The following is a 57671-nucleotide window of genomic DNA, read 5'->3' as shown; positions in this document are numbered from 1 at the left end:
GGCGACTTGCGGATCGGACGCTTCCAGGTCGATTATCCCATCAAAGAGACCGGCGCATGATCGGCTCGTTCACCTACGAAAACCTGCCCTGCCGGGTCGTGTTCGGCAGCGGAACGCTGGCTTCCGCCAAGGCTGAGGTCGAGCGGTTCGGCGGCAAACGCGCGCTGGTGCTGACGACGCCGCAGCAGGAGGCGCAAGGCAAGAGCTTGGGCGCCGCGCTCGGCCCGCTCTACGCCGGCCTGTTTTCCGGCGCCACCATGCACACGCCGGTCGAAGTCACGGAACGCGCGCTCGCGGCGCTGAAAGCGTGCGAGGCCGACTGCGTCGTTTCGCTCGGCGGCGGCTCGACCACCGGTCTCGGCAAGGCGCTGGCCTTGCGCACCGGCGTCAACCAGCTCTGCATCCCCACTACCTATGCCGGCTCCGAGATGACACCGATCGTCGGGCAGACCGAAAATGGCCTGAAAACCACGGTCCGCGATGCGGCCGTGCTGCCGGAGACGGTGATCTACGATGTCGATCTGACCCTGACGCTGCCGGCGAGCCTCGCCGCAACCTCCGGCATCAATGCGATCGCCCATGCGGTCGAGGCGCTCTATGCCCGCGACGCCAACCCCGTGACATCGCTGATGGCGGAAGAAGGCATCCGCGCGCTGGCACGCGCCCTGCCCGCGATCGCCACCAAGGCCAACGACCGCGAGGCACGCACCGAAGCTCTTTACGGCGCGTGGCTGTGCGGCGTCTGCCTTGGCACGGTCGGCATGGCGCTGCATCACAAGCTCTGCCACACGCTCGGCGGCACCTTCGACCTGCCGCACGCCGAGACCCACACTATCGTGCTGCCGCATGCGCTGGCTTACAACGCACCGGCGGTGCCCGACGCGATGGCGCGCATCTCGCGCGCGATCGGCGCTGCCGACGCGTCGCAGGGGCTTTTCGAGCTTGCGAAGCGGCTGGGTGCGAAGGTCGGGCTGCGTGATATCGGCATGCCTGAAAGCGGCATCGACAAGGCGGCCGACCTCGCCGTCACCAATGCCTACTGGAATCCGCGTCCGCTCGAGCGAAACGCCATCCGCGACCTGATTGCACGCGCCTGGGCCGGCGAGCGGCCGGGCACCGTCAGAGCGGCGGCGTGAACGCGATGCGGCGTACGTTGATCAAATCAGCCACCGTCATCAGCATGGATGACGCGATCGGCGACCTTTCGAGCGGCGATGTGCTGGTCGAAGGCAGCCGGATCGTCGACGTGCGCCCATCGATCGACCTCGGCAGTGGTGCCGGCGAGACCGAAATTGTCGACGGTGCCGGGCGCATCGTCATCCCCGGCCTGATCAACGCGCACATGCACACCTGGCAGACGGGCTTGCGCGGCTATGCCGCGAACTGGACGCTGCTCGAATATTTCCGCCGCATGCATGCCGGGCTCGCGACCGTGTTCCGGCCCGAGGACATCCATATCGCGACGCTGGTCGGTGCGCTGAACCAGATCAACCACGGCGTCACCACGCTGGTCGACTGGTGCCACAACAATCCGACGCCTGATCACACCGATGCCGCCGTGCGCGGCCTGATCGAGAGCGGCATCCGCGCCGCCTTCTTCCACGGCTCCCCAAAGCCCGAGCCGAAGCCAGGCGAGCCGCATTTCTCGGAGATACCGCATCCGCGCAGCGAGGTCGAGCGGCTGCTCGCAGGTCCCCTCGCCGACCGCGACGGCCTCGTCACGCTCGGTCTTGCGATCCTGGGTCCGCATTATTCGACGCTCGACGTCGCTATGCACGATTTCCGCCTGGCACGAGAGCTCGAGCTGATCGCATCGATGCATCAAGGCGGCGGTCCGGCCAAGACGCCCGGCGGCTGGGAGCAGCTGATCGAGGCCGGCCTCGTCGGCGCGGGCGTCAACATCGTCCATGGCAACGATCTGCCCGATGAACTCCTGGACCGGATGATTGATCTCGGCGTGTCCTTCTCGGTGACGCCTGAGAACGAGATGATCCAGGGCCACGGCTTCCCGATAACCGGACGCCTCCTGAAGCGCGGCGTTCGGCCGACGATCGGCATCGATCTCGAATCCGTGCTGGCAGGCGATCTCTTCTCCGCCGCCCGCGTTGCACTCTCGATGCAGCGGGCGCTCGACAATGCGGAGTCTCGCAAAGCGATCGGCACCATTCCGCCAACCACGACGATCCCCGTGCGCGAGGCGCTCCGCTGGATCACGACGGAGGGCGCGCGCATGCTCGGCCGCGAGAGGCAGATCGGCTCGCTGACGCCGGGCAAGCTCGCGGACCTCGTCATCATCAACGCCTCCGATCTCAATCTAGTCCCGATGCACGATCCCGTCGCCACCGTCGTGATGCAGACGAGCCTCGGCAACATCGAGGCCGTGATGATCGCCGGCGCCTGGAAGAAACGTAACGGCCGGTTGCTGGCCGAGGGACTGGAGACGAAGAAGGACCTGCTGGCGCAATCCGGCCGGCGGCTGGTGCAGGACATCGAACGACAGGGACGCGCTGCCTAGCAGCGCCAATGGACAAGAACAATGACTGACGCTTCCAGGAATGTTGCTTTCATCGGGATCGGCAAGATGGGTCTGCCGATGTCGGCGCTCGTCATCAAGGCCGGGTATGCCGTGACCGCTTTCGATCAGAATGCCGCACGCCTCGACGAGGCACGCGCACTCGGCGTTTCGGTTGCCGCTTCGCCGGCCGCCGCCGTGAGCGGCAAGCCGGCCGTTGTCACGTCCCTGCCCGATGACGCAGCGTTACGCGGCGCGTTGCTGGGCCCCTCCGGCTTCATCGCCGCGATGGCGCCCGAAGCCAGCTTGATCGAGACCAGCACCGTCAGCGTCGAGGCCTCGACCGAAGTTGCGGCCGCAGCGCAGGCGCGCGGCATTTCCTATCTCCGTTCGCCGGTCTCCGGCAATGCCAGCATCGTCCACACCGGCGCGCTGACCTGCTTCGTCTCGGGGCCGAAGCAAGCCTTCGAGAACGCAAAGCCGCTGTTCGCAGCCTTTACCCGCGCGCAGACCTATCTGGGGCCGGCCGAGGAAGCCCGCTACGCAAAACTGTCCGTCAACCTGATGATCGCGGTGTCGGCCGCGATGATGGCGGAGAGCCTCGCGCTGGCGCGCAAGGGCGGCATCGCCTGGCAGGACATCCTGAAGGTGCTCGACGACAGCGCGATTGCCTCGCCGATGGTGAAGTACAAGACAGCGCCGCTGCGGACTCGCGACTTCGAGTCCACCTTCTCCTGCAGGCAGATGGCCAAGGATCTCGATCTCATCCTCGGCGCCGGGCACGCCGTCGGCGTGCCGCTTCAGCTCGCGGCGCAAGTGCGCGAGACCTATGGCTCGCTGGTGGCGCAGGGCGACGGCGACACCGACTTCATCGCAACCGTCAAGCATCTCGAACGGCTGTCCGGCCTCGGCGAACCGAAGCTGTGATCAACGGAGGCACGCATGCGTAACTTCAACGAGAACACGATCACCGACGCGGTGCTGGAGCGGATCGCGGGGGCGACCGATCCGCGCATCAAGCAAATCAGCGAGGCCCTGGTGCGTCACCTTCATGCCTTTGTCCGCGAGGTACGGCCGACCCAGAAGGAATGGGAATACGGCATCGATTTCCTGACCCGCACCGGACACATGTGCAATGACAAGCGCCAGGAGTTCATCCTGCTGTCGGACACGCTCGGCGTTTCCATGCTGGTCGACGCCATCAACCATCCGGTGCCGGAAGGCGCGACCGAGACCACGGTGCTCGGCCCGTTTTTCGTCCAGGCCGCGCCGGAGAAGGACAGCGGCGCTGACATCTCCGGTCCGATGGAAGGCGATCCGATGCTGGTGACCGGCTCGGTCTCGACCGTCGACGGAAAGCCGCTTGCGAGTGCCATTGTGGACGTCTGGCATTCCGACGATGACGGCTATTATGACGTGCAGCAACTCGACGAGATCGGCGATCTCGCGATGCGTGCCCGCTTCCACACTGACGCAAGCGGCCGCTTCCACTTCTGGTCGATCAAGCCTGCAGCCTACCCGATCCCGCATGACGGTCCGGTCGGCGAGATGCTGGAGGCTCAGGGCCGCCATCCCTGGCGCCCGGCGCATGTGCACTTCATGATCTCGGCACCGGGGTTCGAAAAGCTCGTGACTCATGTGTTCGTCGCGGGCGACCAGTATCTCGACAGCGACGTGGTATTCGGCGTCAAGGACAGCCTGATCCGGGAATTCGTCCGCCGCCCCGCCGGCCGTGCGCCGGATGGTCGCATGGTGGACACCGAGTATTTTCATCTCAACTACGATTTCGGCCTAAAGCAGGTCGCGAGCAACGCGAGAGCCGCTTAAGCTGGGCTACGGACCAACAAGAGTCCGGCAGCAGGGAGCAGACGGGAGCTTAAGGATGGGACCGCGGGTCAGCACGGACATATTGGCCGAGCGCCTCACCGGCATGATCGGCCCGCGCGCGAGCGTTGCGCGCGGCGTGCTCGATCAGCATGGGCAGAGCGAATCGCATTATCGGAGCCTGCCGCCCGATATCGTGGTCTTCCCTGAAACCACGCAGGAGGTCGCGGACATCGTCAAGCTCTGCGCCGGCGCGGGCATGCCGATCGTTCCGTTCGGCGCCGGCACCTCGCTCGAAGGCAACGCGGCCGCGGTCGCCGGCGGCGTCTGCTTCGACTTCGCACGCATGAACAGGGTTCTCGCAGTGCACGACAGCGACATGGATGTCGTGGTGCAGCCCGGCATCACGCGCAAGCAGCTCAATGCCGAGCTGCGCAATACCGGCCTGTTCTTCCCGATCGACCCCGGCGCCGACGCCTCGATCGGCGGCATGACCTCGACGCGCGCCTCCGGGACCATGGCTGTGCGCTACGGCACCATGAAGGACAATGTCATGGCGCTGGAGGTGGTGCTGGCCGATGGCCGCGTGATCCGCACCGCCCGGCGCGCGCGCAAGTCGGCCGCCGGCTACGACCTGACGCGCATGTTCGTCGGCGCCGAAGGCACGCTCGGGATCATCACCGAGATCACGCTGAAGGTGCATCCGGTGCCGCAGGCGATCTCGGCCGCTGTGTGCAGCTTCGACACCCTGCACGATGCCGTCGACACCGCGATCTCGGTGATCCAGTCCGCGATCCCCGTGGCGCGCATCGAGCTGCTCGACGACGTCATGATGCGGGGCATCAATGCCTACGCCAAGCTTGGCTATCGCGAGGCCCCCACCCTGTTCTTCGAATTCCACGGCTCGGAGACCTCCGTCGCCGAGCAGGCCGAAGCCGCCCAGGCCATCGCCGCCGACCATGGCGGCCACGGCTTTGCCTGGGCGAAGGCGCCGGAAGACCGCAGCCGGCTCTGGCACGCCCGCGACAACACCCTCTATGCCGGCCTCGGCCTGCGCCCCGGCGCACGCGCGGTGATCACGGATGTCTGCGTGCCGATCTCGCGGCTGGCGGAATGCCTGACCGAGACGCGGCGCGACGCGGACGTGCACGGCTTTGTCGCACCGATCGTCGGTCACGTCGGCGACGGCAATTTCCACATGCTGATCCTGATCGATCCGGCAAAGCCGGAGGAGGCCGAAGGCGCCAAGGCGCTGCAGGCCCGCATGGTTGCCCGCGCCATTGCCATGGACGGCACCTGCACCGGCGAGCATGGCATCGGGCTCGGCAAGATCGACTACCTCACTGACGAGCTCGGCGAAGCCGTCGACGTGATGCGGTCGATCAAGACCGCGCTCGATCCAAATGGTCTCATGAACCCCGGAAAGATCTTTGCGAGCGGAGCCAAGGCATGAGCGACGCGCTCCCGATCGAGGTCACCTCGCCCACGCCGCTGCTGGAGCTGCGCGGCATCAGCAAGGAATTTCCCGGCGTCAAGGCGCTGGATGACGTGTCCTTTGCCGTCTACCCCGGCGAAGTCCACATGCTGCTGGGCGAGAACGGCGCCGGCAAATCGAGCCTGATGAAGGTGCTGTGCGGCGCCTACCGCGCCGACGCCGGCGAGTTCTACTACAAGGGCGAGACGGTCGCGATCAATTCCACCGCGGACGCGCAGAAGCTCGGCATTGCCGTGATCTTCCAGGAATTCTCGCTGGTCCCCCATCTCGATATCGCCCAGAACATCTTCCTGGGTCGCGAGCCGAAGGGCCGCATCCCCGGGACCATCGACCGCCGGAAGATTTTGGCTGATGCGAGGCGCGTGCTCGACACGATCGGCTTCGACATCGATCCCTCCACCACCGTCGACAAGCTCGGCGTGGCGCAGCAGCAGATGGTCGAGATCGCGAAAGCGATCAGCCAGAACGCCCGCATCCTGGTCATGGACGAGCCGACCGCGGCGCTGTCGGACCGAGAGACCGAGCTGCTGTTCGCGCTGATCGCGCGGCTGAAGGCCGACGGCGTGTCCATCGTCTACATCTCGCACCGCATGGCCGAGGTGTTCGCGCTCGGCGATCGCATCACCGTGCTGCGCGACGGCCGCCGTATCGACGGCGTCCGTCCCGCTGACGTCACGCCGGACCAGCTCGTCCGCATGATGGTCGGCCGCAACGTCGACATGACCTATCCGCGCCATTTTGCCGACAAGCCCGGCGAGCTGCTGCTCGAGGTCAAGGGCCTGACCGCGCCGACCGGCATCTCGGACATCAATATCGAGGTGCGCCGAGGCGAGATCGTCGGCCTGTGCGGCCTCGTCGGCTCCGGTCGCAGCGAGGTCGCGCGCGCTATTTTCGGCGCCGACCCCGTCACATCAGGGGAGATCGTCTTCGATGGCAAGACCATCTCCGGCGAGCCGGATCTCGCCGCCCGCCGCGGCATCGCGCTGATCCCGGAGAGCCGCAAAAGTGAAGGCCTCGCGCTGCTGCGTTCGGTGAGCGACAATCTGGTGGTGTCGGCGCTGCGAAAACTGTTTCCGAGCGGCCTGTTCGACCAGCGCAGTGCGCAGCGCACAGCCGACGGCCTGATCCGCCAATTGAGGATCGCGACACCGAGTGCGCGGCAAACCGTCGGCCTGCTCTCGGGCGGCAACCAGCAGAAGGTCGTGATCGGCAAGTGGCTGGCTGCCGGCTCAAAGCTGTTCATTTTCGACGAGCCGACGCGGGGCATCGACATCGGCGCCAAGTCCGAGATCTTTGCGTTGATCGACCGCCTCGTCGCGGAAGGCGCGGCGGCCCTAATGATCTCGTCCGAGCAGGTCGAGATCTGCCATGTCTGCGACCGCGCCTATGTGATGCGCGAGGGGCGCATTGCCGGGCACCTGATGCGCAGCGAACTGACGGAGGAGAACATCGTGCGACTGGGGATGCATCATGCGTGAAGCCGCGATCGTCTCGGAGCCCAATCCGCTGCAACGCATTCCCGGCGTTGCCATGGTGCTGGTGCTGCTGATCGCGCTGTTCAGCGTGATCGCGCCCGGCTTCCTGTCGGTCGCCAATCTCTCCAACGTGCTGGTGCAGTCAACCATCCTGACCATGCTCGCGCTGCCGATGACTTTGATCATCATGACCGAGGGGCTGGATCTGTCGATGGGTGCGGTGCTGACGCTGACCTCGCTCTGCGTCGCCATCGTGTCGCTCGCGACCAAGTCGATGCTGCTCGGCTTGGGTGCCGGCCTGCTGGTCGGCACGGCCTTCGGCCTCGCCAATGGCTGGCTGGTCGCGATCCTGGGCATTCCGCCCTTCGTCGCGACGCTGGGCACGCTCGGCATGGCGCAGGGACTGTCGCTGATCGTCAGCGACGGCCAGAGCGTGGTCGGCATTCCCCACAGCGTGCGCGACATCTACTCGGCGACGCTTCTCGGAGTCCCCGTTCCGATCGTGATGGCGCTCGTGACCTACGCGGTCTTCCACGTGCTGCTCTATCATACAAGGTTCGGCACCTACATCTTCGCCCTCGGCGGCAACCGCGAGGCGCTGCGCTATGCCGGTCTCTCGCCGAACCGGCTCCTGATCGCGGTGTACGCGATCGGCGGCGCCATGGCCGGCATCGCCGGCCTGCTGATGACCGCGCGGATGAATTCCGGTCACCCCACCGCCGGCCTCGGTCTCGAATTCGATGCCATCGCCGCGGTCGCCGTCGGCGGCACCTCGTTCGAGCGCGGCAATGGCTGGCTGCTCGGCACGCTGCTCGGCGTCCTCTCGGTCGGCGTGTTGCGCAACGGGCTGAACCTGATCTCCCTGCCGTCCTCTGTGCAGGTCGCAAGCGTCGGCATCCTCGTCATCGTTGCCCTGTTCCTCGACGGCCTCAGGAGCCGCGCATGACCGACATCACCAAGGACGCCATCGCGCCGCCCCGCTCGTTTCTCTCGCAGGACGCGATCCAGGTGTTTTACCGCCTGCTCGCGGCGCTCTTGATCTGCGCGGTGCTCGCCGTGCTCAGCGATTCCTTCCTGAGCCTCGGCAACATCCTCAACGTGCTCAGGCAGGCGAGCCTGACCTTCTTCATCGCCTCCGGCCTGACGCTGGTGGTGCTGACCGCCGGCCTCGATCTGTCCGTCGGCGCCAATGTCGCGCTGTCCGCCTGTATCGCCGGGACCGTGATCCACACGACCGGCTCGCCGGCGCTCGGCATCCTCACCGGGCTTGCCTGCGGCGGCATCGTCGGCCTGCTCAACGGCATCATGGTCACTGCGCTCCGCATCCCCTCCTTCATCGCCACCTACGGCATGCTCTGGGTGCTGAACGGCCTCACCTACTGGTACATGGCGGGCGAGACCCTGCACGGCTTCCCGGCCGGCTTCCGCCAGATCGGCAGCGGCTACCTGTTCGGCCTGCCCATCCCGGTCTATCTGCTGCTGGTTTTCCTCGGGATCGGGACGTTCTTCGCGCAGCGCACGATCTGGGGCCAGGAGATCTATGCGATCGGCGCCAATCCGGTCGCGGCGCGGCTCTCAGGCATCCCGGTCGCGCGGCGCCTGCTGCTGGTCTATGCCGTCTCCGGCACCATGGCCGGGCTCGCCTCGATCATCTTCCTGTCGCGGCTCAATTCGGCCGAGGCCGACATCGGCGAGAGCCTGACGCTGCCCGCGATCGCGGCCGTGCTGATCGGCGGCACCTCGCTGTTCGGCGGCGTCGGCACCGTGTTCGGCACCTTCATCGGCGCGCTGATCCTCACCCTGGTGCTGAATGGCATGAACCTGCTCTCGGTCAGCGCCAACTGGCAGCCGCTCGTCACCGGCGTCATCGTCATTCTCGCGGTCTGGCTCGACATGAAGACCCGCCGCCGCGCGCAATGAGTTCTTGAAGTTCCAACAAGCAAAACGAGGGATGGAGGCAACATGAAACAGAAACTTGGCTATCTGACGCTGCCGCTGCTGATGGCGGCCGCGTTCACCACGCACGCACGCGCCGACGGCGAGACCATCGCTGTCTTCACCAAGAACCAGACCAATCCGTTCTTCCAGACGGTGCGGGTCGGCGCCGACAACATGGCGAAGACGCTGAACGCGAAGACGCTTCAGTACATCCCGACCAAGCCGGACTCGATCCCCGAGCAGCTCAGCCAGATCGAGGACGTCGTGGTCAAAAAGCCGAGCGCGATCGTCTTCACGCCGGTCGACTACAAGGCGATGGTGCCCGGCGTCGAGAAGATCAACGAGGCCAAGATCCCGGTCGTCAACATCACCGACCGCTCAGCCGGCGGCAAGTTCCTGTCCTTCGTCGGCGCCGACGATTACAGTCTCGGGCTGGAGACCGCGCGCTTCCTCCTGAAGACGCTGGGAGGCAAGGGCAATATCGTCATCATCGAGGGCGTCAAGGGCTCGCTGACCAATGTCGACCGCGTCCGCGGCTTCAACGACGCGCTGAAGGAGAATCCGGGCGCCAAGCTCCTGGCCTCCCAGCCCGGCAACTACCAGCGGCTCCAGGCGCTCCAGGTGATGGAGAACCTGATGCAGTCGAACTCGCAGATCGACGGCGTGCTCGCCGCCAACGACGCGATGGCGGTCGGCGCGATCGAGGCGCTCGACGGCGCCAACCGCAAGGCCCAGGTGATCGGCATCAACGGCACCAAGGAGGCGATCGACGCGATCAAGTCCGGCAAGCTGCTGGCGAGCGGCGACTACAACGGCTTTGCGCAAGGTTGCCTCGGCACCATGATGGCGATCCGCTCCTTGCGCAATCAGCCTGTCATCAGCGAGATCGTGCTGAAGCCGACCGTCATCACCAAGGACAATTACCAGCCGTTCGACGTCCCGCTGGAGCAGCGGACCTGTCCGACCTTCGAGGACGCCGGCAAGCTCGGCGCGAAGTAGACCACCCGATCACGTCGCGTCCGGACGGCCGCCCCCGCGGCCGTCCCAAGAACTGAAGCAAGAAACGGAGACCACCATGCTGTTCGCCATTCACGCTCTCGACCGCACCGGTGCGCTGCCCACGCGGCTTGCCAATTACGACGCGCACAAGGCTTTCCTGAGCGATACCTCACGCTTCGGCGTCAAGATCGTGATGTCGGGACCGCTGGTCTCCGACGACGGCCAGGCGATGATCGGCAGCCTGTTCCTAATCGAGGCGCCGGGCCGGGCCGAGGTCGAAGCCTTCAACCGCGCAGATCCCTTTGCCGCGGCCGGCATCTGGGAAAAGGTCACGATCACGGGCTTCCTGCGCCGGCAGGGTTAAACCCTACGGCAGCTCATCGAGGTGGCACGCCACCCACTGCTCGCCTCCCGCCGCGCGCAGCACCGGCTCCTCTGTCCGGCAGCGGTCGAAGACGTACGGGCAACGGGTGTGAAAGCGGCATCCGTTCGGCGGGTTGATCGGGCTCGGCACGTCGCCCTTGAGAATGATCGGATTGCGCTGTGCTCCGGGCTCCGGCAACGGCACCGCCGAGAGCAGCGCCTTGGTGTAGGGATGCCTTGGCGCGGCAAAGATCTCCCGGCGCGGCGCTACTTCCACGATCTTGCCGAGATACATGACCGCAACGCGATGGGTCATGTGCTCGACGATCGCGAGATCGTGGCTGATGAACAGCAGCGCGAGGCCGAACTCGCTCTGGAGATCCTGCAGCAGATTGACGATCTGCGCCTTGACCGAGACGTCGAGCGCGGAGACTGCCTCGTCGCACACGATCAGCTCGGGTTCTGCCGCGAGCGCGCGCGCAATGCCGATGCGCTGACGCTGGCCGCCGGAGAATTCGTGGGGCCTGCGGTTGAGCGCCTCGCGCGGCAGGCGCACGGTATCCATCAGCGATGTGACGCGAACCTCGAGATCCTCCGCAGACTTGGCCAGACCGAAATTGCGGATCGGCTCGGCGAGAATGTCGCGCACGCGCATGCGCGGATTGAGGCTCGAGAACGGATCCTGGAACACGACCTGCACGCGCCGGCGCATCTGGCGCATCGTGCTCGGCGCGGCGTCGTCGATCCTCTGGCCGTCGAGGATGACCTGCCCCGAGGTGATCTCGAACAGCCGCAGGATGGCGCGGCCGACCGTCGATTTGCCGCAGCCGGACTCCCCGACCAGCGATAGGGTCTCGCCCCGCGCGATCTCGAACGACACACCGTCGACCGCATAGACGAATTCGGACTTGCGCCCGAACAGGCCGGTCTTGACCGGAAAGTGCTTCTTGAGGTCGTTGACCTGGAGCAGCGGAGGACTCATGCCGCGATGGCTCCCTTGGCGGCGTAATGACAGGCGGCGACGTGGCGGGGGCCCTTCTCCTCCAGCCCCGGCGCATATTGGCGGCAGAGATCGGTCGCGAGCGCACAGCGTCCGGCAAAGACGCATCCGGTGATCGGCTTGCGGAGATCCGGCACCTGCCCGGGAATCTCGGCGAGCCGCCTCGCAGTGCCGGACAGCGACGAGCCGAGCCGCGGCACAGCGCCAAGCAAACCCTGCGTATAGGGATGACGCGGCGAACGGAACAGCTCGGCCACCGGCGCCTCCTCGACCTTGCGGCCCGCATACATCACCATGACGCGCTCGGCGATCTCGGCGACGACGCCGAGATCGTGGGTGATGAGGATGATCGCAGCGCCGACCCGGCTCTTCAGGTCCAGCATCAGCTTCAGGATCTGCGCCTGGATCGTGACGTCGAGCGCGGTTGTCGGCTCGTCCGCAATGAGAAGCTTCGGATTACAGGCGAGCGCGATGGCGATCATGACGCGCTGACGCATGCCGCCGGACAGCTGATGCGGATATTCGCGCACGCGGCGTTTCGGCTCGGGAATGCCGACCAGCGTCAGCATCTCGATCGCGTGCGCCTCTGCCGCCTGCTTGTCGAGGCCCTGATGGATCATCAAGGTCTCGCGGATCTGGCGGCCGACGGTCAGGACCGGATTAAGGCTGGTCATCGGCTCCTGGAAGATCATCGAGATGTCGTTGCCGCGGATCGCGCGCATCTCGCGATCGGACAGCTTCAGCAGGTCCCTGCCCGCAAAGCGGATGCTCCCTGCGATCCTGCCCGGCGGCTCCGGGATCAGTCGCATCAGCGACATCGACGTCACCGACTTGCCGCAGCCGGACTCGCCGACGATGGCGAGCGTCTCGCCCTCGTTGACATGGAAGGACACCCCGTCGACCGCACGATTGATGCCGCTGGGGGTACGGAAATGGGTCTGGAGGTTCTCGACTTCGAGCAAAGCCATCGCGATCAGCCTCGATCCATCAGAGGCTCTTGGCCATGCGCGGGTCGAGCGCATCGCGAAGGCCGTCGCCGAGCAAATTCACGGCGAGAACGGTGACCGACAGGAACGCCGCCGGGAAGAACACGATGTAGGGCTTCACCTGCCACAGTGCGCGGCCCTCGGCCATGATGTTGCCCCAGGACGGGATGGTCGGCGGCGTTCCGGCACCGATGAAGGACAGGATCGCTTCGGTGATCATGGCGCTGGCGCAGATATAGGTCGCCTGCACCAGCATCGGCGCGACCGTGTTGGGCAGGATATGGCGGAGGATGATCATTGGCGAGCGCGTGCCGCAGGCCACGGCCGCATCCACATAGGGTTGCTCGCGAAGCGACAGCACCACACTGCGGACGAGGCGCGAGACACGCGGGATTTCGGCAACGGTGATCGCCAGGATGACGTTGCCGACGCTGCCGCGCGTCAGCGCCATCAGCGCGATCGCGAGCAGGATCGGCGGGATCGACATCAAGCCGTCCATGAACCGCATCAGGATGCCGTCGGCCCAGCGGATGAATCCGGAGATCATGCCGATGGCGAGACCCGCCGCAGATGCGAAGATCGCGACCGACAAGCCGACCGTGAGCGAGACGCGCGCGCCAAACAACACGCGGGAATAGATGTCGCGGCCGAGCACGTCGGTGCCGAACCAGAAATCGGCCGACGGCGCCCGGGTCCGCTTGGCGGGTGCGAGCGCGGTCGGGTCGACCGTGCCGAGATAAGGCGCGAAGACCGCGATCAGCACGAGCGCCAGCAACAGCGCGCCGCCGATCGCGACCGTCGGATGGCCGCGCAGGAGGCCGACGAAGCCGCGCCGGATCGTGACCGGCCGCAGGATTTCAGGCAGCTGCGGCGCGAGGACGAGGCCGGCCGGAAGCGATTGCGAATTGACGGTGGTGTCGGTCAATAGCGGATCCTCGGGTCAACGAGCGTATAGACGACGTCGATCATCAGATTGACGAGGACGTAGACGAAGCTGAACAGCAGCACGATGCCCTGGATCACCGGATAGTCACGGCGCAGGATCGCATCGATCGTGAGGCGACCGAGGCCGGGGATCGCGAACACGCTCTCGGTCACGACCGCGCCGCCGATCAGGAGCGCGATGCCGATCCCGATCACGGTCACGATCGGTACCGCCGCGTTCTTCAGCGCGTGAATGAACAGGATGCCGCCCTGCCCGAGGCCCTTGGCCTTGGCGGTGCGGATGTAGTCTTGCTGCAGCACTTCGAGCATGGCGGCACGGGTGATACGCGCGACCAGCGCGATGTAGACGCAGCCGAGCGCGACCGCCGGCAGGATGAGGTTCTCGAGCCACGGCCAGAAGCCCTGCGTGAGCGGCGTATAGCCCTGCACCGGCAGCCATTCCAGCTCGAGCGCGAAGATGTAGGCGAGTATGTAACCAACCACGAACACGGGCAGCGAGAATCCGAACACGGCAAAGCCCATGATGACGCGGTCGATCAGGCTGCCGGCCTTCCACGCCGCCACCACGCCGAGCGGCACCGCCACCACGATCGTGAGCAGCAGCGTGACCATCATCAGCGACAGCGTCGGACCGAGACGTTGCCCAATCATCGCCGAGACCGGGAGATTGGTGAAGATCGAGGTGCCGAGATCGCCGTGCAGGATGCGCCAGACCCAGCTTCCGAACTGGACCAGGAACGGACGGTTGAGGCCTAGGCTTTGCCGGATGCGCTCCACATCCTCCGGACTCGCCTGGTCGCCCGCGATCACCACGGCCGGATCGCCCGGCGCGATGTAGAGCAGGCTGAACACGAACAGCGCGACGATCGCCATGACTGGCAGGGTCGCGACGATGCGACGGAGGATGTAGGAGAGCATCTGGCCTCAGCGCACGATCATGCAGACTTGGACACGCCCCAGAAGAACGGCAGCGGCCCCTTGGTGATGCCGGAGACGTTCTTGCGCCACGCGGTGTAGCTCAGGAAGAAGCCCGTCGGCGCGTAGACGACGTCATCGAGCGCCGCCTTGTTGAGGCGACCGATGGCGGCCTTCTCCTCGTCGAGGTTCTTGGCCTCGAACCAGGACGCGACCTCCTTCTCCGTGCCGGGGCTGTTCGGCCAGCCGAACCAGGCCTTGTCGCCGTTGGCGCGAATGGCGGTGTAGGGAGCGGGATTGATGCAGTCCGCGCCCGCGTGCCAGGTGTGGAACATGTTCCAGCCGCCCTGTCCGGGCGGCGTCTTCTGCGCGCGGCGCGAGCCGACCGTGCCCCAATCGGTGGCGACGAAGTCGACATTCATGCCGAGCTTCTTCAGCAGATCCGCGGTGACGTCGCCCTGTGCCTTGGTGATCGGCTGGTCCTGTGCCACCAGGCACGTCACCGGCTGGCCGGAATAGCCGCTCTCGGCCAGCAACTTCTTGGCGGCATCGAGATCGCGCTTGCCCTTCAGGATCTCGCCGCCGGCTTCGCTGTAAAGCGGCGTATCCGGGGTGAAGAAGCCGGGCAGCGGCTTCCAGAGTGCCGTGTCGTCGCCGACGATCGCGCGCATGTAGTCTTCCTGGCTGAGCGCCATCAGCACCGCTCGCCGCGCCCGCACGTCATTGAACGGCGCAAAGAGATGGTTCATGCGGAACGAGCCGATATTGCCGAGGGGATCGCCGATATCGACGCTGATGTTCTTGTTCTTCTTCAGGACTGGAACGAGGTCTGCAATCGGGCTCTCCCACCAGTCGACCTCGCCGTTCTGCAAGGCGGCGGCTGCCGTGGCGGGATCCGGCATCACGATCCATTCGACGCGATCGATCAGGATCTGCTTGCCGCCCGCGAGCCAGGATGCCTTCTCCTGCCGCGGCACGTAGTCGGTGAACTTCTCGAACACCGCCTTCGCGCCGGGCACCCACTCGCCCTTGGCGAACTTCATCGGCCCGGAGCCGACATAGTCGGTGATCTGCTTGAACGGATCGGTCTGCGCGATGCGCTCCGGCATGATGAAGCCGCACGGCGAGTTGTTCTTGGCCAGCGCGTAGAGCATCTTCGGGAAGGGCTGCTTGAGCACCCATTTGAAGGTGCGGTCGTCGACGGCCGTCAGTTCCTGCTGCAGCGCCTTGATCATCAGTCCCATCGGATCGCGCGCCGACCAGCGCGTCAGGCTTGCAACGACGTCCTTGCTCAGCACCGGCTCGCCGTCATGGAACTTGAGGCCCGGCCGCAATTTGAACGTCCAGGTCGTGCCGTCGTCGGTCACTTCCTCGGACTCGACCATCTGACGCTGCGGCTGCAACGAGGAATCGATGCCGTAAAGCGTGTCCCAGACCATCGCGGCCGCATTGCGCACGACATATTGCGTACCCCAGATCGGGTCGAAATTGGCGAGATTGGCCTGGGGCACGAAGCGCAGGGTTCGGGCGGATGCGCCTTGCGCGATCGCCGGCGCCGAGAGGCCGGTCAATGCCAGACCGCCCGCGCCGGCCAGTCCCTTCAATACGGTCCTGCGATCCATGAAGTCCTCCAGTAATGCCGTGATTCCGGCCATCGTTGGCCAAGGGCAAGTGAAACCGAACCCATTTGCAAGCAAATGGTATGCCACTAAATGCCCCTTCGCCAGCGGGATCTCATCTCTCTTTTTTGGCCGCGCCAGGCCTCAAAGAGCGGCCGCCAGCGTCGGTCCGGTCTCGATGTGCGGGATCGCCTCGACCAGTTTGCGCGTGTAGTCGGTCTTCGGATTGTCGAACAGCGCCCGGCTTTCGCCCTGCTCGACGATGCCGCCATTGCGCAGCACGATCGTGCGGTCGCAGAGCATGCGCACCACGTTGAGATCGTGGCTGACGAACAGCAGCGCGATGTCGTTCTCGCGCCGCAGCCGGTCGAGCAGTTGCAACACCACCGCCTGAACGGAGACGTCGAGCGCGGCGGTCGGCTCGTCCAGCACCAGGAGCCGCGGCCGGCAGGCGATGGCGCGGGCGATGCCGACACGGGCCTTCTGCCCGCCGGAGAGCTGATGCGGAAACCGCGGCAACAGATCCAGCGGCAGCCCCACCCGTTCCGCGCATTCTTCCACCCGCTTGCGCAGCGCCTCACCCGCACGCATGCCGTCGAGCCGCATCAACGGATGGGCAATACAATCGAACGCGGTAAAGCGCGGGTTGAGGCTCTCGTTCGGATCCTGAAAGACCATCTGGATGTCTTTGCGCAATGGCGAGCGGTGGAAGTCCCGCGCCGCCACGTGCCCGATCGACTGCCCGTCGAACACGATGTCGCCCTCGCTGGGGTCGATGAGACGGCAGATCATGCGCGACGTCGTGCTCTTGCCGGAGCCGGACTCGCCGACCAGACCGACGCTCTCGCCGCCGGCCATGGTCATCGAAAAGTCGGCAACCGCCGCGGAGCCCTGGTCGAAACGCTTTGCGAGCTTCCGCACTTCCAGGAGCGGCGGCGTGCCATGTGGCAGCACCGACCGTGGCTTGTCGAGAACGGCGTTGTAACGCTCTCTCTCCTCGTCAGTCACGAGGTCTTCGATCCGCGACGTCGCCGTCGGCGATGCCGCGACCAGACGCCTCGTATAGGCGTGCTGCGGCGCGCTGAAGAGCTTGCCGGGGCTCGCCTCCTCGACGATGCGGCCACGCTCCATCACGGCGATGCGGCGGCAATAGCGCGCCGCGAGACCGAGGTCATGCGTGATCAAGATCGTCGCCATGCCTCGCGCGGCGGCAATGTCTGCCAGGAGATCCATCACCACCTTTTGCGTGGTGACGTCGAGCCCGGTCGTCGGCTCGTCGGCGATCAGCAGCGCGGGATTGCAGGAGATCGCAATCGCGATCATGACGCGCTGGCACATGCCGCCGGAGAGCTCATGCGGATAAGCGTTCATCCGCTGCTCGGGATCCCGGATCTGAACGGCACGCAGCAGCTCCAGCGCCTCGGCGCGCGCGGCCTCCTTCGAGATGCGCTTGTGCGTGAGGATCGCGTCCGCGATCTGCAATCCGATGGCCCGGATCGGATTGAGCGCCGCCCGCGGGTTCTGGAAGATCATCGACATCGCGGCGCCCTGGAGCTGACGGAGGTCATCGCCCCTGAGCTTCGTCACGTCCTGCCCGCGAAACAGGATCTTGCCACCGGTGACGCGCCCTGCGGCATCGAGCAGCCGCGTCGTGGCAAAGCCCGTGACCGACTTGCCCGAGCCGCTCTCGCCGACGAGGCCGAGCATCTCGCCGGCCTTGACGGTCAGCGTCACGCCGCGCACGGCCTCGACCATCCCGCGCCGCGTCGAGAACGCGACGTGGAGGTCGTCGATCCTGAGCAGGTCCTCGCTCATGTGCGCATCCGGGGATCGAGAATGTCCCGCATCCCGTCGCCGAGGAGATTGAAGCACAGCACCGCCATCATCAGCGCAAGGCCTGGAAAGGCCACCAGCCACCACCGCCCCGTCGAGATGAAGCGCGCGCCCTCGGCGACCATGATGCCCCATTCCGGCGTCGGCGGCTTGACGCCGAGGCCGATGAAGGAAAGGCCGGCGGCATTCAGGATGGCCCAGCCGAGATTGAGCGAGATCTGCACCGCCATCGCCGGCAGGATGTTCGGCAGCAGGAAGCGCAGCACCACGGAAAAATGGCTCTCGCCGCAGGCGCGTGCGGCCTCGACCCAGCCGACATTGCGCCTGACGTTGACCTCGGCCCGCGCGAAGCGGATGTAGAAGGGAAGATTGATGATTGCGGTCGCGATCACGATGTTCTCGATCCGGTTGCCGAGCGCAGCCACCATCGCCATCGCCAGCACGAACAGCGGGAACGCCATCATCACGTCGACGAAACGGCCGACGGCGCGATCGAGCCGGCCGCCGGCATAGCCGCAGAACGCGCCGACGACGGCCCCGATCACGAAGGAGATCCCGACCGCGGAGACCGCGATGGCGAGGTCGAGCCGCGCGGCGATGATGAGACGGCTGAACACGTCGCGCCCGAGCTGGTCCGTACCGGCAATATGCGTCGCACTCGGCGGCTGCAACGCCTCCGAGACGTTCGAGGCCACGGGATCATAAGGCACGATCCACGGTCCGAAGATCGCGACCAGGACGAAGACGAGCACACCGGTCGCCGCAACCGCGGTGAGCGGATTGCCGCGCAGGATCCAGACCGAATGGCGGAGGGTTGCACTGGTCATTCGATCGACACCCTGGGATCGGCGACGCCGTAGCAGATATCGACCACGAGATTGACCAGCACGAACAGGCTGGCCATCAGCAGCACGAAGCCCTGCACCGGCGCATAGTCGGAGGACAGCAGTGCATCGAGCGCATAGGAGGCCACGCCCGGCCAGGAGAACACCTTCTCCACCAGCACATTGGCGCCCAGCATGGTCGAGAACACGATGCCGGCAATGGTGATGACGGGAAGGATCGCATTGCGCAGCGCGTAGGTCACGACAACCTTGCGCCAGGACAATCCGACCGAGCGCGCCGTACGCACGAAATCGCTGCCGAGCGAGACCAGCATCGAGGCGCGCGTGATCCGCGCCAGCGGCGCGATGACGAACAGGGCCATGCTCACCGCCGGCAGAACCAGCTGCTTGCAGGCCGCCCACCAGCCCTCGAGATCGCCGGCGAACAGGAAATCGATGGAGAGAAAGCCGGTACGTTGCGGCGGCAGCGAGGTGAAGACGTCGATCCGCCCGGTCGGATCAGGCGAGAGCCCGAGCAGATAGTAGAAGACGTAGATCAGCAGCAGGCCCGAGACGAAGGTCGGCACGCAGACACCGAGCGCGCAGAACAGCCGCACGCCGTGGTCGACGATCGAGCCCGGCCGCAAGGCAGCGACCACGCCGAGCGGCACCGCCGCGATCAGCGCGATCAGGAGCGCGGCGCAGGTGAGTTCCAGCGACGCCGGCAGCCGCTCGCGCAGATCCTTGAGTACCGGCTGTCCGGTCATCATGGAGCGGCCGAGATTGCCGTGGCCGATGTCGGAGAGATAGAACACCAGCTGCTCCGGCACCGACTTGTTGAGCCCCATCTGCTTGCGGATCTGCTCGATCTCCTCCTTGCCGGCGTTCGGCCCCGAGGCGAAGAACACCGCGGGGTCGCCCGGCAGGACGCGCATCAGGAGAAAGGTGAAGACCAGCACACCGAACAATGCCGGCAGCGACGACAGAAGCCGCCTCCCCGCTCTCACTATCGTTGCACCAAGACCGGTCTTCACCCTTAGGAGCCTCTCTTGCCTTCAGACGTTACTTGCGGCTGAGGTTGCGGTAGTCGACCTGACGATGGAACTCGTAGATGTAGCCCTCGACCGAGGGCGCCATCACCGCATCCTGGTTCGGCTGCCACAGCATGATCTGGGGCATCAGGTCGACATGCATCGCGTTGAGCTTGCGGCCGTCTTCTTCGTATTTGGCCTTATCCGGCTCGAACCGGGCTTCCTGGGCGATCGCCGACAGCTCGGCATTGTTGATCGAGCTGTAATTCCAGCGCTGATTGCCGGTATAGAAGTTGCGGTAGAAGTAGTCCGTCGACGGCAGCCAGGCGATGATGCCTTCGGTGAAGAATGGCACCTTCTTCTCGTTGATCAGCGTCGACATCTGCGCGTCCGGCAGCTTCTGGATGTCGACCTTGATGCCGATCTTGCCGAGCGACTCCTTGACCAGCGCCGCCATCGGCTCCGCCTGGGAGGCCCATCCGACATTGAAGCTGAAGGTGGTCGAGAAGCCGTCCGGAAGGCCGGCGGCCTTGAGATATTCCTTTGCCTTGTCGAGGTCGAGCTTGACCGGCTGCTGGAACGGATAAGTCCCGTTCAGCGGCTTGCCGTCCGGCCAGCTGGCGCCGTACAGCGGCGCGCCGCGGCCGAACAAGGCTGCCTTGAACATGTCCTCGTAAGGCAGCGCGAACGCGATGGCGCGGCGGACGTTGACGTTGTCGAAGGGCGGGATCTGGTTGTTCATCGAGACGAACGTGATCGCGTTGTATTGCGGCGTCGAGACCACCTTCAACTTGCCCTTGGCTTCGAGCGACTGCACGTCGCTTGCCTGAAGATCGAGCACGATATCTGCGTCGCCGCGCTCGACCAGATTGGCGCGGGTTGCCGGCTCCGGTACCGATTGCACGATGACGCGCTTGAAGGAGGCGGGCCTGCCGGGAGAACCGCGGTTCCAGGCCTCGTTGCGCTTGAGGGTCACCTGCTCGCCGGGCTTGAAGGTCTCGACGATGTAGGCGCCGCTGCCTGCGGTGTGCTCCTTCAGCCAGGCCATCGCCCACGGATCGTCCGCGGTCGCATGCTCCTTCGCCAGCTTCGAATTGATGATCATCGGATAGACGGTGGCCAGATTCGGCAGCGCCAGCTTGTCGGGCTTCGGCAGCGTCACCTCGATCGTCAAGGGATCGATCACCTTGAACTGATCGGCGGATGTCAGCGACCCCGTCAGAAGCTGCGCCTTGCCGAGGATCGGCGCGGTTACGCAGCGGTCGAGCGACCACTTCACGTCATCCGCCGTCACCGGCGAGCCGTCCTGGAACTTGGCGTCCTTTCGCAGACGGAAGGTGATCTTCAGGCCATCGGGGCTGACGTCGTAGGATTCGGCGAGCTCGCCGTTGATGGTGTCGAGATCGAACACCCATTTGCCGTTGAGCTGCTTGCGACCGAACGATACCAGCCGATCGTAGGTGCTCATGCTGAGCCCGAAGGATTCGCGGGTCGCGCCGGGGATGTTTGGATCGAGCGTGTTGACCGATGCGCCGGTCACATAGCGCAGCGTTTCCGCCCTGGATTGCGCATGCGACGGCGCGGTTGCGATCAGCAACAGCGCGGTGGTGGCGAGGATCGTGGTCGCGGATCTGAAAGACACAAAACGCATTCGTTTTCCCTTGAATTGTCGAACAGGAAGGTCGCCAAGGCTGGTCAAGAAAGAAGCAAGTTGCGCGCCAATCTTCGCTGCGGCGGGGCATGGATGATCATCGCTGCTCCTCCGTCTTTCGCGCCGGCCGCGCAACCACCGCCTGCGGCACGTCGTAGGCGCTGAGCGAAGCCCAGTGCCGTTCGACATCGGCGCGGAACAGGCCGCGTGTTAGGCCATTCACGAGCTTGGGCACTGCAGTGGTCATCGCATTGATCGACGATCCCGAGGCACCAAAACTCATGGTGGAGGCAATGGCGAAGAGATGGATGTCGGAGATCCACGGCGTCTTGCCGGGCATGCGCTCGGTGAAGGCATAGTCGTCGGCGAGATAGGGAAAGCGGCCGAGCCGTTCGTTGCGCTCGCCCTCCGGCGGCTGATAGCGGTCCGCCCAGGTGGCGATGTTGCCGGCAAACCTGGAGAGCTCGCCGCGCTCGGCAAAGTTCATGTCGATGCCGGCGCCGCAGATGACGAAATCGGCAGTGATGGCGCCGCGCGGCGTTTGGAGTTCAACGCCTTTGCCGGTCACGCACGCGGCCTTCACCGGCGCCCCCTCGTGCAGTGTGAAATTGGCGTGCCGCGCACAGCGGTCATAGGTTGGTTGCGGAAATCCCTCCCGCATCTCGAGGACCTTGCGCATAAAGCGCCAGCGCCAGGCATCATCGAGATCGCTGAGATGGCGCAGGAAGCCGCGAAAGGTCAGCCAGCGATAGGGCTGGATCACCTGGATCTGCGCGCGGCGGCACAGCAGGTGCACTTCGGAGGCACCCGCCTCCAACGCGGTGGCCGCATTGTCGAAGGCGGAGGCGCCGGCGCCGATCACGACGACGCGCTTGCCGCGAAGGCCTCCGAAATCGATGTCGTCGGCGACGGTCGCGACCGAAGTCGCCGGCAGATCGCGCAGCGGCTCCGGGATCATCCAGCCGCCCATGCCCTCCTGTCCGGTGGCCAGCACGATCTTGCGCGCATAAAGCGTCTCGACCTCTCCTGCCCGTTTGACGCGCGCGGCGAGCAGACCATCGGCCGCCGGCGCAATCTCCAGAAGCTCGCAGCCATTGCGCACCGGCAATCCGATCGTGCGCCTTAGCCAGAGCAGGTACTCGGCCCAATGCGCGCGCGGAATCAGATCGAGCGTCTGCCAGCTCTCCTTGCCGAACCGGGCTTCGTGCCAGGACTGGTAGGTGAGGCTCGGGATGTCGAGGTCCGGGCCGGTGTAGTCCTTCGGGCTGCGCAGCGTCGGCATCCGGGCATAGGTGAGCCAAGGCCCTTCCATCCCCTCCTCGGCCTTGTCCACGAGCAGGATGTTGCTGACGCGGGAGCGCATCAGGCCGAAGCCGATGGCGATTCCGGACTGGCCGGCGCCGACGATGAGCACGTCCAGCGCCGGCTTGCCATCGGGCCCTGTCTTCGGTTCGAGCCACGCAGCACCGGGATGCGCGATCATCGCGAGATCGGCGCGAATATCGGCCTCGAGCTCTGTCAGCGCGTCACTCATGCGGCGAGCCAACCTCCGTCGACCACCATCACGGTGCCGGTCGTGAAAGAGGACGCATCGCTGGCAAGATGCAGCGCGGTCTGGGCGATCTCCTCCGCCCGACCGAACCGCTTCATGGCGTGGCGGTTGCGCGAGGCCTCGCGCACCTCGTCCGAATTGGCGTGACGGGCGAAGCTGCGGCGAAGCATCGGCGTATCGATCGCGCCCGGCGCGATGGCGTTGACCCGAATGCCGTCCGTTGCGAAATCCACCGCCATCGTCCGGGTCAGGCTGACGATCGCCCCCTTGGCGGCAATATAGGCGCTGTTGTCCTTGCCGCCGGCCATCGCGAGCTGCGATGCCAGCGTGATGATCGAGCCACTCTTTTGCCGCTGCATGTGAGGCACCGCCGCCCGCGCCCACAGCCAGGTGCCGCCGACATTGGCGCGGAACACCGCGTCCCAGTCTTCCGGGCTCGTGGTCAACACGGTGCCACCGCAGGAAAAGCCTGCTGCCGTCATCAGGATGTCGAGCCGGCCGTGCCGCGCGATGACCTCGCCGACAACAGTTTCGGCGAATGCGGCATCGCCGACGTCTCCGACATGCGTCGTTGCTTCGCCCAGCAGGCGAAGCGTTTCCTGGAGCCCCGCACCATCGCGATCGACCAGAGCGAGACGCGCTCCTTCTTCTGCAAACAGTTTTGCGCTGGCGCGGCCAATGCCCGAGCCGGCCCCGGTGATGATGGCGGTGCGCCCCTGCAGCCGCATGTCAGATCCCCTCCTTGTGCTGCACCCACCAGGCGTTCATCGCGGCGGCGGACTCGGCGCAGCCGAACCGGGCGCGCCAGCCGAATTCGTCGGCCATCCGTGCAACCGAGAGCGGCGCACGATCGCCGCCATGTAGCTTGATGACGGTTTTCTCGCCCGGGTTCGCAAGCCGGCAGTGCAGGCCGGGATGAAATGCCGCAAAGGCCTCGCCCCATTGCAGCGCCGACCAGGCCGCGCCGCTGGAGATGTTGTAGAGACGACGGCGCGGCCGCTCGGCCTCGATCAGCACAGCCACGGCCTCGGCGGCGTCGACGGCGTAGATCCAATCTTTGAAGCCTGGTCCCGGCATGATCGCCGGCTCGCCGCGGGCGAACGCGGCCAGGATCTGGAATTGGAGGCTGGGCGTATCGCGCACCGCGCCGGCCCGCTCCCATGGGCCAAACACGGCGCTCAGCCGCACGCTCAGGAAATCGCCGCCGAAGAGCTCGGCATGGCGCGCTACGGAGCGTTCCGAGGTGAACTTGCTGATGGCGTAGAACGAGACGGGATCGCAGGCCGTTTCCTCGTCCAGGACTTCATGACGCTGGCCGGCGGTGCCATAGGCCGACGCCGAGGACAGATTGACGAAGCGGCGAACGCCGTGACGGATCGCCGCTTGCAGGATCGGGATCTGCGCCATCACGTTGATCTCGAGAACACGCGCGGGCGATGCGCGTTCGAGGTCATCGCCTGCGGTGACCGCGGCGCCCAGCACGATTGCGTCCCAGCCTTCAGCGATGAGGGCATCGATACCGGCCCCGTCGGTGATATCGCCTTGAACGATTCGGAGCCGCTCCCGAAAATCCAGCAGGGATCGCTGCGCAGCCGGCGGCAGCGGCGAACGATCATACAGCGTCACGTCGTGGCCGCGCGCGAGCAGCACCTCGGCAAGATTGAGGCCGACAAAGCCGGTGCCGCCGAAGATGACGATCTTCATCGCGCGCGATCCGCCGTCACAGCAGCTTCGCTCCGAAATTCCGTTCCGGATCCATGTCGGCGACGAGCCGGCCGGTCGGCTTCGCCGCCTCGCCGCCGCTGCGCGCCAGGAACTTTCCGCTGCCGGCGCTCGCGAGGCACTTGTTGCCCTCGACGACCACGCGGCCGCGCGAGAGCACGGATACCGGCCAGCCCTTCAGCTTGCGGCCCGCAAACGGCGTGTAGCCGGTGAGATCGTGCATCATCTCATCCGTGATCGTCACCTCACGGTTCGGATCCCAGATCGCGATATCGGCATCCGCGCCGACGGCGATCGAGCCCTTGCGCGGATGCAGATTGTAGATCTTTGCCGGCGCCGTCGCGGTCAGCTCGACGAATTTCTCCAGGCCTAGCCGTCCCTTCGACACCATCGCGTCGAACAGCAGCGGCAGCCGCAGCTCAAGTCCCGGCAGGCCGTTCGCGACCTGCTTGAAGTTCGGATTGGGGCCGGCGCGCAGCTTGCCGGTCTCGTCATAACGATACGGCGCGTGGTCGGACGAGATGGTCTGGAGATCGCCGAGCGAGAGTGCCTGCCATAGCGCCTCCTGGTCCGAATGCGTGCGCGGCGGCGGGCTGCACATCCATTTGGCGCCTTCCGCGCCGGGCTTGTCGAGATCGCCCGCCGTGAGGAAGAGATATTGCGGACAGGTCTCGGCGAAGACCTTGAGCCCCTGCCCGCGCGCATCGCGGATCACCTTGGCGCCTTCGGCGGTCGAGACGTGGAAGATCATGACCGGCTGGTCGATCAGCGCCGCCATGCCGATCAGCCGCGTGAACGCTTCCGCCTCCGACACGCGCGCGTGGCTGACGGCGTGGTATTTCGGCATGGTGTAGCCGCGTGAAAGCAGGCGCTTCACCATCCAGGCGATGATGCCGTGATTCTCGGCATGCGCGCACAGCATCGCGCCGGACTGGCGCGCAGCGAGCAGAATGTCGAGCAGCGGCTCGTCGTCCACCTTGAGCCGGTCATAGGTCATGAAGATCTTGATCGAGGCATGGCCCTGCTTCACCAGCGCCGGGATGTGCTCCTCGACCGTCTCCCTGGTCGCGTCCGCAATGATCATGTGAAAGGCGTAGTCGATCACTGCGCCCTTCCTGGCGAGCGCGTGATAGTCGTCCACCACCTGCGGCAGCTTCATCCCGACATGCTGGGCGGCGAACGGGATCACCGTGGTGGTGCCACCGAAGGCGGCAGAGACCGTCGCGCTTTCGAACGTATCTGCATTCATGATGCCGGCAGCGGAGAGCTGCTCGATATGAGCATGGCTGTCGACGCCGCCGGGCAGCACCAGCTTGCCGCGCGCGTCGATCTCGCGATTGGCCGCCGGAAGGCCGTTCCCGATGGCCGCGATCGTCTCGCCGGAAATCGCGACATCGGCCTCGAAGACGTCGGTGGTGGTGGCGACGCGGCCACCGCGGATGATCAGGTCGTAAACTGGTTCAGTCATGAGGCACTCCATGATATGCCTGAAACAAGTGATCTCCATTTTGCAGAAAGACCATCATGTCCCGGCCGCGCATTCTCGTCATCAATCCGAACTCCAACCACAAGGTCACGCAAGGGCTGGAGGATGCGTTGAAGCCGCTCGACTTCGAGAGCGGGCCGGAAGTGGTCTGCCAGACGCTGGCCGAGGGTCCCTTTGGCATCGAGAGCCAGGCGGACGTCGATAGCGTTGCCATGCCGCTGCGCCGGCTGGTCGAGAGCGACAACAGCTCGGCCGCCTTCGTCATCGCCTGCTACAGCGATCCCGGACTGCAAGTCTGCCGTGAAGGCACCGACCGCCCCGTGTTCGGCATTGCCGAGTGCGGCGTGCTCACGGCGCTTGCTCGCGCGGAGACCTTCGGCGTCATCGCGATTGCCCAGCGATCGATCCCGCGTCATATGCGCTATCTCAGGCAGATGGGATTGACCGACCGCCTCGCCGGCGAGCGGCCGCTGAACATGAGCGTTGCGGAAACCGCTTCGGGCGAGGGCACGCTGGCGAAAATGATCGAGGTCGGCCGCGCGCTGCGCGACGAGGACGGCGCCCGCGCCATCGTGATGGGCTGCGCCGGCATGGCGCGCCATCGCCGTCCGCTCGAAGACGCGCTGCAAATCCCCGTGATCGACCCGACACAGGCGGCCGTCACCATGGCGCTGGGTACGGTGCAGTTCTCGGCTCACTAGGCGTCCTTCAGCTCTCTGGCGTCCTGCCGCGCGAGCCATTGCGCATGGCTCTCGCGGACAAGCGCAAACGTATCCCGCTGCGTCGTGTAGAGATTTCCGAACATGCGGCCGATCGGCCGGTAGGCATCGAGATCGACATACATGTTGGCGGTATCGACGAGGCCCTCGCGGGCGTGCACCCTGAGCACCTCGCCAACCAGCAACTCGCGATCCGCCGAGAAGGTCAGCACCACATGGCGCCGGCATTCCAGCGCGAACGGCGCTGCGGCTAGGCGCGGCACCTTCACGTCCACCGACGGAAGCGTCGCCAGGCCCGTCGCGGCGACCTCGCTGTCGCCGGAGGGGAAATCGACCGCGCAGTCGTTCATCGCCACCGACAGCGCTTCATCCACCATGTGCACGACGAACTCGCCGTCGCGATGGATGTTGCGGGTCGTGTCCTTCGGGCTGTGATCCGGCTTGTGCTGGAGCCCAAGCACGATCAGCGCAGGACTTTCCGAGAAGACGTTGAAGAAGCTGAACGGTGCGGCATTGACAGCTCCGTTCTCGTCCAGCGTCGTCACCAGCGCGATCGGCCGCGGCACCACAACGCCGCAGAGCAGCTTGTAGCGGTCACGCGCGTCAAGCTCGCGCAGGGAGATGCCCTTGTCAGCCATCGGCGTCACGTCTCCGGCGGCGGCACCGCGCCGGTCTGGCTGGTGATCAGGCCATAATGCTCGATGCGGCGATGCCGGGCGAAATCGAAGATCGTGGTCTTGCCGAAGACCGTCGCATCGAGGTCGCAAGCATGGACCAGGACCTCGTCGTCATCCGTCTTGGCTTCTGCAACGATCTCGCCATTGGGATCGACGATCAGGCTACCGCCGAACAGCGGGTGGCCGTCCTCGACGCCAGCCTTGGCCACCGCGACCACCCAGGTTGCGTTCTGGTAGGCGCCGGCCTGCACCGAGAGCCGATTGTGGAACAGGCGCTTCTCGACGCCCTCCTCGCTCTTCTCGGCATTCACGGATGGCGTGTTGTAGCCGATCAGCACCATCTCGACGCCCTGCAAGCCCATGACGCGATAGGTCTCGGGCCAGCGGCGGTCGTTGCAGATCGCCATGCCGATGATGCCGCCCAGCGCACGCCAGACCTTGAAGCCGAGATCGCCCGGCTCGAAATAGCGCTTCTCCAGATGCTGGTGCGAGCGCTTGGTGTCGTATTCCACATGGCCCGGCAGATGGACCTTGCGGTATTTGCCGACGATCTTGCCGGACTTGTCGGTGAGAATAGCTGTGTTGAAATGATGGCCGTCGGGCGTCAACTCCGCGTAACCGAAGTTCATCGCCATTCCGTGCTGAGCCGCACGTTCGAACAGCGGCTTCGTCGCCGCGTTCGGCATCTCCCGCTCGAACCAGACGTCGAACTCGGCCCGGTCCTCGACATACCAGCGCGGGAAGAACGTCGTCAGCGCCAACTCGGGATAGACGATCAAGTCGGCGCCCTTGCTCTTGGCCTCGTCCATCAGCGCGATCATGCGCTTGACCACGGCCTCGCGGCTGTCGGCTTTCTGGATCGGGCCCATCTGGGCGGCGGCGACATTGACGATTCGCATCAGCGACTTCCTGATCTCTTCACGAATTTCCTGGCGAGGCTGGGGATCGCAGCTTCAAGGGCGTAGCGACAGCATAACGCCGCCTTGCGTCCGTTTTCCAGCCAAGCAGATTTCATGCCGTTCGCCCCCATTCGGCGTCCTGCAACAGCCGCCAGTTGATCTTGTTGCTCGCGGTGCGCGGCAGCTGGTCGACGAAGACGACCGCGCGAGGCGCCTTGTAGCTCGCCATCACGCCGCGCGCCCAGCCAACGATGTCATCGGGCGATGTTGTTGCCCGCGCCGCCTCGTCCAGCACGACAAGCGCCTTGACGGTCTCGCCGCGGTAATCGTCCGGCGCTGAAATGATGCAGCACTCCCGGATAGCGCGGTTCTGGTACATCGCGGCCTCGACCTCGGCCGGCCACACCTTGAAGCCGCTGACATTGATCATCCGCTTCAGGCGATCGACGGCGAAGAAGTAGCCCTCGGCATCGCGATAGCCGAGATCGCCCGTACGCAGGAACCGCTTGCCGTCGAGTTCGATGAAGGCCTCGGCATTCGCCTGCGGCCTATTCCAGTACCCCTGCAGCACCTGCGGTCCGTGCACGACGATTTCGCCGACCACGTTGTCGCCGAGCTCGATCAAGCTCTCGGGATCGACCACCCTTGCGTCGGTCTCCTGCACGGCGATGCCAAGGCATTGCCGTTTCGGCGCCGCCATCGGGTTGAGATGGGTCGGCGACATCGTCTCGGTCATGCCGTAGCCCTCGACGAAGTCAAGCCCGAAGCGTCCTTTGAGCCGTTCAGCGACCGCGGTCGGCATCGCCGCGCCGCCGCCGGTCAGAACCTTGAGCTTCGCAAAGCATTTGTCGCGAAACCGGGCGCTGGCGAGCACGTCGACGATCATGGTCGGCGCGGCGTTCCAGAACGTCACGCCATAGGTTTCGAACAGATCCGGCAACAGATCCTTGTCCCAGCGCGCCATCAGGAGCAGCGTGGCCCCAGTGACGATGGCGGCATTCATCGAGCCCTGCATGCCCGCGACATGGAACAACGGCATGAAGCCGGTCATCACGTCGTCGCCGCCGAGCCGATACCAACGCGCCTGCAACACAGCGGTGAACAGCGCGCTGCGATGGGTATGCATGCACGCCTTGGGCTTGCCTGTGGTGCCCGACGTGTAGGGCAGGATCATGAGATCGTCCGGCCCCGCAGTCACCACACCCGGCTTCAAGCCTTGTGCGATCGCGGACGACCAGGAATGCCAGCCCGGCGATGACGGCACCTCGGCCGGCGCTTCCGTGACGCATGATGGCAGCGTATAGGGCGTCGCGGCCGGAACCTCGTCGCGATACTGCGCGACAATCGCATGCCTGATGGCCTCGCCCAGCAGCGGGGCAAACACATCGCTCAGTTCGCTACCGATGATCGCGACCTTGGCCCCGCTGTCCACGGCGAGATACGCGATCTCGGCGGTCTTGTTCATGGGATTGACGGGGACGATCACGGCGTCCGCCCGCATCACCGCGTAATAGGCGATGACATATTGCGGCGAGTTCTGAAGCGCGATCATGACGCGGTCGCCGCGCTTGACGCCGCAGGCACCCTGCAGGAAGCCGGCCATGGCATCGACACGGTCGCACAGCTCGGCGTAGCTCAGGCTTGCGCCGTAGAACACCGTCGCCGGATGCGACGGTCGTTCACGTGCTGCACGCGCCAGTGCGTCGTATAGCGTTCCCTCCGGCATCGCGAGATGCCAGGGCTCATTCGCCGGCCAGGCCGGCGACCGGCGTGGCGTTGCGTGATCCGCGCTCACCCGTGCTCCTCGTCGGCAATATCGAGACCATGATCGAGCGCGTCCAGAAGCTGGTCAGCCTCGCGCTCGGAAATGACGAGCGGCGGCGCCAGGAACAGCGACGTCTGCTCGCCGCTGGTACCGATCACCGCACCGGCTTCCAGCGCTCGCTCCGCGACGCGCGAGGCGATCGGCACCTCGGTCGTGTCGGCATGCCAGGTCCGCCAGTCCGGCCCGTGCAGTTCCACCGTCCAGTGCAGCCCCTGCCCCGCGACGCGCTGCACGCTCGGATGCTTCTGCGCGATCGCGAGCAGGCGGCGGATGAATAGCTTCTCGAGCTGCTGCACACGCTCCAGAATCTTGTCGCCCGTGACAACCTTCAGGTAGGCGCTGACGGCCGCCATGCTGATGGGATGGCCGCGCAGCGTGCCATAGTTTTGCCAGCTCGTCCCCTTGAGCCGCTCGACGATGTCCCTGGACACCACGACCGCCGCCACCGCCGCCGCGCCACCGCCGAGCGACTTGCCAAGCGTGACGATGTCCGGGCGGCTTTGCGCGCCCTGGAACGCGAACCAGCGGCCGGCGCGCCCGGCGCCGGTGACGACCTCGTCGGCGATCCAGTAGGAGCCCGCCTGCCGCGCGCAGCGCGCCACTTCGTCCTGATAGGCGCCGTCGTAATAGATGCCGCCCTGGGTGTAGTCGATGATGGTTGCCGCCGTGTCCGAGAGCAGCCGCGTGGCATCCGCGAGATATTCGCTCGGCGGGGTGTTGTTTGCCGGCGCGCCGTAGATCGCGCCATCCGGCGCCGGCAGGATCCGCACCGGCGCCATCGGCGCCGGCAGCTTCGAACCACCGGCATGCACGGCGAGCCCACCATGCCATTGCGGCTGCACCGTCATGCTGCGCGACAGGCCGGTGATGCCGTGATAGGCGCGTTCGCGCGTCGCCAATGCGGACCGCTGCGTCAGCGCCTGGCAGAGCGACAGCGCCATATCGTTGGCCTCGCTGCCGCTGATGCAGAAGCGCACCGCGCCGACCCAATCCTCTTCACCCTTGAAGGCGGTGGCCATCAGGTCGTCGGCGGCCTGCTCGCGGCCGACCCAGGTCCAGCCCTCGTTGACGACAGGCGTATCCGCCGCGCGGCGGATCGCCTCCACCATTGCAGGATGACGATGGCCGAGACCGCCGCCGGTGTTGCTGCCGTCGATGAGCTTGCGGCCATCGGACAGGTGGAAGTAGACGCCCTCGCCGCCGACCACGGCCATCGGCGCGCTGTCGCCCGCATTCAGCCCGGTTCGCAACAATCTGCTCATCGCAATCCCCTCACTCTGCGGCCGCGGCGCCATAGCCGCCGCCACCGCACATCTCGATCGTGACGAGATCGTCTTGCTGCAACACCAGGTTGGATTTGCCGTCGATCGCGACGTTCGCGCCATGCCTGACCAGCGAGATGCGGCAGGCCTTGCCGGATTCGCCGCCCTGCATGCCCCAGGGCGCAATCACCATCCGCTCGATGCAAGTCGTCAGGTGCATCGAGGGCGCCAGGATGCGGTAGGTACGGACGGAGCCGTCACCACCGCGCTGCGCGCCCGCGCCGCCGGATTGTCGGCGGATCGCCTGCTGCTCCAGCCGGATCGCGTAGTTCGCTTCGATCACCTCGACCGGCGTATTCGAGGTGTTGGACAGATGCACCCGGGTTGCCGACATGCCGGCCCGATCGTGGCGCGCGCCTTCGCCGCCGCCGTGAACCTCGTAGAGCATCTTCCACGATCCGTTCGGCCGCGGCTCCGCAAAGAACAGCACGCCCGCGGTAGTCGCCCCGCCGGCCGACAGGCGTTCGGGAATGGTGTCCTGCATCGCGCGGAAGATCGCATCGACGATCCGCATGGACGTCTCATGGTTGCCGGCCGCGACGGACGCCGACCAGCCCGGCTCCAGGATCGAGCCCGGGCGCGTGATGATGGTCAGTGGCCTGAGCGCGCCGGCGTTCTGCTGCATGTCGCGCCCGCTCATGATGCGCGCGGCATAGGCGACGGCCGAGCGGGCCATGAACGGCGTCGTGTTGCAGAAGTTCGAGACGCGGTCGCAGCTTCCCGAGAGGTCGAAGGTCGCCTCGTCGCCGCGAATGGTGATCTTCACATGGATGCGCGCCGGCGCGTTGTTGTCGCTGCCGTCGTCGAGATAATCCTCGCCCTCGTAGACGCCGTCCGGAAGGTCGCGCAGCGCCGCGCGCATCTCGATCTCCGAGAGATCGTGCAGGCGCGACTGCGCCGCCATGAACACGGCCTTGCCGTGCTCGCGGCAAAGCTCGACGATGCGCTTCTCGCCGGCCTTGGTCGCGGCGATCTGGGCGAGGAGGTCGCCCTCGCAGGATTCGGAGTCGCGGACATTGGCCTTGAGCAGCTCCACTATCGCCGCATTGACGCCGGCCGCGGTCGCGATCAGCACCGGCGGAATCCGCATCGCCTCCTGGAAGGTGTCGATCGCCTTGGCAAAATAGCTGCCAGGCCAGGTGCCGCCGATGTCGGGCCAGTGCGCGAGGCTGACCGCGAACGCCACGATCTCGCCGTCGACGAAGACGGGCCGCACCACCTTGACGTCGTTGAGATGATTGCCGCCGAGCGCGCCGACATTGTAGATCAGCACGTCGCCGTCGTTCACGCTGTCGCGCGGCACCACCTTCAACAATTCGGGGATGGTGTAGGCCATCGCGCCGAGGTGGATCGGGATGTCGCGCCCCTGCCCGACCAGACCGCCGTGGCCGTCGGTGATCGCCGACGACAGGTCGCCCGCCTCGCGGAGCAGCGGCGAGCGCGCCGAGCGCGTCATCACCAGGCTCATCTCCTCGGCTGCGGCCGAGAGACCGTGCCTGATGACCTCGACGACGAACGGATCGAGCTTCATGCCTCCCTCCGCGTCAGGAACAGATTGCCAGATACATCGGGCTTTGCCTGCCAGCCCGGCGGCACGACCACGGTGGACCATGCGTCTTCGATGATCGCGGGTCCGCTCACCATCTCTGTCAGCGAAGCGCGGTCGATGATCGCAGTCGGCGTCTGGTGGAGGCCATCAAACGAGCAGGTACGCTTGCCGGTGGACACGGCCCTCGCCGCCGTCGTCGGCCGGCTCACGACGGTCGTCGACGGGCGGCGCGCCTGCACCCGCACGGATTCGATGACGCAGCTTTCGCTCGTGGCATAGCCGAACAACTCGTGATGCCGCGCCAGGAAATCCTGCTTGAGCCTGGCGACGTCCAGCGGCAAGGCGAAAGGTACCGGAATGGCATCGTTCTGCGCCGCGTAGCGCATCAACGCGACCAGCTCGACCTGGATCTCCGCCTTGGCAACGCCATTGGCGAGCAGCGGCGCGGATGCATCGGCAATCAGGGCCTCGATCCGCTCCGATACGCGCGCGAGGTCGATGCCGTCGAGGGCGGCGCGAAGCGTCTGCTGCTGCAGGAAGCTGAAATCGGCGGTGAGACAGCCCAGCGCCGAGAAGGCGCTGGATGCACTGGGCACGACGACCTCTGCGATCCCGTAGAGATCGGCGAGACCCGCGGCATGCATCGGGCCGCCGCCGCCGAAGGCGAGCAGCGTGCAATCGCGCCCGTCGATGCCGCGCTCGACCGTGACGCGGCGAAGCGCGCGGGCCATCGTCGCGTTCGCCACCTTGATGATGCCGAGCGCCGTTTCCGTCAGGCCCAGTCCGAGCGCGCCCGCGATCGGCGCGATGACGCGCCTGGCTGCCTCGATGTCGATGCCAATGCGGTCACCAAGCTTGGTCTCGGGATTGAGATAGCCGAGCACGGCGTTGGCGTCCGTGATGGTCGGCTCCGTGCCGCCGCGGCCGTAGCAGGCCGGCCCCGGCTCGGAGCCGGCGCTCTCCGGCCCGACCGTCAGGCCGCCGGGACCGTTGCGCACGATCGATCCGCCGCCCGCGCCGATCGAATGCACCGCGAGCATCGGCTGGCGCAGCGGCTTGTCGCCGAGCATGCGGCCGTCGGTCATCTCGGCCTGGCCGTCGACGATCAGGCACACGTCGGTCGTGGTGCCGCCCATGTCGAACGTCAGCATCCGCGAGGTGCCGAGCTGGCGCGCGATGCTGACGGACGCCGAGACGCCGGCGGCCGGTCCCGACATCGCCATCACCAGCGGCCGACGTTTCACCGCCGAGATGGGGATCATGGCGCCGGCGGAATGAAACACCTGCAATCCCGGCCCGATCGGCAGCCGCTGCTCCAGCTCGCTCAGATACTCGACCGCGATCGGCATCGCGGCCGCGTTGAACACGGTCGCCGAAGTCCGCTCATACTCGCGCGCCTCGGGGTTGACCTCGTGCGACAGCGAAACATGGGCGACGACGCCCTTGAGGCGCTCGCCGAGCATCTTCTCATGGACCGGATTGGCGTAGGCATGAAGCAAGGCCACCGCGACACTCTGCACGCCGGTCTCCTTCAGCCAGGCCAGCAGACGCTCGATCTCCGCTTGCTCCAGCGCCTTCAGCACCCGGCCCTCGTGATCGAGGCGCTCGGCAAGCCCGAAGCAGCGTTCGGGCGGCACCAGCGGCGGCGATTTCGGGGGAATGTCGAGCCGATAGAGATCGCGGCGGCGATAGCGCGCGATCTCGAGCACGTCGGCAAAGCCTTCGGTCGCGACCAGCGCGACCTTCGGCAGCCGGTTCTCGACGATCGCGTTGGTGACGCGCGTGGTGCCATGGACGAAGCGCTTGACCTCGTTCTTGCTTAGGCCCACCGCCTCGATCGCCTCCAGCATGGCCTGAACCGGCGCCTGCGGTCGCGACGGCACTTTCGCGATCCGGGCCTCAGCGGAATCGCGCCTGATGGCGATGATATCGGTGAAGGTGCCCCCGATATCGGTGCCGACCTCCCAATGACTTTCGAAAAAGCTCATGTGGCGTCAGCTACGCCTGGCGTCCGAACCGGACGCCGGGCCCATCCCGTCCATCGCAAACTCGAATGCCGAACCGAGAGCGCTCATCTTGCATCCCCTGTCATGCCACCGTCCGCGAGCGTGCGACAGAGCGGTGGCCTTCCGACAGGGCCAGAGTTGTCGCAATTCACTGGGCCAGCAGGCCGCGGACGCAGCGCGCCGCAGAACGGGGTGCACGTTTTGGTGCAGCAGTGCCTGCACAGACAGCACGCGAGCGCGCGCTGTTCCACCCCGGAAACATGCAACGCACCACGGATTTCTCTGAGCAAATCGCGATGGCTGTTGCCACCGCAATCCGAGCGACCGAAATCAGCTGTCTAATTTGCAGGCGATCAATCGGCAGAGCGGGAGTTCCGGCTGCCTATGAGCTATGCATGGTCGTCGGCTCAGCCTCTCTTTATTGTACGATCAGTAAGAGAGCGTGTTGGGCGGGTCGGACGGTGCGTTGCGAGAACCACCACCGATGCAAGCTGCGATTCTCGCAAGCAGCGGAGCGGCATCCTCGACGCGCAACCGACCGTAGCCGAACACCAGGCCTTGCCGCGTCGGCCGTTCCAGGAAATTCTGCGACAGTGGTTGCACGTGGATCCCGGCCTGCTTGAGGACCGCGGCGGCCTCGCGATCGCTCATCCGCGCCTGCATCGCATCGGTGAACAGCGCCACCAGGTGGAGGCCGGTGACGGCGGAGGAGACGGTCAGATCATCCGGCATTAGCGCTCCGATCGCCTCGATCAGCGCCTTTCGCCGCGCAGCATAGACCCGCCGCATTGCGCGCAGGTGCCGCAGCAGATGCCCTTCCCGCATGAATTCCGCCAAGGCGAGCTGTCCGATGCCGGAGGTGTGCACGTCGATGCGCGCACGGCCCTTGGCGAATCCTTCGATGAAATGCCTGTTCGCGACGAGGTATCCGAGCCGCAGGTTCGGCATCATGATCTTCGAGAAGGTGCCGAAATAGATCACCCGGCCCTCGCGATCGAGCGAGCGCAGCGAGGCGATCATGCTGTCCTGATGCCTGAACTCCGAATTATAGTCATCCTCGATCACCCAGACGTCGTTCTTGTTCGCCCAGTCGAGAAGCTCGAGCCGCCGCTCCAGGCCCATGCTGATCCCGAGCGGGTATTGATGCGATGGTGTGACCACGATCAGGCGCGCGCGTGGTGCGCGCCGAATTCCTTCCGAGACGACCAGTCCCTTGTCGTCGACCGGGATCGGAACGATGTTTGCGCCGGCCGCCGTGAGCGCCCATCGCGCCTCGACGAAGCCTGGCTCCTCGACCCAGACCTCGTCGCCGGGATCGAGGATCATCCGGCTGCAGAAATCCAGTGCTCCCGACGTGCCGGAGGTGACGACGACCTCGTCCGGCGAGCAAACGAGACCGCGCACGGAGCTGAGGAAGTTCGCGATCTCGCTCCGCAATCGCGGATGGCCTTCGGGCGGAAGATCGAGGCACTCCTGCTCTCTTGGATTCTGCCAGGCCTGGCGCAGCAGGCGCGACCAATCCTTGAAGGGAAAGGTCGAGATGTCAGGCGCGCCCGGACTGAACTCCGACGGCCAGTTGGTCTCGTAGTCGAAGGCGAGCAGCGATCGCCAGCGCTCCGACATGTGGGCTGGCCTGGCCGCAGACGAGGCGGACGATGGTTCGGCATGAGGCGCCGCCACCGACGCCACCATGACGCTGCCGCGCGGCGTCGATTCCAGATAGCCCTCGGCGTAGAGCAGATCCCATGCCGTCAGCACGACGGTCCGCGAGCAACCCAGTTCGCGCGCGATCTCGCGCGAACCGAGAAATTGCGTTCCTGAGGGAAAGGCGCCGCACAGAATGCCGTCCCGGATATGCTTCACGATCTGCAAGTGCAGCGGCACCGCGGAGGTCCGGTCGATATGTATCCCGGCAAGGGATACACGCTTGCTCGGATGACGGCTGTTGTTCATGTCTCGCCTGCCAGGCAACGCAGGTCCTGTCCGCTGTCATTCCGGGGGCGCGCCCCGGAATGACAGCGCGACTTTTCCTTACGCGCTCGCCTGGGTCACGAACTTCGTGTTGAGATAGCCCTCGATCGCCTCGAGGCCGCCTTCGGAGCCGTAGCCGGAATCCTTGATGCCGCCGAACGGCACTTCGGGCAGCGCGAGGCCGTGATGGTTGATCGAGACCATGCCGCTCTCGATGTCGGCACCGATGGCCTGCATCGTCTTGGTCGAGGTGGTGTAGGCATAGGCCGCCAGGCCGTAAGGCAGACGGTTGGCCTCGGCCACCACCTCGTCATAGCTGCGGAACGAGGTAATCGGCGCCAGCGGGCCGAACGGCTCCTCGTTCATGATGCGCGCGTCGCGCGGCACGTCGGTGAGCACCGTCGGTTCGAAGAAGAAGCCTTCATTGCCGATGCGCTTGCCGCCGGCCTTGACCTTGGCGCCGCGCTGGACCGCGTCGGAGACGAGGCCCTCCATGGCGTCGACGCGGCGCGGGTTCGCCAGCGGTCCCATGCGCGTGTCCTTGTCGAGGCCATTGCCGACCTTGAGGCTCTTGGCCGCCGCCACGAATTTGTCGACGAAGGGCTCGTAGACGCTCTCATGCACCAGGAAGCGCGTCGGCGAGACGCAGACCTGGCCGGCGTTGCGGAACTTGTTGGCCGACAGGATCTTTGCGGCGTTGTCGAGGTCCGCGTCCGCGAACACGATCGCCGGCGCATGGCCGCCCAGCTCCATGGTGACGCGCTTCATGTGCAAGCCCGCGAAGCGCAGCCAGATGCTTGCCGACGGCGGTCGAGCCGGTGAAGCTGATCTTACGGATGATCGGGTGCGGAATGAGATACTCCGACACTTCCGCCGGCACGCCGAACACCAGTTGCACGACGCCGGCCGGAATGCCCGCATCCACATAGGCCCGCACCAGCTCCATGCAGCTTGCAGGCGTCTCTTCGGGTCCCTTGACGATGATCGAGCAGCCCGCGGCCAGCGCGGCCGAGATCTTGCGCACCGCCTGGTTGATCGGGAAGTTCCAGGGCGTGAAAGCCGCGACCGGGCCGACCGGCTCCTTGGTCACGAGCTGGGTGACGTTGCCCATCCGCGGCGGCACGATGCGGCCATAGGCGCGGCGCGCCTCTTCCGCGAACCAGTCGATGAGGTCGCCGGCCAGCATGGTCTCGCCCTGCGCTTCCACCACCGGCTTGCCCTGCTCCATGGTCATCACGGGCGCGATCTCGGCGGCGCGCGAGCGGATGATGTCGGCGGCCTTGCGCATCAGCTTGTAGCGGTCGAACGGTGAGGTCTTGCGCCAGATCTCGAAGCCGGCCTTGGCCGCCTCCAGCGCGCGGTCGAGATCCCCACGCGAGGCATGCGGGGTCTTGCCGATCGGCTGGCCGGTGGCGGGATTGAGGATGTCCTCCGACTTGCCGGACGAACCATCGGTCCACTCGCCGGCGATGAACATCTGAACTTTCGGGTACATCCGTGCTGCCTCCTGCATGATTCTCGGTCTCCGACGGGTCTGGCGCCGCCATCTGAAGCCGGCGCAGAGCTACACCGAAAGACAGGCGACGAAAAGGGATCCGTGATGCCGCCGCGGCGCATCACTGACCTTCCCGGGCACCAGTTCGTGGAGGCAAATCCACGGTTAGAACCGATCGAGATCGGGGCGGCGCGCATTGCAAGTCGCACCCGCGGGCCAGATATTGCCGGGAGCCAGTCAATCGCATCCAAATCGGTCATCCGCCCACCATGCCCTTCTTCCGGCTCGACAACGGCGACCTTCGTCCCGATGAATCCATAGATTTCAACCCGGAGGACGTGCCGCGCGCCATCGCAGCCTTCGGCGGCGAGATGGTCACGAAGGGCGCGGAGGTGGCCATGCACGCCCATAGCAAGGACGAGCTCGTCCTGGCCCGGCGCGGCATCGTCAGGCTGGAAGCCGGGCGAAACATGTGGATCGTGCCGCCGCGCTGCGCGGTCTGGATTCCCGGCCATGTTGCGCATGGCGTGAGCGTCGCTGGAAATGTCGAGGTCTATTGCCTGTTCCTGGAGCCGAATGCGGCACCGGCGCTGCCTCGCCAATGCTGCACGCTGACGGTCTCCCCTTTGCTGGAACGTCTGCTGGTCCATGCCACGCACATGCCGGCCCTCTACGACCTCGACGGACCAGACGGGCGGATCGCGGCGGTGCTGCTGGATCAGCTCTCGCTGGCGCCTGTCGACGAGCTGCGTTTTCCCATGCCGGCCGATCCCAGGCTGCGCAGGATTGCGAGCGCGATGATGGCCAACCCTTCCGACCGCGCGACGATCGAGGACTGGGGCCGGCGCATGGCCGTTGCTCCCAGAACCCTCACCCGTATCCTGCAACGCGAGACCGGCATGAGCTTCGGCCGATGGCGCCAGCAGCTCCACATCCTCATCGCGCTTCAGCGCCTCGATCAGGGGGCATCGGTGCAGGCTGTGGCGCTCGATCTCGGCTATGAAGGCGCGAGCGCCTTCGTCACCATGTTCCGCAAAGCCCTGGGCAAGCCGCCCGCGCGATACCTCGCCGAGCGCCGCGTCCTCGCGCACTGACCGGAAATCGCAATCGATTGTCAGGTTCACGGAATGCGGCCGGCAGACCGATTCCGTATTCAGGCTCCAAGGCCCGTCCGCGGGCGCATTTTCCGGAGCCGAGAAACATGGATTCCCTCAGCCAAGGCCTTGTCGCCGACGTTCTCCTTCGTCTTCATAGGGAAGCGGATGCGGCCGATGCGCCGCTGATGCAAGCCATGGGCGAAGCAACCGATCAGCAGGGTGCCATCAGCCACTTCATCGAATCCGAGACCAGGGATCTCGCGGGGGTCTATCGCGGGCTCGCGGACAATTTTCTGAATGTCTCCCCCGAATTCGGACGTTTTCTCTACCTCTGCGCTCGCGCCTGCAGGGCGACGCGCATCGTGGAGTTCGGCTCTTCGATGGGGATTTCCGCCATTTACATGGCCGCTGCCTTGCGCGACATGAGCGGCGGCCGCCTGATCGGGACCGATCTCGAGCCCGCCAAGATCGCGCGTGCACGCGCCAACCTCGCTGCCGCAGGGCTCGACGACCTGGTCGAATTTCGCGTCGGTGATGCTCGCGAGACCCTCAAAGCCGGCGTCGGCGGCGATATCGACATGGTGATGCTCGACGGCGCGTTCACGCTCTATCTTCCCATCCTGAAGCTGCTCGAGCCCCACCTGAAGTGCGGCGCAGTGATCATTGGCGAGAACGCGTTTGCGGAAGGCGCGGGCTATCTCGACTACGTCCGCGATCCCCAGAACGGCTATCTCTCGCTGCCGCTGCCGTTCAATCCGGGGCGCGGCAACGAACTCACCGTCAGGACCAAGTAGTCCCGGCCGCTGAGAAATGATTGGAGCCAGGCTTTGAACGAGCCCGACCAACCCCGGATGTCCGAGCCATCGAAGCCGCCGCAGGGACGGGTCACGCGCATGTTGCTGCAATGGCTGATGCGCCCTGCGCGCATCGCCGGGATCGAGGTGCTCTCGCCCCGCTTTCGCTCGATCGCGCTCGAGGGCGACGCACTCAAGGGCCACGCGTGGACCGTGGGCCAGAAGATCCAGGTCGCGATGGGATCCGGCTTGAGCGCGCGGACCTACACGCCGATGTCGTGGGATGCGGAGAACGGACGTACGACATTGCTGGCTTTCGCGCACGGCAGCGGTCCTGGCAGCCGGTGGGCAAGCAGCTTGCAGGAAGGCGACATGTGCTGGCTCTTCGGCCCACGCCGCTCACTCGAACCTTCCGCGGGAGAACCGCCCACAGTCTTGTTCGGCGATGAAACCTCATTCGGCCTTGCTTCGGCACTCCAGAAGAGCCGACAGGCGGGTGGTACAATCCACGTGTTCGAAGTTTCGGATGCCGCAGAAGCAGGTCCCGTTCTGCCGACGATCGGTCTCGGCAGTGCGACACTGATCGCGCGCAGCGCCGAGGATGCCCATCTCGCAGCCATCGAGGCCGAACTGCTGCGCTTTTCCGCAGGCGCACATTTCGTTCTGACCGGCAAGGCGTCGTCGATCCAGCGCATCAGCCGGGCCCTGAAAGCAGCCGGCGTCGCAACATCGCGGATGAGGACCAAGGCCTATTGGGCGCCGGGCAAAACAGGGTTGGATTGACGCAAACGCCGCCAGCCGATGACGATGCCCGTGATCGAGAATGCCAGCCCGAGTGCGCAGAGCCCAACGATCAAGACGTCACGCAGACGCGGGTGTGCCATGAGAGCGGGGAAGTCCAGCGTGTGCAACGCGCTGTAGACCCAGCGATAAGCGCGCCGCGAAGCATCCAACCGTTGCAGCACGCGGCCTTCCGCGCCATCGATGTCGAACCAGAGCTCGCCACAGCGCAATCGATAGACAGGTGAACCCGGGAGAGTTGATCGCACGTTGTAAAAATCGTCATCGGCGACGACGGACGGTGCATCGCAGCGGGGGGCGAGGCGCGCCGTCAATGCCGATAACTCGCGCGCGCTGAGAAACCCCGTCTGCTCATCGTGCGGCAGATCCCCTGCCCTGATCAATCTCTGACCGGCAAGCGCGACCCGGTCGCGCCGATAGACAGTGCCGTTGAAGCCGAACCATTCGACCTCGCGGGCCGAGGAGGATATTGACTGGCGATCGAGCGATGCGGCCTCCCTCCAGTCCGGCACACCGTTGATCGCGCCGGCCTCGGCCGGGGTCAACTGTCCGCGCGAAAACAGCCGCCCGTGATCCATCGAGAGCCAGCCGCTGAAGATCCAGCTCAGCACGAAGAGCATCGCCGCGAGGCCAATGAGGTGGTGCAGGGCATGCCAACTACGATAGGGTGAAGAGATCAGGCGTCCTCGAATCTTCACCCGCGCGATCCCGAGCACCGCACCAAGCAATGCTGCGATCAATGCGAGCAGCGACAAGGTCCAGACCACCCCATCCCACAGCGCCCAGTTGCTTCGCAGAACCGTGGGATAGATCCAGTGCAGAACACTGCCGGCCCAATTCCAGGCGCGCTCGCTGCGCGTCGTGTCAAGCACCACCTCGCCGGTCGATGACGAGACATAGACCTCCGTCCCGGAGGCATCGCCGAGGGCAGCGCGGAACAACGGCCGGTGGCGGTCGAATCCATTCGGCACGCTCCATTGATCGTAGTCAAATTGCCCGGTGATCGTGGCGCGTGCTGCGTCGAGTCCGCGCTGACGGGCGTGAGCTCGCACGATGGCAAGCGCGGCATCGGCGGAGATCACCGATGCATCCTGCCCGTCGGAGGCGCGCACCGCTCTGGAACGCGTCGGTCCCGACGCGATGTAGACCGGTCCGTCGCTCCGCTGGATCAGCCGCACGCGCGTGGCATCCGCGATCCCGCTCGCGGCCACGGCGTCTCCGAGCGAAATCCTTATCTCGCCGCGATCCACCGGCGCGAGCCCGGCAAACCGCTCCGTTTCCGTCAGCGACGGAAACGGAACGAAGTGCATCACAATCCCCGTCGCGAACCACATCGCGAACAGGAGGCAGAACGCGATCCCGAGCCAGCGGTGCGAGAGGACGATCGCGCCCATCATGCGTTCAGCGTCCTACCATTTGAACGCGGCCGAGATCTCGTAGGTGCGCGGCGCGCCCAGCAGGATCTGGTCGGGGTAGAACGGATCGCCCCAGATCGCATAGCGCTTGTCGGTGATGTTGCGGATGCGGAAGGTCAGGCGGGCCTGGTCCACCGCATTGAACACCGTCTTGGGAATGTCGACGAAGGCATAGACGTCGGCCACCGTGTACGCCTTCATCGTCACGACGTTGGCATCGGTGTTGTAACGGTCGCCCACATGGCGGCCGGTGATGCCGAGCTCCACCGGCCAGGGCGTGAAGAATCGATACGACGCGCCGGCATTGGCCACGATACGCGGCACGTTCGGCGGCGTGTTACCGGAGAACGAGCCGCCGGCGAAGTCGTAGTCGGCATAGCGCGCGTCGACATAGGCGATGTTGCCCCACAGCCGAAGCGGTTCGATCGGCCGCACCGCCGCGGCAAGCTCGACGCCCTTCGACTCCTGTCGTCCGGCAATGTTGAGCTGCATGCCGCCGGCCGCCGCGTAGACGTTCTTGCGCAGGATGTCGTAGGCCGAGAACGACCATTCCGCCCTGTTGTCCCAGAACAGATGCTTGACGCCGGTCTCGTAGGTGCGCGCGGTCGTCAGGTCGAGCGGCTGGGTGGGTGCGAGCAGGAAGATGTTGTTGGCGGCAATGTCGGCGCCGGTGGCGTACTGACTGAAGAAGGTCAGGCCGGGAACGGCCTCCCAGGTGTAGCCGATGCGGCCCGTCACCGGCGCCCAGTCTTTCGTGAACGGAAAGCCTGCCTTCTCCTGCCCGCTCGCGTTGGTCGAATTGCGGTCGAGCCCGATGTGCTCGACGCGGAGGCCGCCGACCAGCGCGAAGCTGCGCGTGAGCTTCAGCCGGTCCTCGAACGAGAGCGCTTCGTTGTCGATGCGCGCGGTCTGCTGCTGGGTCGTGAGCAGGCCGTAGTAGCCGCGATTGGGATCGACCAGCGAAACGGAATCGCCTGGAAAGTTTGCCGCGCCCGGCCTGACGAAATCGAGATAGCTTGTCGACAAGGTCGTGACCAGCCGGTTGTCGAAGCCTGCGATATTCGCGTCCCAGATCAAATCGGTGATGTTGCCGACCAGGCGCTGGCTGTGCGCGACATAGAAGCGCTCGCGATCGACCTGGTTCGTGGTGGAATTGAACGCCTCGATCTCGTTGTTGAACCAGCTCCGTTCTGCGCCATAGCCATAGGCCTGGCTCTTCAGCGTCAGGTCAGGCGCCAATTTCAGCTCGAAGCCGCCGCGCAGCCACACTTCCTGCGCGACGTTACGGTTGTCGAGGACGTTATAGTTGGTGTTGAAGGTGCGGTCGTCGATGGTGACGGCACCGAGATTCGTCCCGTTGTAGTTCGACACGTAGTTGCCGGAGACGATCCCCGTCGTTGCATGCGAGCCGCTGAAAGCGACCGGCACCAGCGGCGCGCCCCAATAGGCCTTGGAGCGATCCTCGCGGTACTCGATCGCGCCCCAGATCTTGAGGCTGTCGGAGATGCGGTAATTGAGCTGGCCGGACGTGCCGAACGTCTTGACGTTGGTGTCGTCGGCAAAACCGTTGAGGGCGGAGCGGAAGATGTCGAAGCGATAGTCGAGGCCCTGCACATTGGTGCTGCCGCCCGAGCCGTAGTGCGCGCGGAATGAGTTGAGCGAGTCCCAGGAGAGCTCGGCTTCGTTCCGGATCGGTCCGGTGTGCGGCTGCTTGGTGACGAAGTTGATGGCGCCGCCGGCGGCGCCCTCGCCTGACATTAGCGAGGCCGGGCCTTTGAGGAATTCCACGGCCTGCAGATTGGCGGTGTCGGTGATCCGCGAGGTCATGTTCTGCGGGCCGATCTTGATGCCGTTGTAGAGCGTATTGATCTGGCTGTTGGTGAAGCCACGCATGGAAAACGCCGCGGGCTCGGCCGGATTGTCGCCGGAGGTGACGCCGACGGCACCCTGCGCCACCTCTGAGACCGTTCGATAACCCTGCTCGCGCATGGTCTCGGCGGAGATCACCTCGACCGTCGCGGGCGTTTCGCGCACCGTCAGGCCGAGCCGCGAGGCGCTTTCGGCCACGACATTGCTGTTGAGCGGCGTCTGCGCTGGCGCGGCCGGCGCGCTGGGCTTGGGCGGAGCCGATGCGGTCGCTGGCCGGCGTGCAGCTGCACGGCGCGCGCGCTGCGCTTCACGGTTGGCCGGCTTGGCCTGCCTGCCGGCTTCAGCAGGCGAGACCTCGACCGGCGGCAGGGGTTCGCGGACCTGCTGCGCCAGGGCGGCAGGCATATCGGCGATGACGAACGACGTGAACGCAGCAGAGGCGAGCAGGAAGCGGCTCGGCCGTAAGATACAGGTGGAAGACACGATACGAAACCTCGGTATGACGTCAGTGGCACGTCACAGCGAACGAGGTCCCATCTGTTGGCCTTTCGGGCCGTCCGATGAAGCCGAATGTCTGTACTCCCCGACCGACATCTTCGCGTGTGACCACGGCTGACGGCAGGTCTCCTGGCTCGCGGGTCGTGACCGCTTCGTCGCCTTCCCGGGACCGAGGACCCAGTGGCTTGTGACGAAGGATTCACCGCTTACAGTTGCGGGGGCAGCCGCGGCATTGGGGACAAGTTTCCCCGCACCGCATTCCCTTTTCATTCCCTCTCGGGGAAACCGTCGCGATCATCTAGGATTACCATCGTGACAGAGTCAATGCGCCAGTTGCGGCGTTGTGGCCACAGCGACCAACTTCCCTGGAGATGAGCATGGAAGGTGAGACCTTCCTCTGGCTGATACGGCATGCGACCGTCGCGGGCGTGGCGGGGACGATCCATGCTGCTGATGCGCGGGCGGATCTCGGCGATCACGCAGCACTGGTGGCTCTGCGGCAGCATTTGCCGCCGGATGCCACCACCTATGCCAGTCCGTCGCGGCGTACGGTCGAGACCGCGCGCGCACTGCGGCTCGAACCGGAATTGGTCAGCGAATTCCGCGAGCAGGATTTCGGCGACTGGACCGGCTGCCGGCATGACGAGCTCGCCGCGACCGGTGGCGAGACTTACGCGCAGTTCTGGCACGATCCGGCGCACGGACGGCCGCCGAACGGCGAAAGCTTTGCGGATCAGATCGCCCGCGTCCGGCTAGGTCTGTCGCGGATCGGGGCCGGATCGGCAACGCTCGTCGTGCATTCCGGCACCATCCGCGCCGCGCTCTGCATCGCACTGGACCTGACGCCGCAGGCCGCCTTGCGCTTCGTGATCGATCCGCTGTCGCTGACCCGGATCGACCGCCTCGCGGCGGGCTGGCGTGTCGTCTCCGTCAACCAGCGCCTGGCTTGAGCCGCATCAGGCCGGGCGATCCGGCACGTTGGCCTGCGCGAAGGTCGTCATACTGTTGTGAAGCGCGCAGGCCAATCGGACCAGCGGCAGCGCGATGGCCGCGCCCGATCCCTCGCCGAGCCTGAGATCGAGGCTGATCAGCGGCTGAACGTTCAGCGCGCGCAACACCAGCCGATGCCCCTGCTCCGCCGATTGATGCGAGGCGAGTTGGAACGGCTGGCAGGACGGATTGAGACGCGCCGCCGCCAGGGCCGCGACGGACACGATGAAGCCGTCGATCAACACGGGAATACGGGCTTGCGCGGCCGCAATGATCGCTCCTGAGATCGCCGCGATCTCGAGGCCGCCGACGGCGCACAGGATCTGCTCGACCGACGCTCCAGCGACACCGTGGCGTGCGATCGCCGCATCGATCACGCGTGCCTTGTGCGCGCGGCCGGCCGCATCGACGCCGGTGCCGCTGCCCGCGATCTCCCCGGCGCTCACGCCAAGCAGGCTCGCCGCGATCGCCGCTGAGGTCGTGGTGTTGCCGATGCCCATCTCACCGAAGATCAGGAGATCTGGCTGACTGGCCTTTGCGCGCACCACCGCACGCTGGCCGGCCTCGAAGGCAAAGGCCAGGTCCGAGGGCGTGAGCGCAGCCTCGACGCTGAAATCGCGCGTGCCGCTGCGCGGCTTGTCGGTGACGATTCCCGCCATCTGCGCCTGGGCCAGCGTGCCGGCGTCGACCACCTCCAGGCTCGAACCCAGTTCACGCGCCAGCACCGAGATCGCCGCGCCGCCTGAGGCAAAATTCGCCATCATCGCGATCGTCACGGCTTGCGGATAGGCTGACACGCCCTGCGCGACGATGCCGTGATCGCCGGCGAAGATGATGATCGGCACCCGCAATGCGTGCGGCTCTTCGGTCGCCTGCAGGCCCGCAAGCTCGATCGCGAGCTGCTCGAGCCGGCCGAGCGCGCCGGTCGGCTTCGTCAGTTGCGCCTGCCGCGCAATAGCGGCCTCGCGATGGACCGCGGAGACCTCGGGGCAGTTCCGGTAAACCCATTCGGGAAGCATGCTGCCTCGCTTACGCCCTGCGCTTGAGAATGTAGCTGTCCATGATCCAGCCGTGCCGCTCGCGCGCCTCCTGCCGCAGCGCGACGATACGAGGGCCGATCTCGGCGAGTGCGCCGGACATGATGATCTGGTCGGGCATGCCGAGATAGGCGCCCCACCAGATATGAAGCCCCGCTGGATCGAGCGACTGGAACGCCGTGCCGCCGTCGAGCATCACCACCACGGTATCGACACCTTGCGGCCAGCCGTCTTCACGCAAGCGCCGCCCCGTCGTGACCAGGAACGGCTCGCCGATGTCGTTGAGCGGCAGCGCATGCGCCGCACACAGCGCCTGGATCGAGGTGATGCCGGGCACGACCTCGATCTTCGGCAACGGATTCAATCGCCGTGCAATGCGCAGCGAGGAGTCGTAGAGCGACGGATCACCCCAGATCAGCAGCGCAACCTTGCCGTCACCATCGAGATGCCTCGCGATCGTCTGCGACCAGACCGCAGCCACCGCCTCGTGCCAATCGTCTACGCCCTTGCGGTAATCGGCTTCACCGGTGTCGCGCACGGGAAGGTCGAATTCGGCGATGACCGTCTTGTCGCTGGTGAGCGCGTCCGCGCAGATCGTTCGCCTGAGATCGGCGAGATCGGACTTTGCAGCCCCCTTGCGCGGGGATCATGACGAGATCGGCCGCGCTGATGGCAGCGATCGCGGCGCGCGTGAGCTGCTCGGGATCGCCGCAACCGATGCCTATCAGGGAGAGCGTGAGCATCGCGAGCGCGACGGGCGGCAATCAGGGCCGCCCTTTCGCTTGTCTCTCAGGCGCCGTTGTGCAGGCGCGGAGTGACGAGGCCGGGCGCGGTGACGCCGCGCAGCGACTTCGCCAGCGCCAGCACTGCGAGGTCTGCCAGCGGCTCGATCACGATGACCAGCGCGTAGGAGGCCGCGAAGGTCGCGATGTTGGCGAGGTTGCTCATGGCAAAACCGGAGCCGTAGAGCGCCCAGAACGCCACCCAGGCGACAACACCCGCTTGATAAGTCGTCGACAGCGCCAGCGCCTGACCGTACTTCAGATCGACATAGGCGGTGTTACGCGAAATGATGCGCGTGGCGATGGCCTGGATCGCGAACAGCGGCACCAGCAGCGTGGTGACGTTCATGCCGTATTGCGGCAGGTCAGCGGGCTCGAACAACAGACCCTGGAGCAGCAGGCCAAATGCGAGGCCGAAGGCGGCGGGCGCAGCACCAAAGAGCAGGAACAAGGTCGAGCCGAGGATGAAGTGCACTTCGGAGACGCCGACCGGGAAGTGCGGCAGGACCTGGAAGAAGGTGAAGACGAGGCCCGTGGTGGCGAGCGTGCGCGCGGCAAACGAGCCGACGCCCTGCGTGCGGACGGTTTCGGCCGCCAGCTTCAGCGCAACGCCGCCTGCGGCGATGCCGGTTGCGTAACTCAATACGAGCTTGGCGCCCGTGACGATTCCCGGTTCGATATGCATGGCTCAATTCCTTCCTGCCGTCACACCCGACGGCCTTGGTCTCAAAACGTGCAGGGCCGGTCTCCTGGCTCGCGGTTCACTGGGTTCTCCGGCCTTCCCGAACCTTGCGGCCCAGTGGCGATTCGGAGCCCCTCACCGCTTACAGTCGCGGGGGCGGCTGGGGTTTTGGGCGCCGCAACTGGGTCCGCCCACCCCCATTCCCGATTATGCTCCGGCGCTTTGCGCCGCGTCGAGCACCATGCCCCTCCTGTGTGCGCCTTTCGCGAGCCGGGCGTCAAGAGGCGAAGGGCGACCGCCGCCGTCATGACGGATAATCCCCTGCCAGCGCGCCGAACAGGATCACGGCCGCCGTGGACGCGGCGCCGCCCCGCGCAAGCTGCTCGGCGAGCTCGGCAATGGTGGTGCGGACCAGCCGCTCGTCAGGACGACCGAGGGATTCGGCAAACAGTGCGGGCGTGTTCGGAGCGAGCCCCTGCGCGATCAATTTCGCCGCAAGCGTCGGAAAGGTGCGCCTGCCCATATAGACCACGGTCGTGGCCTCGGGATCGGCCAGCGCCGCCCAGTTCAGGTTGGACGGCAGCTCGCCGCTGACGTCGGCCCCCGTGATGAACTGCACCCGGCGGGAGGTATGCCGACGGGTCAGGGGAATGCCGGCCTGGGCGGCGGCGACACAGGCGGATGTGACGCCGGGTACGATCTCGTAGCCGATGCCGGCTTCGCGCAGCGTTTCCAGCTCTTCCTCGAGCCGGCCGAAAATGCCGGCATCGCCAGACTTGAGCCGCACCACGCGCGCGCCTGTCGCGGCATAGTCGACCAGGAGACGGTTGACGTGGTGCTGCTTGGTCGAGGGCCGCCCTGCCCGTTTTCCCACCGCGACGAGATTGGCGCCGGGCCGCGCCAGATCCAGAATCGCGCCGGAGGCGAGGTCGTCATAGAGCACGACGTCGGCCTCGCGCAGCCGCGCGGCGCCCTTCACCGTGAGCAACTCGGGATCGCCGGGGCCGGCGGAAATGAACGACACGAATCCTCTCACCGGTCCTCCGCGATCAGATGAAAGAACGTACCGGTGGCGTGGCCGCGCCGCGAGCCGGTCTCGGCCATGGCGGCGCCCGTCGCATCGTGCACGACCGCCAGCGGCGCATCCGGCTGCGCGACGATCGTCGAATAGTGGAACTCGTGACCGCGCAGGCGTGCGCCGGGCTGATGCCCCGGCATCGGCGCAACCAGTTCGGCGAGACGATAGCCCAGATGCATGCGGCGTTTGGCAAAGCTGGTCTCGAGGCCAAGCAGGCCCGTCATCTCATGACGGAGGCCGTCGGCATCGGTGAGGCCCGTGCCCAGAGCCATGTAGCCTCCGCACTCGCCGTGCACCGGCCGTGTCTCGGCGAAGGCACGCAGGCCGCTTTGAAAGCGCGCATTGGCCGCGAGCTTGCCGGCGTGCAGCTCGGGATAGCCGCCAGGAAGCCAGCAGACGTCGGCGCTCGCGTCAGGCACTTCATCGGCAAGCGGCGAGAATGTCGAGATCTCGGCGCCCGCCGTGCGCCAGGCCTCCAGCATGTGCGGATAGACGAAGGAGAAAGCCGCATCGCGGGCGAGCGCAATGCGCTGCCCCGGTGGCGCGACGTTGAGACCGTTCGCGGCAGGTTGCGGCGACCAGCGAGCCGCCGACCGCAGCACGGCATCGAGATCGACATGCTCGGTGACGAAGCGTGCGGCCTCGTCGATCAGCTGGCCGATCTCGGCCCGCTCCTCGGCCTGCACCAGGCCGAGATGCCGCTTCGGCAGGCTGATCTCGGCATGACGCGGCAGCGCGCCGAACACGGCGATGCCGGCCTCGTTGAGCGCACGCCGCACGAGATCTTCATGACGCGGGCTGGCGACGCGGTTGAGCACGACGCCGGCAAGCCGCACGCCGGCCCGATAATCGCGAAGGCCTGCGGCGATCGCCGCCGCCGTCTGCGCTTGCCCCGAAGGATCGATCACCAGAACCACCGGCCAGCCCAGCATCTCCGCAATGTCTGCGGTGGCGCCGGTGCCGGAGACACCGCGTGCGGCGACGCCGTCGAACAGGCCCATCGAGCCCTCGGCGAGCACGATATCGGCGTCGGCACCGCGGCTGACGAGATGCGCGATTGCTCCGCGATCCATCGCCCAGCTGTCGACGTTGACGGAGGCGCGGCCCGTCGCGGCGGCGTGGAACGCGGGATCGATATAGTCCGGCCCGCTCTTGAAGCACTGCACGTTCATTCCGCGATTGCGCCAGGCGCGGGCGAGCGCCAGCGTCAGCGTCGTCTTGCCGACACCGGAGGCCGGCGCGGAGATGACGAGCCCTGCGGCCATCACGATGCCTCCGGAAAACGCGGCTCGGCACCGACCGGCCGATAGCGGCGGTCGTAGTCCGCGGCATAGAGACGGCTCTCGTCGAAATCCGCAGCGCCAAGCGTCCTGCCGACCAGGATCAGCGCGGTGCGCTCCATCTCGCCGCCCACAGCCGCATCAAGAGTGCCGAGCGTCGCGCGGACGATGCGTTGGTCCGGCCAGCTCGCGCGCCAGACGATCGCGACCGGGCAGTCCGCGCTGTAATGCGGCGTGAGCTCGGCAACGACCTTGTCGAGCAGGTGGATCGACAGATGGATCGCGAGCACCGCGCCGGTCGCTGCGAATGCGGCGAGCTTTTCGCCTTCGGGCATCGCGCTGGCCCGCCCCGGCGTGCGCGTCAGCACCACCGTTTGGGCAAGACCGGGCAGCGTCAGCTCGGCCCCCAGCGCGGCCGCGGCAGCCGAGAAGGACGGCACGCCCGGCGTCACCGAATAGGGAATGCCGAGCGCGCGCAGGCGGCGAAGCTGCTCGCCCATCGCCGACCAGATCGAGAGGTCGCCGGAATGCAGCCGCGCGACATCCTTGCCTGCCGCATGCGCGGCGGCGATCTCCGCGATGATCTCGTCGAGCGACAGCGGCGCAGTGTTGACGATGCGTGCCCCCGGCGGGCAATGCGCCAGCACCCCCTCCGGCACCAGCGAGCCGGCATAGAGACAGACCGGAGAGGCCGCGATCAGATCGCGGCCGCGCAGCGTCAGCAAATCGGGCGCGCCCGGGCCGGCGCCGATGAAATGCACCGTCATGCGCCGTCTCCTTCGGCGATCGCGGCGGTCGCGGTGCGATCCTGCGAGACAACCCGCGCCGCAATCAGCCGCGCGCGGGGACCGGCCGCAGCGAGCGCCGCGGCCTCGGCAAGCGATCCCGTCCCGAACTTTTCCGCGACGAGTTTTGACTGCGTCGGCGTGTCGATGCCGGCCAGCCTGTCGGCCGGAACGGCCTTGATCGGTATGCCGCATTCACGCGCGAGCTGCTTCAGCGCCTCCGCGTCGGCCTTGTCGCTGACGGTCGCAAATGCCGCAAGACCTTCGGGGCCGCCGGCCGTCGCGAGCGCCTCGCGCAACGAGGCGACCGTCACGTTGCTCTTGAATCCCAGACCTGCGACCTTCATCGGACCGCACTCCATTGCACCACCGGCCGCGTCGCTTCCCAGGATCGGTAGCGGCCGAGCGAGGCGGCATGCGCCAGTTCGACCCGCATCAGCTCGCCACCATGGCGCTGGTGCAGCTCGGCGAGCAGCGCTTCCGTCTCCAGCGTGACTGAATGTGCAACGAGCCGCGCTCCAGGCAAGAGGCGCGCCCAGACGGCATCGAACATCGCGCCATCGAGGCCGCCGCCGATGAAGACGGCATCCGGCGGCTCCAGCGCAGCAAGCGCTTCGGGCGCCTTCCCGGAAACGATGACGATCCGATGCGCCAATCCGAACGCGGCTGCATTGCTGCGAATGTTCGCGGCGCGATCTTCGCGCAGCTCGATGGCCGTGGCCGTCCCACCGCACAGCCCCCACTCCACCGAGATCGAACCCGAACCGGCGCCGACGTCCCACAGCCGTTCGCCGGGCCGCGGCGCCAGCGCCGAGAGGGCGAGCGCACGCACCGGCCGCTTGGTGATCTGGCCGTCATGGACGAAGAGATCGTCCGATAATCCCGAACTGCGGGAAATACCCTGGCCTCCCCGCGCCTCCACCGCCACCGCAACCAGATTGCCGGCAATATCCGCGGCAAAGAGATCGGCGCGATGCTGGTCGATGCTTTCGCGCGGGCCGCCAAGCGCAGCGAGAGTCCACAGGAGTGAGGCGCCCCCATCCGCGTTGCGTCAGCCACTTCGCGAGGTCGCCGACCGCCGCTGCGTCGCGCACCAGGCATATGATGCGTGCGCCTTGCGCCAAATGCGGCATGAGACGCTCGAACGGCGCCGCATGAAGGCCGAGGCACGTCACGGACTCGAGGCGCCAGCCCAGCCGCGCGGCCGCAAGCGAGAATGTCGACGGCGCAGGGTGCGCGATCCACTCGTCGCCACCGAGTGTCTCGGCGAGGCTCGCGCCGGCGCCATGCCAGAACGGATCGCCGGAGGCGAGCACCGCCGTTGGCCGGCCACGGCAGCTCAGCACGATCTTTGCGTCGAACGGCACCGGCCACGGGCGGCCGCGGCTGCCAACCTCCGCAAGCGCGAGATGGCGCTCACCGCCGAAGACGGTTTCAGCCTCGGCAAGCGCCTTTCGGCTTGCCTCGGACAGCCCGGCAAGGCCATCTTCACCGATACCGATGATGGTCAGCCAGGGATCAGACATGACGCGCGCCCTCATTCTGGGCGGAACGACCGATGCGAGCCTGCTCGCAGCGGAGGTCGCGCGCGCCGGCATCGACGCCGTCTATTCCTATGGCGGCCGCACCCGCGCGCCGGCCGACCAGCCGCTGCCGACCCGCATCGGCGGTTTCGGTGGCGTGAGCGGGCTGGCCGACTACATTCGTCGTGAAAATATCACGCATGTGATCGACGCGACGCATCCCTTCGCGGCTGAGATGAGCCGTAACGCGATCGTGGCGTGCGCGGAAGCCGGCACGCCGTTGATCGCGCTCGAACGCTCGCCGTGGACAAAAGCGCCCGGTGACAGCTGGATCGAGGTGGCAGACGTCAACGCGGCCGTCGCCGCGCTGCCCGTGGCGCCCGCAAACGTGTTTCTCGCCATCGGCCGCCAGCACATCGCGCCGTTCGCGAGCAAGCCGCAGCATGCCTACACGCTGCGCTTCGTCGATCCGCCCGAAGCGCCCCTGCCCTTCGCGGCAGATGTGATCGTGTCGCGCGGACCCTTCACCCTCGACGACGAGCTGGACACGCTGCGCACGCGCGGCATCGCGTGGATCGTCGCCCGCAATTCCGGCGGCGACGGCGCGCGCGCCAAGATCGACGCGGCTCGCATGCTTGGCTTGCCCGTGATCATGATCTCGCGACCAGGACTGCCCGAGCGGCTGCGGGTTGAGAGCGTGGCCGCGATCATGCAGTGGCTCGGTCATTCTAGCCGCCTCGGCGCATAGACCCAGGGGCCGACGCGGCGCGTCTGCGAATTGCCGACGATCACCAGCGTGCGCATGTCGGCCATTTCGGGCGTCGCTTCGTTCAGCGTCACGGTCTCGATCTTCTCGTCAGCCGCGCTGATCGCGCGCGCGAAGATCACGAGGCGCCCGCCGCAACCCGCCTCTTGAAGCACCGCAAGCGCGCGGCCAAATCCTTCCGGACGGCTCGCCGAGCGCGGATTGTAAATCGCGATGGCAAAATCGGCTTCCGCCGCGAGGCGGAGGCGTTTCTCGATCACCGCCCACGGCTTGAGATTGTCGGAGAGGTTGATCGCGCAGAAATCATGACCGAGCGGCGCGCCGGCGCGCGCGGCCGCCGCCAGCATCGCGGTGATGCCGGGCAGCACGCGGATCGGCAGTGCCTGCCATTGCGGCGCCTGTTGCAGCGCCTCGAAAACGGCCGAGGCCATCGCGAACACGCCGGGATCGCCGGAGGACACGACGACGACCTGGCCGCCTTCGGCCGCCAACCGCAAGGCCTCGCTCGCGCGTTGCAGCTCTTCACGATTGTCTGAGGGATGCAAGGTCAGACCCGGTCGCGGCGGCACGCGCGCGACATAGGGCGCGTAGCCCAGGATGTCGGTCGCGGCGGCAAGCGCCGCCGAGACTTCCGGCGTCACCAGCGTATCGCTGCCCGGTCCGAGTCCCGCGATGGTCAGCGTGCCCGTCATTCGGCAGCGTCCAGGTGCCGGCCCTTGCCGTGCACCAGCACGATCGCGAAATAGGGGCAATCGGCGGCATCGATCTTGGCAAGCCGTACCACGCGCTCGTCCGGCATGGTGCCGCGCTCGACCAGCCAGGCGTCGTCGAGCCGGCCGGCGGCTGCGAGCGCGCGGCGCACCTTTGCGATGTTGCGGCCGGTCTTCATGATGACCAACGCATCGGAATCGCGCATGCGCCGCTCGAGTTCGTCCTCGGGGAGCGTGCCCATCAGCACCGTCGTCACATCGTCGCCGAGCGCAATCGGCTGGCCGACGCCGTTCCAGCAGCCGACCATCCCGGGAATGCCGGCGATCACCTCGATCTCGACACGGCCTTGCAGGCGCGTGTGCAGATGCATGAAGGAGCCATAGAAATACGGATCGCCCTCGCAGAGCACGACGACATCGACCGCGCGCGCCAGCCGCGCCAGGCGCTCCGCCCATTCGTCGTAGAAGCCGGCGAGCAGCTGCACGTAGTCGGGACTGTCGAAGGCGATCTCCGTGGTCACAGGATATTCCATGGGATATTCGGTGACGTCGGCCGCCAGCATGCCCTCGACGATGCGGCGCGCTTGTCCGGGCCGTCCCTTCTTGCGAAAGTACGCAACGTGCTTTGCGCCGCGCACCATGCGGTCGGCGCGCACGCTCATCAAATCAGGATCGCCGGGACCGAGACCGCAGCAGATGATGCGTCCCATGGCTATTCGCTCCGGCTCGCCAGCGCGTTCACGGCAGCAACCGTGATCGCGGAGCCGCCGAGGCGGCCCTCGACCGTCAGCGCCGGGACCGGCGGATCGGCCATCAGCGCGGCTTTCGATTCGGCCGCGCCGACGAAGCCAACGGGACAGCCGATGATCGCCGCGGGCCGCGGGCAGTCGCGATCCTCCAGCATGTTGAGCAGATGAAACAGCGCGGTCGGCGCGTTGCCGATCGCAACGATCGCGCCGCCCAGATGCGGCCGCCACAGTTCCAGCGCCGCGGCCGAGCGCGTGTTGCGCATGGATTGCGCGAGCGCAGGAATGGATTCGTCTCCGAGCGTGCAGATGACGGCATTGGCCGCGGGAAGTCTTGCGCGCGTGATGCCTTCCGAGACCATGCGCGCGTCGCACAGGATCGGCGCGCCCTTCTGCAGCGCCGCGCGCGCGAGGGTCGCCATGCCTGATGTGAAGCGGATATGCGCCTCCAGGCCGACCATGCCGGCGGCGTGAATCATGCGCACCACGACCGGCTCCTCGTCCGGCGTAAAGCGCGCAAGATCGGCCTCGGCCCGAATGGTCGCGAAAGATTGCCGGTAGATCGCCGCGCCGTCGGTCTCGTAGGTGTGCGGCATCAGTTCCCTCCGACCAGGATCGAGGGATCGCTGACGATATCGGCGCCGCTCAGCCCGCGCAGGACCGGCTCGTCGCGGGTCGAGCCGTCGCGGACGAGATTGAAACCGGCATGCGTCGCAATCAGCGTGACCGCAGCCGTACCGGAATGGGCGCAGCCCTTGCCGCAGCCGGAGACGTGGAGCCGCACATCGGCGGCAATGCGCGGCGCCAGCGCTGCTGCGAGTGCGCGCGTATCGGCGTGAGCTTCCCGGCAGCGCGGCGCGCCGCTGCAGGCGATCACGCGCAGCGCCGGGTCGTACGGCTCGGTGATGAGGCCCGCCCCACCCGGCATCTCGCGCTTGCCCTCGCTGAGCACCATCCGCCAGGGCGTCATGCGCAGCGCATGTCCGCAAGCAGAGAACTGACGGAGCGTGGCGTACAGCATCTGCCCGAACGCGACGCCGACCATCGCGCCTTGCGGATAGTGCCCGGGCCGCGCCGCGGCCATGACGGGCGCCGGCTCGGTCTCGCCGCGCAGCGATTGAGGCAACGCCGCACCGGATGCGATGTGGGCCGCCATGCGCCCTCGCCCGTCCCTCGCGCCGCCGGAGATGATGAACCAGCTTGCGAGCGCCAGCGCCGTGCTCACGGCCTGTCCGCGTGCGACGGAGCGGCCAAGCCTTGCGCCGTCGGCTCGCACCAGGAGACGACCCGAGCGATCGCGCTCGATGCGTATGTCGGCGGAATCGCCAGCCAGAACGCGCGACCTTCCGTCATCGATGGCGAAGCCGAACTTGGTGGGAAGCACAAGGCCGGAATCGGCGAGCGCCTCCTCGAGCTCCGCGGCGAGCGACTGCGTTTCGTCGCCGTTGCTCCAGAACGGCGTCACCAGGATGTTGCGCCGAGCTTCGATCTCAGCGTCGGGGTCGAGCAGCTGGAGCTGCGCAAGGCCGTCGAGCAACGGCCGATGGCTCTCTTCCTTGACGCCCCTGATCTGGAGATTGGCCCGGCGTGTGACGTCGATCAGACCATTGCCGAAGCGTTCGGCCAGTTCGGCCAGCCCTGCAATCTGCGACGCTTCAAGTCGCCCGCCAAACGGACGCACGCGCACCACGAGCCCATCACCCGACAGCATCGGGCGCAGCGCGCCGGGACACCAGCCCTTGACCGCGGCCGCGCTCATGAAGCCTCCCGCAGTGCCGCCGCGATCGAATTGCGGCGGGTTCGCCAGAGTGAGGCGTCGTGCAGGCGTGTGAAGCAGATTTCCATCGCGGCGAGCGCGGACGGATTTTCGCGGGCCATGAAGGCCCGGACGTCGTCGTTGCCGAGCGTGGCATCGTAATAGAGGTCGAACAGATGTGGCGGCACGGCGCCGGCGAGGTGCGCGAAGGCGGCCATGTGCTCCAGCGTCGCGGTGATCTCGGCGGCGCCGCGAAAGCCATGCCGCTTCATGCCGGCGATCCAGGCCGGATTGGCCGCGCGTGCCCGGACGACGCGTGAAATCTCCTCCGTCAGCGTGCGCGCGCGAGGTTGCTCGGGGTGTGTCGCATCGAGGTGATAGAGCGATGGTCCCGCCGCGCCGAGATGTGCCGCAGCCGCAGCTACGCCG

50 protein-coding genes, 3 pseudogenes and 2 riboswitches (2 of these 55 cut by a window edge) are annotated in these 57671 nt (G+C 66.3%); of the genes and pseudogenes, 17 read left to right on the top strand and 36 right to left on the bottom strand.

All coding sequences use genetic code 11. The annotated features are described in order from the left end of the window. From ABIA42_RS08780 to ABIA42_RS08730, 11 genes are all read left to right on the top strand, one after another. A protein-coding gene (locus ABIA42_RS08780; RefSeq protein WP_028176754.1) for a Dabb family protein crosses the window boundary here: on the top strand, positions 1–60 show its final stretch. Its footprint begins 264 nt before the window's first position; 60 of the gene's 324 nt are visible here — the last part of the coding sequence; the start codon falls outside the window, past its left edge; the stop codon is at positions 58–60. Continuing rightward, positions 57–1136, top strand: coding sequence for a maleylacetate reductase (locus ABIA42_RS08775; RefSeq protein ID WP_370114197.1), 1080 nt, complete (start codon positions 57–59; stop codon positions 1134–1136). The genes ABIA42_RS08780 and ABIA42_RS08775 overlap by 4 nt, the downstream gene beginning before the upstream one ends. Before the next feature lie 5 nt (positions 1137–1141). Then, entirely contained in the window at positions 1142–2515 is a 1374-nt protein-coding gene (locus tag ABIA42_RS08770; protein ID WP_370114199.1) for an amidohydrolase family protein, read from the top strand. A gap of 21 nt (positions 2516–2536) precedes the next feature. Continuing rightward, entirely contained in the window at positions 2537–3439 is a 903-nt protein-coding gene (locus tag ABIA42_RS08765; protein ID WP_370114200.1) for an NAD(P)-dependent oxidoreductase, read from the top strand. A 15-nt stretch (positions 3440–3454) separates the two neighbouring features. Then, positions 3455–4339: an intradiol ring-cleavage dioxygenase gene (locus ABIA42_RS08760; RefSeq protein WP_370114202.1), complete on the top strand. Its 885-nt coding sequence runs from the start codon at positions 3455–3457 to the stop codon at positions 4337–4339. Positions 4340–4394: 55 nt separating this feature from the next. Next, positions 4395–5789 (top strand): FAD-linked oxidase C-terminal domain-containing protein, encoded by a 1395-nt coding sequence (locus ABIA42_RS08755; RefSeq protein ID WP_370114204.1) that lies wholly within the window; start codon positions 4395–4397, stop codon positions 5787–5789. After that, entirely contained in the window at positions 5786–7309 is a 1524-nt protein-coding gene (locus ABIA42_RS08750; protein WP_370143758.1) for a sugar ABC transporter ATP-binding protein, read from the top strand. The genes ABIA42_RS08755 and ABIA42_RS08750 overlap by 4 nt, the downstream gene beginning before the upstream one ends. Continuing rightward, positions 7302–8252, top strand: coding sequence for an ABC transporter permease (locus ABIA42_RS08745; RefSeq protein ID WP_271526239.1), 951 nt, complete (start codon positions 7302–7304; stop codon positions 8250–8252). The genes ABIA42_RS08750 and ABIA42_RS08745 overlap by 8 nt, the downstream gene beginning before the upstream one ends. Then, on the top strand, positions 8249–9226 hold the full coding sequence (locus tag ABIA42_RS08740) for an ABC transporter permease (protein WP_197968247.1): 978 nt from the start codon (positions 8249–8251) through the stop codon (positions 9224–9226). The genes ABIA42_RS08745 and ABIA42_RS08740 overlap by 4 nt, the downstream gene beginning before the upstream one ends. Positions 9227–9268: 42 nt before the next feature. Further along, positions 9269–10243, top strand: a complete 975-nt coding sequence (locus tag ABIA42_RS08735) for a sugar ABC transporter substrate-binding protein (RefSeq protein WP_271526240.1) — start codon at positions 9269–9271, stop codon at positions 10241–10243. Between the two features lie 76 nt (positions 10244–10319). Next, positions 10320–10607: a YciI family protein gene (locus ABIA42_RS08730; RefSeq protein ID WP_271526241.1), complete on the top strand. Its 288-nt coding sequence runs from the start codon at positions 10320–10322 to the stop codon at positions 10605–10607. A gap of 3 nt (positions 10608–10610) precedes the next feature. Here the strand turns inward: ABIA42_RS08730 and ABIA42_RS08725 are convergent, their stop codons facing one another. The 13 genes from ABIA42_RS08725 to hydA form a co-directional block, all read right to left on the bottom strand. Then, the gene (locus ABIA42_RS08725) at positions 10611–11588 is read right to left on the bottom strand and encodes an ABC transporter ATP-binding protein (RefSeq protein WP_370114207.1); all 978 of its coding nucleotides are present in this window, start codon (positions 11586–11588) and stop codon (positions 10611–10613) included. Beyond that, complete coding sequence (locus ABIA42_RS08720; RefSeq protein ID WP_370114209.1) at positions 11585–12574, bottom strand: ABC transporter ATP-binding protein; 990 nt, start codon at positions 12572–12574, stop codon at positions 11585–11587. The genes ABIA42_RS08725 and ABIA42_RS08720 overlap by 4 nt, the downstream gene beginning before the upstream one ends. Before the next feature lie 19 nt (positions 12575–12593). Then, entirely contained in the window at positions 12594–13517 is a 924-nt protein-coding gene (locus ABIA42_RS08715) for an ABC transporter permease (protein ID WP_370114211.1), read from the bottom strand. Beyond that, positions 13514–14455 (bottom strand): ABC transporter permease, encoded by a 942-nt coding sequence (locus ABIA42_RS08710; RefSeq protein WP_271526244.1) that lies wholly within the window; start codon positions 14453–14455, stop codon positions 13514–13516. Before ABIA42_RS08710 ends, ABIA42_RS08715 begins: the two co-directional genes overlap by 4 nt. 17 nt (positions 14456–14472) lie before the next feature. Then, on the bottom strand, positions 14473–16074 hold the full coding sequence (locus ABIA42_RS08705) for an ABC transporter substrate-binding protein (protein WP_370114213.1): 1602 nt from the start codon (positions 16072–16074) through the stop codon (positions 14473–14475). Positions 16075–16215: 141 nt separating this feature from the next. Beyond that, entirely contained in the window at positions 16216–17886 is a 1671-nt protein-coding gene (nikE, locus tag ABIA42_RS08700) for a nickel ABC transporter ATP-binding protein NikE (RefSeq protein WP_370114215.1), read from the bottom strand. Then, positions 17883–18731, bottom strand: a complete 849-nt coding sequence (locus ABIA42_RS08695) for an ABC transporter permease (protein WP_370114217.1) — start codon at positions 18729–18731, stop codon at positions 17883–17885. The genes nikE and ABIA42_RS08695 overlap by 4 nt, the downstream gene beginning before the upstream one ends. Continuing rightward, positions 18728–19762, bottom strand: a complete 1035-nt coding sequence (locus tag ABIA42_RS08690) for an ABC transporter permease (protein WP_370114219.1) — start codon at positions 19760–19762, stop codon at positions 18728–18730. The genes ABIA42_RS08695 and ABIA42_RS08690 overlap by 4 nt, the downstream gene beginning before the upstream one ends. 28 nt (positions 19763–19790) lie before the next feature. After that, a complete protein-coding gene (locus tag ABIA42_RS08685) occupies positions 19791–21410 on the bottom strand; it encodes an ABC transporter substrate-binding protein (RefSeq protein ID WP_370114221.1) in 1620 nt (539 codons plus the stop codon). Between the two features lie 97 nt (positions 21411–21507). Next, the gene (locus tag ABIA42_RS08680) at positions 21508–22944 is read right to left on the bottom strand and encodes an NAD(P)-binding domain-containing protein (RefSeq protein ID WP_370114223.1); all 1437 of its coding nucleotides are present in this window, start codon (positions 22942–22944) and stop codon (positions 21508–21510) included. After that, positions 22941–23690 (bottom strand): SDR family oxidoreductase, encoded by a 750-nt coding sequence (locus ABIA42_RS08675; protein ID WP_370114225.1) that lies wholly within the window; start codon positions 23688–23690, stop codon positions 22941–22943. The genes ABIA42_RS08680 and ABIA42_RS08675 overlap by 4 nt, the downstream gene beginning before the upstream one ends. Position 23691: 1 nt before the next feature. Further along, on the bottom strand, positions 23692–24666 hold the full coding sequence (locus ABIA42_RS08670; RefSeq protein ID WP_370114227.1) for an NAD-dependent epimerase/dehydratase family protein: 975 nt from the start codon (positions 24664–24666) through the stop codon (positions 23692–23694). 16 nt (positions 24667–24682) lie between these two features. Continuing rightward, complete coding sequence (hydA, locus tag ABIA42_RS08665; RefSeq protein WP_271526253.1) at positions 24683–26152, bottom strand: dihydropyrimidinase; 1470 nt, start codon at positions 26150–26152, stop codon at positions 24683–24685. 56 nt (positions 26153–26208) lie between these two features. Here hydA and ABIA42_RS08660 point away from each other — a divergent pair, with 56 nt between their 5' ends. Further along, positions 26209–26871, top strand: coding sequence for an aspartate/glutamate racemase family protein (locus ABIA42_RS08660; RefSeq protein ID WP_271526254.1), 663 nt, complete (start codon positions 26209–26211; stop codon positions 26869–26871). Here ABIA42_RS08660 and ABIA42_RS08655 read toward each other — a convergent pair. The 8 genes and pseudogenes from ABIA42_RS08655 to ABIA42_RS08620 all read right to left on the bottom strand — a co-directional run bounded on the left by ABIA42_RS08655 (position 26868) and on the right by ABIA42_RS08620 (position 38633). Continuing rightward, positions 26868–27527 (bottom strand): flavin reductase family protein, encoded by a 660-nt coding sequence (locus ABIA42_RS08655; RefSeq protein WP_271526255.1) that lies wholly within the window; start codon positions 27525–27527, stop codon positions 26868–26870. The genes ABIA42_RS08660 and ABIA42_RS08655 overlap by 4 nt on opposite strands. A 5-nt stretch (positions 27528–27532) precedes the next feature. Beyond that, entirely contained in the window at positions 27533–28465 is a 933-nt protein-coding gene (locus tag ABIA42_RS08650) for an N-carbamoyl-D-amino-acid hydrolase (protein ID WP_271526256.1), read from the bottom strand. A gap of 112 nt (positions 28466–28577) precedes the next feature. Continuing rightward, entirely contained in the window at positions 28578–30260 is a 1683-nt protein-coding gene (locus tag ABIA42_RS08645; RefSeq protein WP_370143757.1) for a long-chain fatty acid--CoA ligase, read from the bottom strand. Further along, positions 30257–31552 carry an aspartate aminotransferase family protein gene (locus ABIA42_RS08640; protein WP_370114234.1) on the bottom strand — a complete coding sequence of 432 codons (1296 nt, stop codon included), beginning with the start codon at positions 31550–31552 and terminating at the stop codon, positions 30257–30259. The genes ABIA42_RS08645 and ABIA42_RS08640 overlap by 4 nt, the downstream gene beginning before the upstream one ends. A gap of 10 nt (positions 31553–31562) precedes the next feature. Then, positions 31563–33143, bottom strand: coding sequence for a hydantoinase B/oxoprolinase family protein (locus tag ABIA42_RS08635; protein ID WP_370114236.1), 1581 nt, complete (start codon positions 33141–33143; stop codon positions 31563–31565). Next, complete coding sequence (locus ABIA42_RS08630) at positions 33140–35149, bottom strand: hydantoinase/oxoprolinase family protein (protein WP_370114238.1); 2010 nt, start codon at positions 35147–35149, stop codon at positions 33140–33142. Before ABIA42_RS08630 ends, ABIA42_RS08635 begins: the two co-directional genes overlap by 4 nt. 447 nt (positions 35150–35596) lie before the next feature. Further along, on the bottom strand, positions 35597–37120 hold the full coding sequence (locus ABIA42_RS08625; protein WP_370114240.1) for a PLP-dependent aminotransferase family protein: 1524 nt from the start codon (positions 37118–37120) through the stop codon (positions 35597–35599). Positions 37121–37198: 78 nt separating this feature from the next. Then, a pseudogene (locus ABIA42_RS08620) lies at positions 37199–38633 on the bottom strand (NAD-dependent succinate-semialdehyde dehydrogenase). A gap of 269 nt (positions 38634–38902) precedes the next feature. Between ABIA42_RS08620 and ABIA42_RS08615 the strand changes: the two are divergent. The 3 genes from ABIA42_RS08615 (at position 38903) to ABIA42_RS08605 (ending at position 41307) form a co-directional block, all read left to right on the top strand. Next, positions 38903–39727, top strand: coding sequence for a helix-turn-helix domain-containing protein (locus tag ABIA42_RS08615; RefSeq protein ID WP_370114242.1), 825 nt, complete (start codon positions 38903–38905; stop codon positions 39725–39727). A 107-nt stretch (positions 39728–39834) separates the two neighbouring features. Beyond that, positions 39835–40524 carry an O-methyltransferase gene (locus tag ABIA42_RS08610; RefSeq protein ID WP_271526263.1) on the top strand — a complete coding sequence of 230 codons (690 nt, stop codon included), beginning with the start codon at positions 39835–39837 and terminating at the stop codon, positions 40522–40524. A gap of 33 nt (positions 40525–40557) precedes the next feature. Further along, positions 40558–41307, top strand: coding sequence for a siderophore-interacting protein (locus ABIA42_RS08605; protein WP_370143756.1), 750 nt, complete (start codon positions 40558–40560; stop codon positions 41305–41307). Here the strand turns inward: ABIA42_RS08605 and ABIA42_RS08600 are convergent. Next, positions 41274–42722 (bottom strand): PepSY domain-containing protein, encoded by a 1449-nt coding sequence (locus tag ABIA42_RS08600; RefSeq protein ID WP_370114244.1) that lies wholly within the window; start codon positions 42720–42722, stop codon positions 41274–41276. The genes ABIA42_RS08605 and ABIA42_RS08600 overlap by 34 nt on opposite strands. A 12-nt stretch (positions 42723–42734) precedes the next feature. After that, complete coding sequence (locus tag ABIA42_RS08595) at positions 42735–45092, bottom strand: TonB-dependent receptor (RefSeq protein ID WP_370143755.1); 2358 nt, start codon at positions 45090–45092, stop codon at positions 42735–42737. Between the two features lie 116 nt (positions 45093–45208). Then, positions 45209–45412, bottom strand: a riboswitch (cobalamin riboswitch). Positions 45413–45484: 72 nt separating this feature from the next. Here ABIA42_RS08595 and ABIA42_RS08590 point away from each other — a divergent pair. Beyond that, positions 45485–46057, top strand: coding sequence for a histidine phosphatase family protein (locus ABIA42_RS08590; protein ID WP_370114246.1), 573 nt, complete (start codon positions 45485–45487; stop codon positions 46055–46057). A 6-nt stretch (positions 46058–46063) separates the two neighbouring features. On the opposite strand, the gene cobT is transcribed toward ABIA42_RS08590, so the two are convergent. The 8 genes and pseudogenes from cobT to cbiE form a co-directional block, all read right to left on the bottom strand. Continuing rightward, the gene (gene cobT, locus ABIA42_RS08585) at positions 46064–47116 is read right to left on the bottom strand and encodes a nicotinate-nucleotide--dimethylbenzimidazole phosphoribosyltransferase (RefSeq protein ID WP_370114248.1); all 1053 of its coding nucleotides are present in this window, start codon (positions 47114–47116) and stop codon (positions 46064–46066) included. Between the two features lie 10 nt (positions 47117–47126). Then, positions 47127–47877, bottom strand: a pseudogene (cobF, locus tag ABIA42_RS08580) (precorrin-6A synthase (deacetylating)). 46 nt (positions 47878–47923) lie between these two features. Then, positions 47924–48601, bottom strand: coding sequence for an energy-coupling factor ABC transporter permease (locus ABIA42_RS08575; RefSeq protein ID WP_035669335.1), 678 nt, complete (start codon positions 48599–48601; stop codon positions 47924–47926). Between the two features lie 36 nt (positions 48602–48637). Further along, positions 48638–48857, bottom strand: a riboswitch (cobalamin riboswitch). Positions 48858–48902: 45 nt separating this feature from the next. Further along, complete coding sequence (gene cobA / locus ABIA42_RS08570; protein ID WP_370114252.1) at positions 48903–49634, bottom strand: uroporphyrinogen-III C-methyltransferase; 732 nt, start codon at positions 49632–49634, stop codon at positions 48903–48905. Continuing rightward, on the bottom strand, positions 49631–50941 hold the full coding sequence (locus tag ABIA42_RS08565; RefSeq protein ID WP_271526272.1) for a cobyrinate a,c-diamide synthase: 1311 nt from the start codon (positions 50939–50941) through the stop codon (positions 49631–49633). Before ABIA42_RS08565 ends, cobA begins: the two co-directional genes overlap by 4 nt. Beyond that, positions 50941–51723: a precorrin-4 C(11)-methyltransferase gene (gene cobM / locus ABIA42_RS08560; RefSeq protein WP_271526273.1), complete on the bottom strand. Its 783-nt coding sequence runs from the start codon at positions 51721–51723 to the stop codon at positions 50941–50943. The genes ABIA42_RS08565 and cobM overlap by 1 nt, the downstream gene beginning before the upstream one ends. After that, positions 51720–52088 carry a cobalamin biosynthesis protein gene (locus ABIA42_RS08555; RefSeq protein ID WP_370114254.1) on the bottom strand — a complete coding sequence of 123 codons (369 nt, stop codon included), beginning with the start codon at positions 52086–52088 and terminating at the stop codon, positions 51720–51722. The genes cobM and ABIA42_RS08555 overlap by 4 nt, the downstream gene beginning before the upstream one ends. Beyond that, positions 52085–53267: pseudogene (cbiE, locus tag ABIA42_RS08550) on the bottom strand (precorrin-6y C5,15-methyltransferase (decarboxylating) subunit CbiE). Before cbiE ends, ABIA42_RS08555 begins: the two are co-directional and overlap by 4 nt. Between cbiE and ABIA42_RS08545 the strand changes: the two are divergent. Then, positions 53266–54012, top strand: coding sequence for a cobalt-precorrin-6A reductase (locus tag ABIA42_RS08545; protein WP_370114256.1), 747 nt, complete (start codon positions 53266–53268; stop codon positions 54010–54012). The pseudogene cbiE and the gene ABIA42_RS08545 sit on opposite strands and share 2 nt — an antisense overlap. Here the strand turns inward: ABIA42_RS08545 and cobJ are convergent. The 5 genes in view from cobJ to cobN are tightly spaced (at most 2 nt apart) and all read right to left on the bottom strand, a layout consistent with a single transcriptional unit that may run on beyond the window. Next, positions 53988–54722 (bottom strand): precorrin-3B C(17)-methyltransferase, encoded by a 735-nt coding sequence (cobJ, locus tag ABIA42_RS08540; RefSeq protein WP_370114258.1) that lies wholly within the window; start codon positions 54720–54722, stop codon positions 53988–53990. The two genes, ABIA42_RS08545 and cobJ, sit on opposite strands and share 25 nt — an antisense overlap. Continuing rightward, positions 54719–55450 carry a precorrin-2 C(20)-methyltransferase gene (locus ABIA42_RS08535; RefSeq protein WP_370114260.1) on the bottom strand — a complete coding sequence of 244 codons (732 nt, stop codon included), beginning with the start codon at positions 55448–55450 and terminating at the stop codon, positions 54719–54721. The genes cobJ and ABIA42_RS08535 overlap by 4 nt, the downstream gene beginning before the upstream one ends. A 2-nt stretch (positions 55451–55452) precedes the next feature. Next, entirely contained in the window at positions 55453–56082 is a 630-nt protein-coding gene (locus ABIA42_RS08530) for a precorrin-8X methylmutase (RefSeq protein ID WP_271526279.1), read from the bottom strand. Next, a complete protein-coding gene (gene cobG / locus ABIA42_RS08525) occupies positions 56082–57245 on the bottom strand; it encodes a precorrin-3B synthase (protein ID WP_370114262.1) in 1164 nt (387 codons plus the stop codon). The genes ABIA42_RS08530 and cobG overlap by 1 nt, the downstream gene beginning before the upstream one ends. Further along, positions 57242–57671 carry the 3' portion of a cobaltochelatase subunit CobN gene (gene cobN, locus ABIA42_RS08520; RefSeq protein ID WP_370114264.1) on the bottom strand. It continues 2819 nt past the right edge of the window, so 430 of the gene's 3249 nt are visible here — the last part of the coding sequence; its start codon lies off the right edge, out of view; it ends in the stop codon at positions 57242–57244. The genes cobG and cobN overlap by 4 nt, the downstream gene beginning before the upstream one ends.

This window comes from Bradyrhizobium sp. USDA 327 (assembly GCF_041262065.1).
Lineage (GTDB): Bacteria > Pseudomonadota > Alphaproteobacteria > Rhizobiales > Xanthobacteraceae > Bradyrhizobium > Bradyrhizobium liaoningense.
The sequence above is the reverse complement of the archived record's forward strand: the minus strand, read 5'-3'. Positions and strand labels throughout refer to the sequence as shown.

Bases quoted from the DNA above. Each gene is read 5' to 3' on its own strand.
- ABIA42_RS08765 (WP_370114200.1), top strand. From the start codon at position 2,537: ATGACTGACGCTTCCAGGAATGTTGCTTTCATCGGGATCGGCAAGATG.
- cobT (WP_370114248.1), bottom strand. From the start codon at position 47,116: ATGCTTCCCGAATGGGTTTACCGGAACTGCCCCGAGGTCTCCGCGGTC.
- ABIA42_RS08675 (WP_370114225.1), bottom strand. From the start codon at position 23,690: ATGCGGCTGCAGGGGCGCACCGCCATCATCACCGGGGCCGGCTCGGGC.
- ABIA42_RS08680 (WP_370114223.1), bottom strand. From the start codon at position 22,944: ATGAGTGACGCGCTGACAGAGCTCGAGGCCGATATTCGCGCCGATCTC.
- cobJ (WP_370114258.1), bottom strand. From the start codon at position 54,722: ATGACGGGCACGCTGACCATCGCGGGACTCGGACCGGGCAGCGATACG.
- ABIA42_RS08565 (WP_271526272.1), bottom strand. From the start codon at position 50,941: ATGGCCGCAGGGCTCGTCATCTCCGCGCCGGCCTCCGGTGTCGGCAAG.
- ABIA42_RS08545 (WP_370114256.1), top strand. From the start codon at position 53,266: ATGACGCGCGCCCTCATTCTGGGCGGAACGACCGATGCGAGCCTGCTC.
- ABIA42_RS08630 (WP_370114238.1), bottom strand. From the start codon at position 35,149: ATGAGCTTTTTCGAAAGTCATTGGGAGGTCGGCACCGATATCGGGGGC.
- ABIA42_RS08730 (WP_271526241.1), top strand. From the start codon at position 10,320: ATGCTGTTCGCCATTCACGCTCTCGACCGCACCGGTGCGCTGCCCACG.
- ABIA42_RS08600 (WP_370114244.1), bottom strand. From the start codon at position 42,722: ATGATGGGCGCGATCGTCCTCTCGCACCGCTGGCTCGGGATCGCGTTC.
- ABIA42_RS08745 (WP_271526239.1), top strand. From the start codon at position 7,302: ATGCGTGAAGCCGCGATCGTCTCGGAGCCCAATCCGCTGCAACGCATT.
- cobG (WP_370114262.1), bottom strand. From the start codon at position 57,245: ATGAGCGCGGCCGCGGTCAAGGGCTGGTGTCCCGGCGCGCTGCGCCCG.
- ABIA42_RS08635 (WP_370114236.1), bottom strand. From the start codon at position 33,143: ATGAAGCTCGATCCGTTCGTCGTCGAGGTCATCAGGCACGGTCTCTCG.
- hydA (WP_271526253.1), bottom strand. From the start codon at position 26,152: ATGACTGAACCAGTTTACGACCTGATCATCCGCGGTGGCCGCGTCGCC.
- ABIA42_RS08695 (WP_370114217.1), bottom strand. From the start codon at position 18,731: ATGACCAGTGCAACCCTCCGCCATTCGGTCTGGATCCTGCGCGGCAAT.
- ABIA42_RS08705 (WP_370114213.1), bottom strand. From the start codon at position 16,074: ATGGATCGCAGGACCGTATTGAAGGGACTGGCCGGCGCGGGCGGTCTG.
- ABIA42_RS08640 (WP_370114234.1), bottom strand. From the start codon at position 31,552: ATGAGCAGATTGTTGCGAACCGGGCTGAATGCGGGCGACAGCGCGCCG.
- ABIA42_RS08575 (WP_035669335.1), bottom strand. From the start codon at position 48,601: ATGCATATCGAACCGGGAATCGTCACGGGCGCCAAGCTCGTATTGAGT.
- ABIA42_RS08535 (WP_370114260.1), bottom strand. From the start codon at position 55,450: ATGGGACGCATCATCTGCTGCGGTCTCGGTCCCGGCGATCCTGATTTG.
- ABIA42_RS08710 (WP_271526244.1), bottom strand. From the start codon at position 14,455: ATGCTCTCCTACATCCTCCGTCGCATCGTCGCGACCCTGCCAGTCATG.
- ABIA42_RS08625 (WP_370114240.1), bottom strand. From the start codon at position 37,120: ATGAACAACAGCCGTCATCCGAGCAAGCGTGTATCCCTTGCCGGGATA.
- ABIA42_RS08590 (WP_370114246.1), top strand. From the start codon at position 45,485: ATGGAAGGTGAGACCTTCCTCTGGCTGATACGGCATGCGACCGTCGCG.
- ABIA42_RS08610 (WP_271526263.1), top strand. From the start codon at position 39,835: ATGGATTCCCTCAGCCAAGGCCTTGTCGCCGACGTTCTCCTTCGTCTT.
- ABIA42_RS08725 (WP_370114207.1), bottom strand. From the start codon at position 11,588: ATGAGTCCTCCGCTGCTCCAGGTCAACGACCTCAAGAAGCACTTTCCG.
- ABIA42_RS08720 (WP_370114209.1), bottom strand. From the start codon at position 12,574: ATGGCTTTGCTCGAAGTCGAGAACCTCCAGACCCATTTCCGTACCCCC.
- nikE (WP_370114215.1), bottom strand. From the start codon at position 17,886: ATGAGCGAGGACCTGCTCAGGATCGACGACCTCCACGTCGCGTTCTCG.
- ABIA42_RS08660 (WP_271526254.1), top strand. From the start codon at position 26,209: ATGTCCCGGCCGCGCATTCTCGTCATCAATCCGAACTCCAACCACAAG.
- ABIA42_RS08755 (WP_370114204.1), top strand. From the start codon at position 4,395: ATGGGACCGCGGGTCAGCACGGACATATTGGCCGAGCGCCTCACCGGC.
- ABIA42_RS08760 (WP_370114202.1), top strand. From the start codon at position 3,455: ATGCGTAACTTCAACGAGAACACGATCACCGACGCGGTGCTGGAGCGG.
- ABIA42_RS08740 (WP_197968247.1), top strand. From the start codon at position 8,249: ATGACCGACATCACCAAGGACGCCATCGCGCCGCCCCGCTCGTTTCTC.
- ABIA42_RS08530 (WP_271526279.1), bottom strand. From the start codon at position 56,082: ATGCCGCACACCTACGAGACCGACGGCGCGGCGATCTACCGGCAATCT.
- ABIA42_RS08615 (WP_370114242.1), top strand. From the start codon at position 38,903: ATGCCCTTCTTCCGGCTCGACAACGGCGACCTTCGTCCCGATGAATCC.
- ABIA42_RS08655 (WP_271526255.1), bottom strand. From the start codon at position 27,527: ATGGCTGACAAGGGCATCTCCCTGCGCGAGCTTGACGCGCGTGACCGC.
- cobM (WP_271526273.1), bottom strand. From the start codon at position 51,723: ATGACGGTGCATTTCATCGGCGCCGGCCCGGGCGCGCCCGATTTGCTG.
- ABIA42_RS08775 (WP_370114197.1), top strand. From the start codon at position 57: ATGATCGGCTCGTTCACCTACGAAAACCTGCCCTGCCGGGTCGTGTTC.
- ABIA42_RS08670 (WP_370114227.1), bottom strand. From the start codon at position 24,666: ATGAAGATCGTCATCTTCGGCGGCACCGGCTTTGTCGGCCTCAATCTT.
- ABIA42_RS08750 (WP_370143758.1), top strand. From the start codon at position 5,786: ATGAGCGACGCGCTCCCGATCGAGGTCACCTCGCCCACGCCGCTGCTG.
- ABIA42_RS08555 (WP_370114254.1), bottom strand. From the start codon at position 52,088: ATGAAGGTCGCAGGTCTGGGATTCAAGAGCAACGTGACGGTCGCCTCG.
- ABIA42_RS08735 (WP_271526240.1), top strand. From the start codon at position 9,269: ATGAAACAGAAACTTGGCTATCTGACGCTGCCGCTGCTGATGGCGGCC.
- ABIA42_RS08650 (WP_271526256.1), bottom strand. From the start codon at position 28,465: ATGCGAATCGTCAATGTCGCCGCCGCCCAGATGGGCCCGATCCAGAAA.
- ABIA42_RS08770 (WP_370114199.1), top strand. From the start codon at position 1,142: ATGCGGCGTACGTTGATCAAATCAGCCACCGTCATCAGCATGGATGAC.
- ABIA42_RS08685 (WP_370114221.1), bottom strand. From the start codon at position 21,410: ATGCGTTTTGTGTCTTTCAGATCCGCGACCACGATCCTCGCCACCACC.